This window comes from Flavobacterium sp. N502540, assembly GCF_025947365.1.
Lineage (GTDB): Bacteria > Bacteroidota > Bacteroidia > Flavobacteriales > Flavobacteriaceae > Flavobacterium.
Map to the genome: position 1 here is coordinate 173,015 of NZ_CP110012.1, position 57,671 is coordinate 230,685.

The 57,671-nt window shown below is 34.2% G+C and carries 51 protein-coding genes, 1 tRNA gene and 1 pseudogene (2 of these 53 running past the window's edge); 27 read left to right on the forward strand and 26 right to left on the reverse strand.

The annotated features are described in order from the left end of the window. Positions 1-305, reverse strand: a pseudogene (locus OLM58_RS00760) (hypothetical protein) (it extends 215 nt beyond the left edge of the window). A gap of 184 nt (positions 306-489) precedes the next feature. Between OLM58_RS00760 and OLM58_RS00765 the strand changes: the two are divergent. Next, the gene (locus OLM58_RS00765) at positions 490-900 is read left to right on the forward strand and encodes a helix-turn-helix domain-containing protein (RefSeq protein ID WP_264530801.1); all 411 of its coding nucleotides are present in this window, start codon (positions 490-492) and stop codon (positions 898-900) included. 484 nt (positions 901-1,384) lie between these two features. Here OLM58_RS00765 and OLM58_RS00770 read toward each other — a convergent pair whose 3' ends face one another. The 3 genes from OLM58_RS00770 to OLM58_RS00780 all read right to left on the reverse strand — a co-directional run bounded on the left by OLM58_RS00770 (position 1,385) and on the right by OLM58_RS00780 (position 6,926). Next, on the reverse strand, positions 1,385-5,134 hold the full coding sequence (locus OLM58_RS00770) for a leucine-rich repeat domain-containing protein (protein ID WP_264530802.1): 3,750 nt from the start codon (positions 5,132-5,134) through the stop codon (positions 1,385-1,387). Positions 5,135-5,457: 323 nt separating this feature from the next. After that, positions 5,458-6,618, reverse strand: coding sequence for a hypothetical protein (locus OLM58_RS00775; RefSeq protein ID WP_264530803.1), 1,161 nt, complete (start codon positions 6,616-6,618; stop codon positions 5,458-5,460). 11 nt (positions 6,619-6,629) lie between these two features. Beyond that, positions 6,630-6,926, reverse strand: a complete 297-nt coding sequence (locus tag OLM58_RS00780; RefSeq protein WP_264530804.1) for a hypothetical protein — start codon at positions 6,924-6,926, stop codon at positions 6,630-6,632. Positions 6,927-7,151: 225 nt separating this feature from the next. Here OLM58_RS00780 and OLM58_RS00785 point away from each other — a divergent pair, with 225 nt between their 5' ends. Genes OLM58_RS00785 through OLM58_RS00800 form a run of 4 tightly spaced genes read left to right on the forward strand, consistent with a single transcriptional unit; the run spans position 7,152 to position 9,970 of the window. After that, positions 7,152-7,781 (forward strand): response regulator transcription factor, encoded by a 630-nt coding sequence (locus OLM58_RS00785; protein WP_017496092.1) that lies wholly within the window; start codon positions 7,152-7,154, stop codon positions 7,779-7,781. Between the two features lie 5 nt (positions 7,782-7,786). Continuing rightward, positions 7,787-8,494 carry a hypothetical protein gene (locus OLM58_RS00790; RefSeq protein ID WP_264530805.1) on the forward strand — a complete coding sequence of 236 codons (708 nt, stop codon included), beginning with the start codon at positions 7,787-7,789 and terminating at the stop codon, positions 8,492-8,494. Positions 8,495-8,498: 4 nt separating this feature from the next. Further along, positions 8,499-9,146 carry a hypothetical protein gene (locus tag OLM58_RS00795; protein WP_264530806.1) on the forward strand — a complete coding sequence of 216 codons (648 nt, stop codon included), beginning with the start codon at positions 8,499-8,501 and terminating at the stop codon, positions 9,144-9,146. Further along, entirely contained in the window at positions 9,143-9,970 is an 828-nt protein-coding gene (locus OLM58_RS00800; RefSeq protein WP_264530807.1) for a sensor histidine kinase, read from the forward strand. Before OLM58_RS00795 ends, OLM58_RS00800 begins: the two co-directional genes overlap by 4 nt. Before the next feature lie 22 nt (positions 9,971-9,992). Here the strand turns inward: OLM58_RS00800 and OLM58_RS00805 are convergent, their stop codons facing one another. From OLM58_RS00805 to OLM58_RS00835, 7 genes are all read right to left on the reverse strand, one after another. Continuing rightward, positions 9,993-11,051, reverse strand: a complete 1,059-nt coding sequence (locus tag OLM58_RS00805) for a nucleotidyltransferase domain-containing protein (protein WP_264530808.1) — start codon at positions 11,049-11,051, stop codon at positions 9,993-9,995. Positions 11,052-11,063: 12 nt separating this feature from the next. After that, the gene (locus OLM58_RS00810) at positions 11,064-11,825 is read right to left on the reverse strand and encodes a nucleotidyltransferase domain-containing protein (RefSeq protein ID WP_264530809.1); all 762 of its coding nucleotides are present in this window, start codon (positions 11,823-11,825) and stop codon (positions 11,064-11,066) included. Between the two features lie 99 nt (positions 11,826-11,924). Continuing rightward, a complete protein-coding gene (locus OLM58_RS00815; RefSeq protein ID WP_264530810.1) occupies positions 11,925-13,073 on the reverse strand; it encodes a hypothetical protein in 1,149 nt (382 codons plus the stop codon). Positions 13,074-13,228: 155 nt separating this feature from the next. Further along, a complete protein-coding gene (locus OLM58_RS00820) occupies positions 13,229-14,026 on the reverse strand; it encodes a TatD family hydrolase (protein ID WP_264530811.1) in 798 nt (265 codons plus the stop codon). A gap of 439 nt (positions 14,027-14,465) precedes the next feature. After that, complete coding sequence (locus tag OLM58_RS00825) at positions 14,466-15,887, reverse strand: RtcB family protein (protein ID WP_264530812.1); 1,422 nt, start codon at positions 15,885-15,887, stop codon at positions 14,466-14,468. A gap of 428 nt (positions 15,888-16,315) precedes the next feature. Beyond that, positions 16,316-18,556: a hypothetical protein gene (locus OLM58_RS00830; protein WP_264530813.1), complete on the reverse strand. Its 2,241-nt coding sequence runs from the start codon at positions 18,554-18,556 to the stop codon at positions 16,316-16,318. 240 nt (positions 18,557-18,796) lie between these two features. After that, positions 18,797-18,914, reverse strand: a tRNA-OTHER gene (locus OLM58_RS00835). Positions 18,915-19,410: 496 nt separating this feature from the next. On the opposite strand from OLM58_RS00835, the gene OLM58_RS00840 reads away from it, so the two are divergent. The 8 genes from OLM58_RS00840 to OLM58_RS00875 all read left to right on the forward strand — a co-directional run bounded on the left by OLM58_RS00840 (position 19,411) and on the right by OLM58_RS00875 (position 29,298). Beyond that, positions 19,411-20,025 (forward strand): hypothetical protein, encoded by a 615-nt coding sequence (locus OLM58_RS00840; RefSeq protein ID WP_264530814.1) that lies wholly within the window; start codon positions 19,411-19,413, stop codon positions 20,023-20,025. Between the two features lie 102 nt (positions 20,026-20,127). Continuing rightward, positions 20,128-21,165: a helix-turn-helix transcriptional regulator gene (locus OLM58_RS00845; protein ID WP_264530815.1), complete on the forward strand. Its 1,038-nt coding sequence runs from the start codon at positions 20,128-20,130 to the stop codon at positions 21,163-21,165. A gap of 221 nt (positions 21,166-21,386) precedes the next feature. After that, on the forward strand, positions 21,387-21,845 hold the full coding sequence (locus tag OLM58_RS00850) for a MarR family winged helix-turn-helix transcriptional regulator (protein ID WP_017496101.1): 459 nt from the start codon (positions 21,387-21,389) through the stop codon (positions 21,843-21,845). 50 nt (positions 21,846-21,895) lie between these two features. Next, positions 21,896-24,286 (forward strand): 3-hydroxyacyl-CoA dehydrogenase/enoyl-CoA hydratase family protein, encoded by a 2,391-nt coding sequence (locus tag OLM58_RS00855; protein WP_264530816.1) that lies wholly within the window; start codon positions 21,896-21,898, stop codon positions 24,284-24,286. A 176-nt stretch (positions 24,287-24,462) separates the two neighbouring features. After that, positions 24,463-25,644, forward strand: coding sequence for a thiolase family protein (locus OLM58_RS00860; protein ID WP_017496103.1), 1,182 nt, complete (start codon positions 24,463-24,465; stop codon positions 25,642-25,644). Positions 25,645-25,738: 94 nt separating this feature from the next. Continuing rightward, on the forward strand, positions 25,739-26,116 hold the full coding sequence (locus OLM58_RS00865; protein WP_319802359.1) for a four helix bundle protein: 378 nt from the start codon (positions 25,739-25,741) through the stop codon (positions 26,114-26,116). Positions 26,117-26,169: 53 nt separating this feature from the next. Beyond that, entirely contained in the window at positions 26,170-27,975 is a 1,806-nt protein-coding gene (locus OLM58_RS00870; RefSeq protein WP_089078084.1) for an acyl-CoA dehydrogenase family protein, read from the forward strand. Between the two features lie 228 nt (positions 27,976-28,203). Further along, positions 28,204-29,298: a glycoside hydrolase family 18 protein gene (locus OLM58_RS00875; RefSeq protein WP_264530817.1), complete on the forward strand. Its 1,095-nt coding sequence runs from the start codon at positions 28,204-28,206 to the stop codon at positions 29,296-29,298. Positions 29,299-29,373: 75 nt separating this feature from the next. Here the strand turns inward: OLM58_RS00875 and OLM58_RS00880 are convergent, their stop codons facing one another. The 3 genes from OLM58_RS00880 to OLM58_RS00890 form a co-directional block, all read right to left on the reverse strand. Next, the gene (locus tag OLM58_RS00880; protein ID WP_264530818.1) at positions 29,374-29,862 is read right to left on the reverse strand and encodes a hypothetical protein; all 489 of its coding nucleotides are present in this window, start codon (positions 29,860-29,862) and stop codon (positions 29,374-29,376) included. 78 nt (positions 29,863-29,940) lie between these two features. Beyond that, the gene (locus tag OLM58_RS00885) at positions 29,941-30,456 is read right to left on the reverse strand and encodes a DUF4251 domain-containing protein (RefSeq protein ID WP_264530819.1); all 516 of its coding nucleotides are present in this window, start codon (positions 30,454-30,456) and stop codon (positions 29,941-29,943) included. Between the two features lie 33 nt (positions 30,457-30,489). Then, positions 30,490-30,927 (reverse strand): META domain-containing protein, encoded by a 438-nt coding sequence (locus tag OLM58_RS00890; protein ID WP_264530820.1) that lies wholly within the window; start codon positions 30,925-30,927, stop codon positions 30,490-30,492. 208 nt (positions 30,928-31,135) lie between these two features. Here OLM58_RS00890 and OLM58_RS00895 point away from each other — a divergent pair, with 208 nt between their 5' ends. Both OLM58_RS00895 and OLM58_RS00900 read left to right on the forward strand, forming a co-directional pair. Then, positions 31,136-31,663 (forward strand): superoxide dismutase family protein, encoded by a 528-nt coding sequence (locus OLM58_RS00895; RefSeq protein ID WP_264530821.1) that lies wholly within the window; start codon positions 31,136-31,138, stop codon positions 31,661-31,663. A gap of 116 nt (positions 31,664-31,779) precedes the next feature. Further along, the gene (locus tag OLM58_RS00900; protein ID WP_264530822.1) at positions 31,780-32,982 is read left to right on the forward strand and encodes an LETM1-related biofilm-associated protein; all 1,203 of its coding nucleotides are present in this window, start codon (positions 31,780-31,782) and stop codon (positions 32,980-32,982) included. Positions 32,983-33,019: 37 nt separating this feature from the next. Here OLM58_RS00900 and can read toward each other — a convergent pair whose 3' ends face one another. The 4 genes from can to OLM58_RS00920 form a co-directional block, all read right to left on the reverse strand. After that, on the reverse strand, positions 33,020-33,655 hold the full coding sequence (can, locus tag OLM58_RS00905) for a carbonate dehydratase (RefSeq protein ID WP_264530823.1): 636 nt from the start codon (positions 33,653-33,655) through the stop codon (positions 33,020-33,022). A 119-nt stretch (positions 33,656-33,774) separates the two neighbouring features. Beyond that, positions 33,775-35,424, reverse strand: a complete 1,650-nt coding sequence (locus tag OLM58_RS00910; protein ID WP_264530824.1) for a SulP family inorganic anion transporter — start codon at positions 35,422-35,424, stop codon at positions 33,775-33,777. Positions 35,425-35,504: 80 nt separating this feature from the next. Beyond that, positions 35,505-35,789 carry a hypothetical protein gene (locus OLM58_RS00915; RefSeq protein ID WP_264530825.1) on the reverse strand — a complete coding sequence of 95 codons (285 nt, stop codon included), beginning with the start codon at positions 35,787-35,789 and terminating at the stop codon, positions 35,505-35,507. A 133-nt stretch (positions 35,790-35,922) separates the two neighbouring features. Then, positions 35,923-36,402 (reverse strand): Dps family protein, encoded by a 480-nt coding sequence (locus tag OLM58_RS00920; RefSeq protein ID WP_264530826.1) that lies wholly within the window; start codon positions 36,400-36,402, stop codon positions 35,923-35,925. A 107-nt stretch (positions 36,403-36,509) separates the two neighbouring features. Here OLM58_RS00920 and OLM58_RS00925 point away from each other — a divergent pair, with 107 nt between their 5' ends. Further along, positions 36,510-37,454, forward strand: a complete 945-nt coding sequence (locus OLM58_RS00925; RefSeq protein ID WP_070907276.1) for a LysR substrate-binding domain-containing protein — start codon at positions 36,510-36,512, stop codon at positions 37,452-37,454. Between the two features lie 34 nt (positions 37,455-37,488). Here OLM58_RS00925 and OLM58_RS00930 read toward each other — a convergent pair whose 3' ends face one another. Together OLM58_RS00930 and mnmD are read right to left on the reverse strand one after the other, a co-directional pair. After that, positions 37,489-37,686 (reverse strand): hypothetical protein, encoded by a 198-nt coding sequence (locus OLM58_RS00930; protein ID WP_017496117.1) that lies wholly within the window; start codon positions 37,684-37,686, stop codon positions 37,489-37,491. Between the two features lie 166 nt (positions 37,687-37,852). After that, positions 37,853-38,518, reverse strand: a complete 666-nt coding sequence (gene mnmD, locus OLM58_RS00935; RefSeq protein WP_264530827.1) for a tRNA (5-methylaminomethyl-2-thiouridine)(34)-methyltransferase MnmD — start codon at positions 38,516-38,518, stop codon at positions 37,853-37,855. 319 nt (positions 38,519-38,837) lie between these two features. On the opposite strand from mnmD, the gene OLM58_RS00940 reads away from it, so the two are divergent. Continuing rightward, the gene (locus OLM58_RS00940) at positions 38,838-39,908 is read left to right on the forward strand and encodes a branched-chain amino acid aminotransferase (RefSeq protein WP_070907278.1); all 1,071 of its coding nucleotides are present in this window, start codon (positions 38,838-38,840) and stop codon (positions 39,906-39,908) included. Between the two features lie 63 nt (positions 39,909-39,971). Here the strand turns inward: OLM58_RS00940 and OLM58_RS00945 are convergent, their stop codons facing one another. Further along, positions 39,972-40,352, reverse strand: a complete 381-nt coding sequence (locus tag OLM58_RS00945) for a nucleoside triphosphate pyrophosphohydrolase family protein (RefSeq protein WP_017496120.1) — start codon at positions 40,350-40,352, stop codon at positions 39,972-39,974. A gap of 430 nt (positions 40,353-40,782) precedes the next feature. Here OLM58_RS00945 and OLM58_RS00955 point away from each other — a divergent pair, with 430 nt between their 5' ends. From OLM58_RS00955 to OLM58_RS00970, 4 genes are all read left to right on the forward strand, one after another. Then, on the forward strand, positions 40,783-41,916 hold the full coding sequence (locus tag OLM58_RS00955; protein ID WP_264530828.1) for an SRPBCC family protein: 1,134 nt from the start codon (positions 40,783-40,785) through the stop codon (positions 41,914-41,916). 61 nt (positions 41,917-41,977) lie between these two features. Then, entirely contained in the window at positions 41,978-42,520 is a 543-nt protein-coding gene (locus OLM58_RS00960; RefSeq protein WP_017496123.1) for an RNA polymerase sigma factor, read from the forward strand. A 33-nt stretch (positions 42,521-42,553) separates the two neighbouring features. Continuing rightward, positions 42,554-42,967 (forward strand): hypothetical protein, encoded by a 414-nt coding sequence (locus OLM58_RS00965; protein ID WP_264530829.1) that lies wholly within the window; start codon positions 42,554-42,556, stop codon positions 42,965-42,967. Between the two features lie 17 nt (positions 42,968-42,984). Beyond that, entirely contained in the window at positions 42,985-43,443 is a 459-nt protein-coding gene (locus OLM58_RS00970) for a hypothetical protein (protein ID WP_017496125.1), read from the forward strand. Positions 43,444-43,508: 65 nt separating this feature from the next. Here the strand turns inward: OLM58_RS00970 and OLM58_RS00975 are convergent, their stop codons facing one another. After that, the gene (locus tag OLM58_RS00975) at positions 43,509-44,570 is read right to left on the reverse strand and encodes a VPS10 domain-containing protein (protein WP_264530830.1); all 1,062 of its coding nucleotides are present in this window, start codon (positions 44,568-44,570) and stop codon (positions 43,509-43,511) included. A 117-nt stretch (positions 44,571-44,687) separates the two neighbouring features. Between OLM58_RS00975 and OLM58_RS00980 the strand changes: the two genes are divergently transcribed. From OLM58_RS00980 to OLM58_RS00990, 3 genes are all read left to right on the forward strand, one after another. After that, the gene (locus OLM58_RS00980) at positions 44,688-45,899 is read left to right on the forward strand and encodes a hypothetical protein (protein ID WP_264530831.1); all 1,212 of its coding nucleotides are present in this window, start codon (positions 44,688-44,690) and stop codon (positions 45,897-45,899) included. Between the two features lie 133 nt (positions 45,900-46,032). Further along, entirely contained in the window at positions 46,033-48,006 is a 1,974-nt protein-coding gene (locus OLM58_RS00985) for a KUP/HAK/KT family potassium transporter (protein WP_017496128.1), read from the forward strand. A 143-nt stretch (positions 48,007-48,149) separates the two neighbouring features. Further along, entirely contained in the window at positions 48,150-49,370 is a 1,221-nt protein-coding gene (locus OLM58_RS00990) for an RsmB/NOP family class I SAM-dependent RNA methyltransferase (protein WP_264530832.1), read from the forward strand. 74 nt (positions 49,371-49,444) lie between these two features. Here OLM58_RS00990 and OLM58_RS00995 read toward each other — a convergent pair whose 3' ends face one another. The 3 genes from OLM58_RS00995 to OLM58_RS01005 form a co-directional block, all read right to left on the reverse strand. Beyond that, positions 49,445-49,645: a bacteriocin gene (locus OLM58_RS00995; RefSeq protein ID WP_264530833.1), complete on the reverse strand. Its 201-nt coding sequence runs from the start codon at positions 49,643-49,645 to the stop codon at positions 49,445-49,447. 70 nt (positions 49,646-49,715) lie between these two features. Beyond that, complete coding sequence (locus OLM58_RS01000) at positions 49,716-50,756, reverse strand: AMP-binding protein (protein WP_264530834.1); 1,041 nt, start codon at positions 50,754-50,756, stop codon at positions 49,716-49,718. Between the two features lie 11 nt (positions 50,757-50,767). Further along, on the reverse strand, positions 50,768-51,700 hold the full coding sequence (locus OLM58_RS01005; protein ID WP_264530835.1) for a CPBP family intramembrane glutamic endopeptidase: 933 nt from the start codon (positions 51,698-51,700) through the stop codon (positions 50,768-50,770). A 114-nt stretch (positions 51,701-51,814) separates the two neighbouring features. Between OLM58_RS01005 and arsC the strand changes: the two genes are divergently transcribed. The 3 genes from arsC (at position 51,815) to fumC (ending at position 56,798) form a co-directional block, all read left to right on the forward strand. Then, positions 51,815-52,165, forward strand: a complete 351-nt coding sequence (arsC, locus tag OLM58_RS01010) for an arsenate reductase (glutaredoxin) (RefSeq protein WP_264530836.1) — start codon at positions 51,815-51,817, stop codon at positions 52,163-52,165. Between the two features lie 89 nt (positions 52,166-52,254). After that, positions 52,255-54,726 (forward strand): outer membrane beta-barrel family protein, encoded by a 2,472-nt coding sequence (locus OLM58_RS01015; RefSeq protein WP_264530837.1) that lies wholly within the window; start codon positions 52,255-52,257, stop codon positions 54,724-54,726. Positions 54,727-55,412: 686 nt separating this feature from the next. Next, a complete protein-coding gene (gene fumC / locus OLM58_RS01020; protein ID WP_264530838.1) occupies positions 55,413-56,798 on the forward strand; it encodes a class II fumarate hydratase in 1,386 nt (461 codons plus the stop codon). Positions 56,799-56,951: 153 nt separating this feature from the next. On the opposite strand, the gene OLM58_RS01025 is transcribed toward fumC, so the two are convergent. Beyond that, positions 56,952-57,671: the 3' portion of an NAD(P)-dependent oxidoreductase gene (locus tag OLM58_RS01025; RefSeq protein ID WP_264530839.1), read on the reverse strand. Its footprint extends 483 nt past the window's final position; 720 of the gene's 1,203 nt are visible here — the last part of the coding sequence; its start codon lies off the right edge, out of view; its stop codon occupies positions 56,952-56,954.

Below are 57,671 nucleotides of genomic sequence, written 5' to 3' on the forward strand. Positions count from 1 at the left end.
TCTTCCCATGTTTCATAATAGATACTATCATTCAATTTGACAACTTTATGCTTATTTTGAAGATACACTTTTTGCTCGGCGCCCGAAGATATGAAAGCATTAATGTTAATTCCGGTAATCCAGAAAGAATTCCTGTCGCAGAATTCTTTTATTAACGCTGTTTCTTCACTTTTGATTTGCTTGCCAGACTTAAGCGCTCTGCCTGTGCTCGTGCCCTTTCTAAGGTAACGGGAGATTGTTTGGATAGTATCTCCATGCCTAACCTGGATCTTTCCTGAAATGATATTTTGTAGTTCATTTTTCATGAAGTTTATAATGCAAATATAAATATTTTAAAATTACTACTTATCTGCCGAAATAAGACATCGTAAAAGTAAGAAAAAGAATATATTTACAATAAATAAAAAAACACCCGAAAGTACATTACCAAATTAACCTTGTATTTTACCGATCGCTGTTTTTATCAAAAAAATTAAATATCTTTGAATTATGAGCACAGAAACCAGACCCAGAAATATTGGCCGAAATATCAGCCGTATCAGAGAACTTCGCGGAATGAAACAAGAGATTCTTGCAGAAGCTATTGGAGTAAGCCAGCAATCTGTTTCGAATATTGAAGCCAGCGAAAATATTGACAAAGAAAAACTAGTACTAATTGCAAAAGCACTTGGCGTGACGGTAGAAGCGATCGAAAATTTTACAGAAGAATCTGTTTTTAATTTCTTTAATAATTTTTACGACAATAGTGCTAACAATGGTCCTCAAGGAAATGGAGACAGTAACACTAATTTTAATTGCACCTTCAACCCTCTTGATAAAGTGGTCGAGCTGTACGAACGTCTCGTTCAGGCCGAAAAAGACAAGGTCGAATACTTAGAAAAATTAATGAAATTGAAATAACATTCTCACCAAGAGAACTTTCTGATAACAAAATGCGCAAATCATCTTTTTGATTTTGCGCATTTTTTTTGTTGCCATTTCTTTTTTAAAGTTGTGTCAAAATTTAAAAAAACAAAAACTTTGACACAGAAGTTGTGTCAAAAAAATAAAAAATAAAAATTTTGTCACAGAAATTTTGTCACAGAAGTTGCAACAAAACAAAAATAAAATCAATTTTGTTACAACTTTTGTGGCAAAAATAAAAAACACAAAAAAATTGCCACAGAAGTTGTGGCAAAACCAAAATAAAAATCAAATTTGCCACAACTTTTTGTTGATGAAGGAATATTTTATTTCTTAAGGTATTACTTAGCATTAGGCACCAAGTCCAGACGATTTGAAAATGAGTTTAGGCTGAAAAGAAAATTGGGATTTGCTTTTTCTCTTATATAAAATTGAAAAAAGCGCAAAACTTTGAGGTTTGCGCTTTTTATTATCATATTTACTATAATTTCCCTGCAATTATATCTTCTTGCGTTTTCATTGTATCTTTTGCTTGACCTATAATTCCAGCTGTACTATTAGGATCAATCTTTCTAAAATGATCTCTTTTTAATTGATCTACAATCTCATACCAAGCATTATTTGGTTTATCATATAGACTAATAGGAACTCCCTTAAAATTAGAACTATATTTGCCTAGCAAATCCCCCCAATGAATTTTTTCCAAAATAATTGGAACTAAAGCTACTTTATCATTTGGATCTTGACTTCTTTCTATACCTCTTTTAACTTCTTCATCTAATATAAATGGTGTACTAAAAAAATCTACACTTACAAAATAAAGAATTATATCTGCTTCATAAAATTTACTTTTTATTTTTGCGTCCCAATCTTCACCCAATTCTAGCTCTGAGCAGTGCCATGTTTCTACTTCTCTGGTTATTTTAAAAGGGGCTATTTGCTTTTGAAATTCATTAACTTCTTTCTTATTCTCTTTAGCATATGAAATAAATATTTTCTTCATAGTTTCAGTATTTTTATTAGTGGTGAAATTTTTATATAAACCGCTTGCTTGCTCTCTAGATTTTGTTTTATCAATTTTTCGAATTTCTACATTTCTCTCATTTTGCATTTCTGATCTATAATCTAAACCAAATGCAGTTATTTTATTTATAGTTTTTTCTTTGTTCTCAAGTGTTTTATGATGCACAAAGTTTTTATAATCTATTGAAACATAAAGATCGTCCGGACTCTCAAAAGGAGTCTTACTAATATTATGGAAAACTTCAGTTTTTAATTCACTATACTCTGCTTTTTCACTTACATCATTTTCTTCTAGTCGAGGCTTATCCCAGTATAAATTCAAAATATCTCTAAATATTTCCTGTTCTAAATTATTTAATTTAGAGTTTGTTCGTTTTGATTTAATTGAAACAGATATTTCTAAATTATTGAAATCAAGTTTAATCAATACTTTACAACTATCTTTTGTAAATAACAACTGGTCTCTCCAATAATATTTTTTATGCTTATTTTTACCATAATAACAGATTAATTGATTTATTAATCCAAATGGAATAAAATATTCAAATTTCATTATAAAATTTGGCTCTATAAAATCAAATGTAAGTAATTCATATATTCGGTCATCTTCTTCGGTAAGACATAGATAACCAGGAATTATATATTTATCATCTAATTCATCAAAAAAAATTACTTTCTGATTTAAAAGCAATTTTATAAGTTTATGATCTGTAAATTCATCTAAAACTTCTTTTTCAATAATCCCTTTTTTTTCAATAACGTTTTGTTGAGATAATATGGTGTCATGTATATATTGAATTGTCTTTGAAGGATCTACCCAGACAATATCTTTTAAATCAATATCGTCTTTATAATATAAAACAAGACCAGCAAGCGCCAGTTCTCTTAAAACTTCAGGCAATAATAATTTATCTGGATCACTATCTCTTTTATATTCTTTTCCTATTTCGGACAAAAATATATAATCAGATGTAGTAGTTCTTAAAATGAAATTTAAAAAATCTTTATACCAGATTGGTTCGTTTTTAACTATCTGCTTTTGGGTAATTAATTCCTTTAAAGTTTCTTCTAAAAAATTTAGACTAAGACTGTGAATTATAGATTTTTTTACAGAATCATCATTCAGAGAAATAAAAAATTCGTTTTTAATATTAAACCTTTCACAATCTCCTTTATAATTTTCTCTTTTATGTTTATCTAGATCTGCATGAGTTTGAACTAATAAAATAGGTTCTGCCTTTTCAAGTTCTAAATTTTCCTTATTTTCCTTATTTCTATTATATTGAAATTTCAACTGATTTAACCAATAATTTCGATTATAGTCTCTGGTTAATTGACCATTTCTATCCTTTCTAATTTGGTTTTTATCATAATCTTTATTCCATAAAAGAATGTTAATAGAATCGTTACTTAAGAAAGCTTTATACAATCCATGATAATAATCTTGTCCTCCAAAATCATAAAAAACTGCTTTAGGAATTGAACCTTTTCTTATTTTCTTCGGCAATGTTTCTATTTGTACAATGTGTGTACTATGAAGATTATTTTTAATTATCCTAGGCTCTTTCGTCTGCAATATATAATCTAGAAATGTGGATTTACCACTTTCTGTATTACCTAAAAATAATACTTTTGCTGGTAAACTATATTTTCTTTTTGACTCATTTATTTTTTTTAAAGCATTTAAAATTGTATCATAATTATTTTTATCTTCCAATAAGATATTAGCGAAACAAGGATTCTTTTGAGCCTGAATTCTTAAAGATGGAAAATTAATAATGAATTCAAATTGTTCGATTTCTATAATTTTATTGCTTGATATATCAAGATTCACCAAAGACTTTAAATGAGAAAAAACCGAAAGATCAAAAATTTTATTACCGTATAAATAAACAAATTTAAGTTTTGTTAATTGCCTTAAAATAGATATATCCGAAATTTGATTGTAACCTAAAAATAGAAAGTCTAAAGAATGAAGTTTTTTAAGAAAAGATATGTCCGAAATTTTATTATTACCTAAAAATAAGGTGGTTAAATTAGTTAAATTTTCAAGAATTGAAAAATCGTTAACTTTTATATTACTTAAATATAAAGTTGTTAGAGTTATATTTGTTTTGAAAACCGAAATATCTGAAATAGGATTACTACTTAAATTAACGTTTTTTAATACTCCTAAACATTTTAGTACTTCAATATCAGAAATCTGATTGCCTTCAAAATTTAAAAAAGAAACATTTATTAGTTCTTTTAAAGATGAGATATCTTTAATTTTATTTTTATTACAATAAATAGTTTTTAAATTGATATTTGTTTTTAATGGCGAAATATCTTCAATTAAATTAAAACCTAATACAATCTCATTTAAATTAATGAGACCTTCTAATGCTAAAATATCGGAAATTTGATTACGTTTTAGATCAACTTTAGTTAACTCACTTAAATTCTCTAAAACTGAGATATCAGAAATATTATTTTCACTCAAATCTAATATTGAAAGATTTGTTAAATCGGCTAAATCAGAAACATCTATAATTTTATTATTACTTAAGTTTAACGTTGATAAATCTACTAAGTTTTTTAAAACTGAAATATCAAAAATTTCATTAGAACTTATATTTAGTGAATTGAGTTCATCCATAAATTCAAGATATGAAATATCTGAAATTTCATTAGAACAGATATCCAATGTTTTCAGTTCACTCAAGTAATATAACACTGAAATATCCAAAATTTCATTATTGCTTAAATCGAGATGTAATAAATCAACTAAATCTCCTAAACCATAAAGATCATAAATATTATTTTTACTTAGATTTAAAGTCCTCAAACTATCAATATCTATTAAACTTGAAATATCAGAAATTTGATTTGCACTTAAATTTAAATCAGTTAAAGATGTTAAACTTTCAAAAACTGAAATTTCGGAAATTTCATTATTATCTAAATATAAAACAGTTAGATATTTCAAGTTTTTTAAATTTGAAATATCTGAAATTTCATTATTACTTAAATATAATTTTTGCAGACTTGGAAATTCATTTAAAAATGAAATATCACATACTTTGGCATTACATAAATTCAGCACGATTATTTCTTCATTGTCATTAGTACAATAACTATTCCTATTATATTTAATTTCTGAAGGAAGCTTTTCTATTAAAACATTTAATTTTTTTTCTAATTTTAAAATTTGAATTGGTTTACCCATAATATCTTTTTATTTATAAATGCTTAAAAAATTGAACATTTCAAAACTCTATTCCAAGCCTTTTTTTTCACTTTTGCAATTAAAAGTATCCTGTAAAAAAAAAATCAAAGATGCATAAGATTTAGTATGTTTTTTTTACGGTTTACCATAATCTATAGTAAATTACTAATTTTTGTTCTCAAATATATATAAACAAAAAGCCTTCAAACCAAGTAAAAACACCTGATTTAAACAAAAGCTTTTTCTCAAGTTCCAAAATAAAAACACTGCTGTACAATTATTTTGCACAGCAGTGTTTTTTATCAAATTATTAGGCTTTATAATTAAAGTTTATTTAACTTGAGGTCACCATTTGCATCCGAATTTCCAAAATTATAAGTAATATTCAAAAAACCAAGAAAATTAGATTTCTCAATATCATACTTGATCGTTAAAGGAATCCAAATATCTTTAGTTACACGAATTCTGAAATCGGAACTCGCTAAAAAAGTATTCTTTTTTTCATCAGCTAATTTATTTTTCAAAATCGAATTATACTCCATATATAATTTTATTTCAAATACACTTTGTTCATTTCTTTTAAACATTTTATAGTTAAGACCGGCAGAATTTCTCGATTCTAATCTTTGAACACTCTTCTCTATTAAAGTGTCGGAGTAAATTAAATTTGATCTAATATCTAATTCCAGCTGTTTAAAACCTTTTAAAAAAACAGTCCCGAAGGTAAGTTTCTTATTATTTCCCTTATCGTTAGTAGTTCCATTTAAAGAAAGTGTCCATAATGCTTTTTTTTCAAGATCGGAATATTCATCTTTTCTTAATTCATGAATTTTTTCAATATAATCTTTCAATTTTATCGATTTGTTCCGGTTTTCAAACTCAGTAAGGATTTGATCAAAATAAGGATTTGATTTACTTAATTCATCTATTTTATCAAATTCTTTATCTTTCAGTATAGAGGTTGCTATGTTTATAGCTTTTATATTTGCACTTAACTCCTTGTTATCTGTTTTATCTAATTCATCAACAAGTTTATCATATATTTTAGACAATTCACTCCTCCAAAATTTATATTCAAGTGCAAGCACAGTTTTTGCAAAATTGACAACGTCTTCGTCTCTCTTATTAAATACAGCGTAAGTAATTCCGCCAGAAAATCCTTTGTAATTAAATTGTTCATCAAAATTAAGCTTGGTATTGAACTCTAAATTTCTTGAAAATTTCTGTTTAGAAAAAACTATATCTTTTGTGATATTCTCGCAAAAAATAGATTTGATACCGTATAAGGTAGAATTAAATTCAACACTTTTGTTTGGCCCCGTTAAATTACTAGTTCCTAATTGAAAAATACTGGAAAGTATATCTTTATAGTTCCCAGATTTTGATTTCTCGGTCATCTCTCTAAGCTTTTGAATTGTATCATTTTGAGCTAGTACAATATTAGACACCAATAAAGCTAAAAAACATATAAAGTATTTTTTCATGATCTGTTTATTTAAATTTCGAAATAAAATAATTCAGTAATGAATGGCTTCGTTGTCACTCTTTTAGCATTATGAAATGGTCCTCTGGTAAAACTACCCACTAACTCAATTTCTGTTTTTCCATTTATAGCGTTCATTCCAAATAGTTTAAGGGTATAGCGACCGCTTTCTATATTAAAATCTTGATTAAAAGAAGTTGGAGATTCATACTCAATTTCTTTACGAGTGTCTATATTTTTGATTTCAACTCTAATTGGCAGGGGTGCTAATCCATCACTAATTCTAACTTTTACTTTAATTGTTTTCATGATTTCTATGTTTTTAGTTAACATCTCAAAAGTATCCTGATAACAGTATATCAATCAATTACCCTTTTGGGTGATATTTTATTTTTTACAATTCTCACTTTATTTTTTGTAAGTTTATTCTATAAATACCATTTGTCTTTTTTGAGTTAATTTCTAATATCACCCAAAAGGGTAATTGCGGTCAATGAACTTATTGTACAACTTTGTAAAAGAAAATGTAACGCCATGAAGATACAAGTAGCCATAGTAGAGGATGATAAGAATTACAATCAGGCCTTAAAAAATATCATCGATTTCCAACAGGATATGGAATGTGTGGCTCAGTTTTTTAACGGTAAAAATGCTTTGCAAAAACTGGAAGCCCTGGAACCAGACGTGGTTTTAATGGATATTCAGTTGCAGGATTTATCAGGTATTGATCTTGTTTTTAAATTAACAGACGTAATGCCAGGCACAACCTTTGTTATGTGCACCAGTTTTGAAAATGACGAAAAAATATTTTCGGCATTACGTGCAGGTGCAAGTGGTTATCTGGTAAAAGGAGATCCGCTAGACAAGATAATTCAGGCGATTCAGGAAGCTCACAAAGGCGGTGCCCCTATGAGTTTTGCGATTGCAAAGCGCGTTTTACAACATTTTCAGGAAACAAAAGTACAAGTACAAACCTTATCGTTACTGACTGTAACCGAAAAAGAAGTTCTTGACTTGCTGGCGCAGGGACTTCTCTACAAAGAAATTGCCGATAAAAAAAATGTCACCATCGACACCATTAAAAAACACATTGGCAATATCTACCGAAAGCTACAGGTAAGTAACAAAATTGAAGCAATTAACAAGTTTAACACCAAAAACTAGAAATTATGGACACACTAAAACTACAAGAAAAAGTTACTAAAAAAGCATTTTTAAAAAAATTTGAAAAATCACCACCGCTAGTTCTTAAAACTATGCCGGATGTGGAGGTTGATTCAAGAAATAAAGCCTTAAGAAAACTAGCAATAAAGAATATGATTTATGATTTCTGTATCGATTCAGAAAATTTCATTTCTGAAATATCTAGTTCTTATGATAATGCCCCTGTAGAAGAAAAGAAGAAATTAGATTACTTTAAAATATACTTCATACAAGATGATAATGATCAATTTTCAATTTGTTTTTCTATATCTTCTGTAGAAACCGAAAAATTTGGAGATAAAGATTTCTTTTTCAAAATTAAGGCTAAAAAAATAGAAAAAATTGAGAAAGAAGACTTTATAAAATATAGTAACAATTATAAAAATAAATTACTTCAAACAATTAATACACAAACCAGGATTGGTGATCTCCAAATCAAAAATACAGAAGCAGTTAGTTATAAACTTAAAGACCTCTACTTTTTTATTCTAAAGCATTTTTTAATTAACTCTAAACCTGAATCTAGTTACTCAGAATTGTTTTTTGAAATGATTAAATTTGAAGAAACCGCTGAAGAGCCTACAAATCAAAATAAATTGAGTATCGTTGTTCGTGCACAAAGTGTTTCAAAAGGCAGAGCTCAAGCATACGACTTTGGAAGAGTTTATCCTTAACTAAATGGAAGTATTACAAATTGTTTACATAAGTTGTTTAAGCATAACAACACTAAAAGCAATAGTTTTGGGCTGGAAATATACATTTCCTGCTCAAAACTATTTGGGTATTTATCTAATTGGGACTTTAAGTTTAGAAGTCTTTGGAGAAATTAAAGCCTACTTAAAGCAATTTGACTTTGCCGTTTATTATAATATATATGCAATATCCTGCATTCTATTTTTTGGAATCTATTTTTCAAAAATCTATATCGGAAATTTTAAGCGAATTGGATTATTTGTTGCATTCATCCTTTTATCTTACTGTTTCATTTTTATTGATATTCTAAGCACAAAGTTTTTACCACAACTAGGAATATTGGTAGCTTTATTCTACATTTTTAATTCCATTTTGTGGTTTTATCAAAAACTTCAAATTCCGGTTGAAGGTAAGATTACCGACGATCAGAATTTCTGGATTTCAACCGCTTTACTTTTCTGGAGTACTTACATTATTTTTAGGTTTACACCTATGTATTTATTCGAAAAGGAAGATCTGTTTTTCTTAGAAATTCTAAAAAAAATTAGCTCTGTAGTCAATTTTATCATGTATGCTCTATTTTATTATGCCCTTATAAAATATGAGCGAATCACAAAAACCTCAACTAAATGAGCGAGCTGCCTCACGAAATAAAACTTACTTATATCATTGCCATCATAGTGATGCTACTTTTTGTTTGTTTTATAATTATCGTCGTGTTTATTTACAACAAAAAACAGCTTATTCAGCAGCAGGAAAACCAAATCAAAGAAAGCGAGTTTCAAAACCAGTTGCTGCAGAAAGAATTAGAACGTCAGAAAGCAATTCAAGTAGAAAGAGAGCGTATTTCGCAGGATATGCATGATGATCTTGGTGCCGGAATTTCGGCCATAAAACTTCAGGCAGAATTTTTAAAATATAAAATGCCTGAAGAAAGTTTTTCGGAAGATCTGGAAGTCATTATAACTACTTCAGAAGATATGAATTTAGCCATGAGAGAAATTCTCTGGAGTCTGAATTCTCAAAATGATACTATTGGTAATTTTATAGAATATGTGAGTCTCTATGTCAAACGTTTTTTAGACAAAACGACTATAACATTTCAGCTAGATTCGAATATCATTGAAAAAGAAACCAATTTATCTGTAAAAGCCAGAAGAAATCTCTTTTTGGTAGTAAAAGAAGCCGTACACAATGTATACAAACACAGTGAGGCCACTAACCTACTGATTAGATTTGAGGAATCTGATATTTCGTTTAAAATTGAAATCATCGATGACGGTATCGGATTTTCTGAAACGATTCAAAAAGGAAATGGTATCAACAATATGTCGCTTCGAATGGAAGCCATACATGGCACTTTTAAAATTGTTTCTGCTCAAAAAGGGACACATTTATTGTTTGTGTGCCCCTTAGAAGATCAAATTTTAGAACAGTACAGCAAAGAATCTTTTTAATACATCAAAAGCAGGCTTTTCCTTATTTATACAATTCTTCTCTAATTTTGATTAGAGTTTGAACGGCCTTTTCTTCATCAGGTTTGTCAGGAAGATTTGAAGTTACGTAATGACTTTCGATTGAAGCAATTAATTGATCGGCCATTTCTAATAAATCATCGTATTCTTTATTTCCTGCTTTTATATCTAATAATTCATCCCGATTAGAAACTCTGATATTTAATTTTCCAGTGGACAAAATCTGTTCCGCAGTTTGTAAAAGTCTGATAGTATGCATCATGTTTTTACTGTCATAATTCTTTCCATGCTGCTGATTCGTATTGTAACGATCTTCGTTACGCTTCTCAATCCAATTCCAGTATTCAGTATATTCTTTGCAATACTTTGAATAGCCATCCTGATTACAAGACAAGTAACCCATTAGCTTTTCATCTTTTGGAATTGATGAAAGCGAAACTTCATTGGAGGTTTCTTTCTGAATAATTCCTTTATAGCCTAAAGTTTTATTTTCGTCATAAAACATGGCAAACATTCCTTTTGAATTAGGCAGATTTACTAAACCTATTTGTTCCTGATTCCAGTTATTCTCTTTTAAAAATGCCAATAAAGAAACTGTTTCGTATCCATTTAAAACATAACAAAAGTCCAAAAGGTTTTTCTTTTCCTTTGGCATTGGATTTACAATTTTCTTGTTTAAACCTCTCGCCTTTTTGATCTGAGTTACGGCATAACCTGCAAAAGAATCTTTGCAGAGTTTAGACAAAAAATCTCCTAATTGTAAACGCTCCATCAGCGGATGTTTGTACAAAATACAATCTTCCGGTGAAGCTAAAATTTCCAAAATATTAGGATTATTTTTAAGCAATAATTCTACAAAACGCCCTATTTCGTAATAAACCTCATCATTCGTCTCATTACTAACCTGCGGAATATAATCTAACCCAAAGAATTTTTCTTTTGGCAGATAATAGACCCCTTTAATATCGGTATCGGATGTTGGTGTATTTAACCCAAAAGATCTACTACCCGAAATAACTTCGAATAGGATTAGGTTTTGGGATTTTAAATTTTGGATGGTCATTTTACTGAAATTTTAAACTAAACTATTCTTAAATGTTTCTCTTCTAAAAAACAAATCCAACTCTTCATTTATCTTATTCCCACTTCCTAACTGACTTGCATTCTCTTGATTAAATTGTATTGTTTCCAATAAAAAATCGGTTATTAAAGTTTCTTTAGGGTGCAAATATTTTTCGTCCTGATGGGCTTTTATATTTTGCAACTCTATTATTTTCTCTTGTATATTTTGTGGTGCAATTGGCAATAAATCGGCAAAAGCAACGGGTGGAAAAGTATTCTTTTCTATAATCCATTTTCCTGCTAAAGCTGTTCTTAAAGCGTAGAAATAACTCTTTAGTTTTACTTCTTCCATTTCGCAAACTTCCATAAAGTTTTTCGTTGTTCCTAAATAGTGGTGTAAAACCGCTATTGGTGAAAAACATTCAACGGCTAAATCTTGCATTTGTTTTACAAAATCATCCTCCTGAAAATACACAACTGGCGAAAACAACCACTCAATCAAAGCTGTATTAGATTTTGCTAATAACTTTACAGATTTACGTAAATCCCATCCAGAACCATCAAGGTCATCTTCGGTCATGAACTCGATAACGTCCGGTTGTTCCCAAAGCGACAAATAGTATTCTGGTTTGTGTTTGTATATAAAACGAATATCATAATCGCTGTCCGGAGAAGCAAATCCCCACGCACGACTTCCAGATTCTACTGCAAAAAGTACCTCTACCTCTTTCTGCTTTTCTATTTCTTTTAATTTTTCTAATATTTTTTCTTTCATGATTGTTTTCAATGTAAATAAACAAAAAGCCTTCAAATCAAGCACAAATACCTGACTTAGAAGTCAACAAATAAAATTGCTAAGTAATAAAACTGCTATTTAATAGTCTTCATCTTCTTTTGGAGCTGTTTTATTGCGGGTAGTGATCTCCCAATTTTCTTTTTGGTAAGGGTTATCTATTTTATTAATTTGAACTGAAATTTCTAATTCTTCTTTGTCTTCATCGTTTTTATGAATAAAAACCGCAAATTTATATCCTTTTATCTTTTCGATAAAATCCTCGGTTATAGCATTATTTTGATAATACTTTCTTACTATGTTAATTTCTTTTGAAAACTGAGTGTTTTCAGCTAAAAAACCTAATAATTGTAACGCAGTTTCTTTTCTAAATTCAGTATCATCTATTTTGTCGGGTTCTACTTTTTTATAAGACGTACTAAATTCTAAAGTCAAATTATCACAACCTTCTACACTTGCCTTAATTATGGTATCATTCTTTTTGTATACTTCTGATATAGTTTCGGTATAATTGTGCATTTCGATGCTTCTGGTACGTTTTTCTACTTCAGGAATGGCATTAAAAATAGTTTTCGATTTTAATTTTGCCATTTTACAACTGGACAAATACGATTCTTCGTATACATTCCCATTTTTGTAGATAAAAGATAAGTTTGTAGATTTTAAATCCTGACCTGAATACGTTCTAAAGTTTTGTGTAACCTCCACTTTTAATTTATTATCGACAAAATCTGCTTCGTCAATAATATTATATGAAAAAGGGGCATATCCTAAAATACGATGCGATTCTTTCTCCTTAATTTCATCTTTCATAATATAAAAAACGAACTCATTATTGGTGTTTACATTTCCTCCCAACATTCCTTCAGACGATCGATATATTACATAATCAATGATTCCATCATTATTAAAATCACCTTTTTCAATAATAGCAAATGAAACTGTATATGGATCGCCATCATTAGCAAAGCTTACATAATAAGGAGATTCGTTTATTTGCATTTCCTTATACTTTTGTTCGCCAATCTCTTCGTTTATAAGTCTTTTTAAAAGATTGCTTTCAATTTCGGTGAGAATTACTTTTTCTTCTTTTGGTTCTACAGTAGAAACCGTGTCTTTAGTATTCTTTTTATATACTGCTTTTACTTCTTTTTTACATGAAAATGCTAAAGCGATAAATGCAAGCAGCATTATTTTATTACTTTGAAAGTATATTGATTTATAAGTCATTAATCAATCTATTTTTGGGAATTGAAATGTTTAAAATTTTATTGCTTATAGGCGCGTATAGTAGTTGCAACACGGTTTCAAATTAACAAATAAAAAACCACAAACTCACAAAGTAATTTTGCAAATCTGTGGTAAAAACTAATTAAATTATAATTCTAAATCCCAAAAAAGCTTTTAGAATTTCGTGTCGTTTCTTCCGCCACTTTAGCTAAAGTAATTCCTTTAAACTGTGCAATGGTGCCGGCCACAAAAGGCAGAAAAGCAGGTTCGCAACGGCGTTCGTGATATTTCTTCAAAAGGCTGTTCGGTACATTTTTAGGAAGCATAAACGGCGCATCGGTTTCGATCATCAGGCGGTCGAGCGGTACGTATTGAATGACTTCTTTTAAATGAGCGAAACGTTTGGTATCAGAAATCGCTCCGGTAAAACCCAGATAAAATCCGTTATCGAGATAGGTTTTGGCTTCTTGCAGCGTTCCCGTAAAACAATGGACCACGGCTTTGGGCAATTGCGGTAAATAGTCTTTGGTAATATCCATAAACTTTGTAAAAGCTGCTCTTTCGTGCAAAAACAAAGGTTTCTGTACTTCAATCGCCAATTCGAGTTGGGCTTTATAACAGGTTTCCTGCACATTTCTGGGCGAAAAGTCACGATCAAAATCGAGTCCGCATTCGCCAACCGAAACTACATGTTTTAGTTCTAATAGTTTTCGAAGTTTCGAAATACTCTGTGCATCGAAACTCTTCGCATCATGCGGGTGTATTCCTGCTGTCGCATACAGTACGCCCGGGTACTGCCTCGCCATCTTAGCGGATTCTTCACTGTTTCGTATGCTTGTGCCCGTGAGGATCATCTGCGATACGTCGGCATCGAGTGCGTCTTGTACGACATCGTCTGTGTCGTTTTGGAATTGTTTGTTGGTTAGGTTAATACCTATGTCTATATATGTCATTTTTTTTAAAGTTGCTAAGGTTCTGAGAGGCTAAGGTTTCTTCCTCATTGGAACCGAATTATTTTTTTTAAGTTGCAAAGGCTCAAAGAGGCAAAGGTTCAGAGGTTTTTGCTCTTTGAGTCTTTTTTTATTATTTTTTTTTAGCGTAATATTTGTCATTTCGACGTAAGGAGAAATCTTAGCAAGAAACTCTACAAAGATTGGACTCACGTTGCGGAGCTCCTTGTGGAGATTTCTCCTTACGTCGAAATGACAAAAATGGGAAGAACCTTTGCGAACCTTGCGTAAATCCTAGCCTTCTTTGCGGTTAAAATTACCACAAAGCGTTAAACACACTGCTGTACGCTCCTACTCTGAAAACTGCGACTGCGACTGATCACTAAAAACACACCTCCACACTGAAAACTGCGACTGAACACTAAAAACTGATCACTGACCACTAATCCTCCTTACTCCCATCATCCGCCATTCTCACTAATTTAGGTGTAAATTTAGCCACTACATCCACTAAATCCTCCTGCGCTTTCATCACCTGATGGATATCTTTATAAGCCATTGGCGCTTCGTCCAGACCTGCCCCGATAAGCGTAACGCCATGATCGCTCAGGATTGATTTCATCTCTGTTGCTGTAATGTTTTTAATCGCCTGAGTTCGGCTCATTTGTCTTCCCGCTCCGTGCGAAGCCGAATTGATCGCGTTCTCCTCCCCTTTTCCTCTCACCAAAAATCCCGGTGCGGTCATACTTCCCGGAATGATTCCCATCACGCCTTTTCCGGCCGGAGTTGCTCCTTTTCTATGCACGATCACTTCTTCGCCGTTCCAGATTTCTTTCCATGCAAAATTATGATGGTTTTCGACTTTGGCTAAAATCGTCGCTCCTAAAGCACGTTCCATTTTGTTATGGATAATCTCGTGACATGCCGAAGCATAATCTCCCGCCAAATTCATCGCCATCCAGTATTCCTGTCCCAGTTGGGTGTTCATATCTAAATAGGCTAAGTTTTTCGCCACTTCCGGAAGTTTACAAACCTCTTTTGCAATTTTAGTATAATGTCCGGCGATTGTAGCTCCCATTCCTCTTGAACCCGAATGCGTTAACAAAGCGACATATTTTCCTTTTGGAATATTCAATACAGCATCGTCCTGAGCAAACTCCATGATTCCGAATTCCACAAAGTGATTTCCACCACCCGAAGATCCTAATTGCGACCAGGCTTTATCTTTTAAGTTTTTCACAAACGGATTCATATTGAAAGTCTCATTCTCCAAAACCGCATGATCTGATTTGTACTGACCGTGAAATCCGTGGCCCGCTCCAAAAATAGAATTCTTAATCAATTCTTTTTTGAATTTGGCTTCGTTTTCAAAGTAAAAATCTTCCGGGATATCATAAACCGACAACGCCATTCTACACCCAATATCAACTCCAACACCATACGGAATAATGGCATTTTTTGTGGCCAGAACTCCGCCAATTGGTAATCCGTAACCCTGATGCGTGTCGGGCATTAAAGCTCCGGCAACGGTAACCGGTAATTTCATAGCTACTTCCATTTGTTTTCTGGCTCCGTCTTCGATATGATCCAGCCCGTAAGCCGAATACGCGTTTGGATTTTGATTTAAAGCAATGAAATCTTCCGGTTTTTCATTCGATTTTTCGATTAAAGCAACCGCCAGTTTGCTGAACACTTTATCGTCTATATAATTCTCCGGAGTTTCTAAGACGTTTTTGTAATGAGCAATCATTTCGTCTCTTGTAAATCCGTTTCTTTTGCTGTTTATTTTTAAGGCAATCCCGATTATTTTTCCTTCCGGAAATCCTAATTCTAATATTTCTGTACCGTTTATTTGTGTTTTCATTGTTTCTTTTTTTTTTTAAAGGGGCAAAGTTGCAGAGGTTTATAGGTGCAAAGGTTCTCTACTGCTGCGCAGTTATTTTGCGTAGTTTTTATTTCACGCAGATTTTGCAGATTCGAGCAGATCTAAAAATGATTTGTTATAAATAATCTGCGCTTATCAGCTGAAATCTTTTTAAATCTGCGTGAAACATTAAACCTTTGAACCTTTACCTCTCTGAACCTCTGTACCTCCAGTTATTTTGCGTAGTTTTTTTTCTCGCAGATTTTGCAGATTCGAGCAGATCTAAAAATGATTTTTATAAATAATCTGCGCTTATCAGCAGAAATCTTTTTAAATCTGCGTGAAACATTAAACCTTTGCATCTTTATACCTCCAAACATTGTCCATCAAACCCGACAGGCTTTTGAAACCTGTCGGGTTTACAAACATTAATCAATTAATAATTGTGTCACAACTGCCGGATTCATCGCCCATTGGGCGGTATAAACCTCATCAGCATTTTGATCTTCGGTGATTGTTAAACCTTGAGCTTCCGCTTTAAGTTGTAATAAACTACCTATATTCAATTTACTGTTCAATTTGGCAAGCAAAGCCTGAACTCCTTTAAAGTCCAAACCTTGTACGACCTGACCTCCGAAAGTCATTTCCAGCCAAACGATTTCTCTTTTGGCTACATCCAAAACTCCAAAGACCAAACCTTTCGCCACATTCTGCGTCACACGAACCTGATGATCCACACAAGACGGATCGTAAGCAACTCCGGTTTTCTCCGAAATTTTCATCGGGTGTTTACTGTTCATCCAACCTACTATCAGATTTGGCGTGATACTTCCGTTGCTGTAGGCATTGCAGGTAAAAGTCACAAACTTAGCTTTGGCTTTTGCCAATTCGTCGATGTTGATGTTGATATATTCGGCAGTTCCAATTTTATTCGGAATACTTCTCATATCACCACTATGCTGACAGCCCGTAGTCGTCAATCTACTAAACGAACAAATATCAGAACGATCTTCGTAGGCAATATGACAGCTTAAATCCATATCCAGATGTTGAGCAGGCAAACCTGCACCCCACTGCATAAACAATCGCACTTCGTTGCCTTCAACCGGGAAACGCGTTCCCATTAAAGCTACAGGTAAATCCTGAACCGTATCACTTCGATCTCCTATTGAAACCGGAATGTTAAACAATTGCGGATCGATATAGATAGTTTTATTGGTATTTTTAACCGCTGCGAATCTTTTTTTCATTGCCAAAAGACACAAATCCTCAATCTGATTTTTCATCTCCTCTAACTGCAATTCGTCATACAAATTCAACAATGCGTTTGGGTTTACTCTTTTATTGGTTCCTCCTAAAGGCTTTACACTTCTTTGTATGTTTTTATCAAAATAATTTGACGCATACATGTTCAGCGTAAAGATCAGTCTAGCCGGAACTTTATCGATAATTTCAGAAAAATGAGCAATCGTTTCGTCTGCTCCAAACCAAAGCATATTCGAAAATAAAGAGCGGGCAAACAAACCCGGACGTTGCTTTAACAACGCAAATGTTTTATCAGCATCAAACTTTAGCCTTGACGAATTTACTTTTCCCTGCCAAACGTCATATACCTGATTGTAAAATACATCCATTAAAAAATTCAATTTCTCAAATCCTTTTCTTTTGCTGTATTCTGCCAAACGCAAGGCACGGATAACACGAACCCACATTCCTCTTTTTGGATGCATCGTTTCGCACATGGCTTCAACTTCCATATCCATATTATTTAACCAGTTGGCAACCATCAAACATTCTTTTCTTGAATATTTCAATTTCAAATCTTTTTGAGACGCCATTCTCGCCTGCACACTTGTATCCAAAACAGTATGAAAATGCTGTCCATTTTTAGCAGCTCTTTTAACAATAGTTTTTGGCTCGATGATCTGAAGCATTCCTGTATTCTTAAACCATAAATATCTTAAAATATCCGTTGGTGTTTTCAAAAATTGCGATGCTTCGTCTTCTTTACCGTTTTCAATCAAAAGATCGATTACAAGCATTAAAGTTTCCTTCATTGCTACCTCGGTTTTTGGTAAAGGCAAGTACTGCATAACCATTTTTAAGGTATCTATCTGAGTGGCGTCTAAAGCGGTTTTGGATTGCAATAACGATATATAGAAATCATTTAAATCTTTTTCGGACCACAATTCCAGCATTTTTAATTTGCTTCCCTGTCCCATTTTTTCGATTTTACCAAATTCAAAAGGGGTTCCACAGAAGGGACAACCGTTGTATCTTTCTAACGGAAAAGTATTATCGGGAATTATATGTCCGCAAGATAAAGTTGTTCCGTTTTTAGTTTTAAAAACATTTCCGAAATACGTAATAATATGATCCAAAACAGATTCTCCTGTTGGAACATTCCATTCTTTTACCAATGGTGTCCAGTTTTTATCAGTTCCTAAAACTTCTCTCAAAACTTCTAAAACCTCAACTTTATAAGTCGAACTTACATTGTTTAAAGCATGAAGTAAGGATTCTGAAAATGTAAATCCAAGTTTTGAAACATTGGCTAACAAAACTGAAGTTGTTCCTGATAAATTTTTAACGTCATTCTTAATCATTTCTGATGGAATGAAAATAGCGTTCTGACGTAAACTGATTTTTAACAATGTTGTTGTTTTCATTTTTTTAATTTTTTAAAATTTAGATAATGGTGCTTCTGATTCTACCTAAAAGATCTGAAGTAAGAAGCACTTGACCTTAAATTGGAGTGTAATAGACTAACTAAGCTAAAATGGAGCGGGCGACCGCGAAGAAGTAAGTTAATCTTGACCCTCGTTTATTAATGATAATTTTAAAACTTGTTCGGACTCGAACCGAAAGTTACCAATTGTCTGAAGTAAGTTTTAATTGATCATCAATAGTGAAGCAGATGGGATTCGAACCCACGACCCGGACATTAGAAGTGTACGAAGTAAGTTTTGATTGACCTTTTGCCGATAATCTCAAAACTACCTGCTCTAACCGCTGAGCTACTGCCTCTATTATGATTGTAAAATAAAAAGGTAATGGTGTAAGTGTGTACGTTGGAAAGTTTTCTGAAGTAACTCAAACTTGACCTGTTTTATTCTTTATTTAATTTCTATGAACGTTTGTTTTTTATTTCTGAACAAAGATTTCAAAACCAATACGCAGTTATTTTGCGTAGTAAAATTTCTATTTCATTTTTTAGAAATACTATTTGTTTTATTTCTTGAGCAAAGATTTCAAAACCACTACGCAATTATTTTGCGCAGTAAAAAAAGATTTTTAAATTTGAGTAAATATTAATTTGAAAAAAGTCTATCAGTCCCAGAGGGACGTTATAACTATAGATTTTTCAAATGCATTTGATGAGCCCCAGCGGGGCGACATATTCTATCAATGAAAGGAAAATAAAGATGTCACTCCGCTGGAGCTTTTGATTCTGTGTTATAATTTGGCTATAAATACTTAGCTCTTACAGAGCTTCTCATAAGATTTAAATAAAAAATACCATATGAATTTAGAAAAAATCTATTCTGATTTACTCTTGAACATTGGATTTCCCCTGAATGAAATTCAGCAAAACTGGATGTATTTAGAAAAGGCCTATTCCAAAAAATCAAGGCATTATCACAATCTCACGCATTTAAAAGAAATGATGGAAAGCTATGGGGTCTATCGGAATAAACTTGAAAATCCGAATGAAGTATTACTCTCCATTTTTTATCATGATATTGTTTACTCTTCTTCCAGAAAAGACAATGAACTTAAAAGTGCCGAATTCGCTTTGTCCATTTTACCTGAAAATATCAATCTAAACAAACAATTCATTTTTAATGCCATCTGTGCTACGCAACAGCATTTACACAATACAGTTGAAGATATTAACTGGTTAATCGATTTTGATTTGAAGATCCTTGCTAAAGATTGGGAGGATTATAAAATCTATTTCGAGCAAATTAGAAAAGAGTATCACATTTATCCTGATTTTCTCTACAAACCCGGGCGTGCTAAGGCGCTGAAACATTTTCTGGAAAACGATTTTATTTTTCAAACGGATGAGTTTAGGAATTTATATGAAAAGAAAGCAAGATTGAATATTGAAAAAGAGATTTCCTTATTAACGTAAACGCGCGTGAGGGATTGAGGCGGTATCCTTTTGTGAAGAGAAACGGAACAAAAGATATAGCCGAAAGCCCGACCCGGAGGGACACGCCCAAAAATACAAACCATGTCACAAAACAAAAATGCCTTAATTCGGTACAAAACAATAGACAAATGTCTTCAAAACAAATACCGGCAATGGACTTTAGACGACTTAATTGAATGTTGCTCTGATGCTTTGTTTGAATACGAAGGCCGTGCCAACCCCATCAGCAAGCGAACCATTCAGATGGATATTCAGCTCATGCGAAGTGAAAAACTGGGGTACAATGCCCCCATTGTGGTATATGATAAAAAGTACTATAAATACGAAGACGACGAATTCACCATAACCGATATACCCTTAACCGAAACGGACATGAATGTGCTCACCGAGACCGTTTCGATGTTAAAGCAGTTTAAAGATTTCTCTCTCTTTAATGATGTATCCGATATTCTACAGCGTTTGGAGGATAAAATCTACGCCGAAAAATCGCATACTAAACCCGTTATCTATCTCGACAAAAATGAAAAACTAAAAGGACTTCATTATCTGGATGAGATTTATCAGGCCATCATCAAAAAGGTGGCTTTGGTTATTACCTATAAATCGTTTAAATCTCAGGAAGAAAGCAAATTTCATTTTCACCCTTTTATTTTAAAGGAATTCAATAACCGTTGGTTTTTGGTAGGAAAGAAAAAAAGCTCACAACCGATTACCAATTTAGCCCTGGACAGAATTATATCCATAGATTACGATTTCAACATTCCCTATTTAGAAGAAAACTTTGATGCAGAGCTCTTTTATAAAAACGTAATTGGGGTAACCGTTAATACAGGTTTACAACCCAAAAAAATCGAACTTTGGATAGACGCAACCAACGCTCCTTATGTGATAACCAAACCTCTGCATCATACACAGCGGCTCATTAAAGAAAATGACGACAAAAGTATTATCGTTCACTTGTTCATTTCTCCAAATTACGAAATGGAACGTATGCTTTTAGGATTTGGCGACGGGATCGAAATCATCAAACCTGAAAATCTAAGAAATAGAGTAAAAGCTATACTTCAAAAGGCAATTTCAAGGTATGAACCCGAAAACGCCATTGAATTAAAGCCATAATTTTTTACAAAATGCAGAATTTTATCTTATTTTAAAACCATAAAACAATTTTTACAGCATTAATTTTGTTAAAACATCAAAAAAGAATAGTATATTTCAATTAAATTTTAACCGTAAACCCCTATAAATCAAAGGGATTTTTTAACTAACCAAAAAATTATTAAAAAATTATATGCATGCATAGTATTTTTTAGTTATATTTGAAATCGATATAGTTACATATGAAAGAGAAAACAATAGATTATATTCTGCGTGCTACATGGCAAGCTGTATCAAGAATGTACAATGAAGAGGCTGCTAAGTACGATGCCACAATGGCTACCGGGTTTGCCCTTTTGAGTATAGATAAGGAAGAAGGAACCCCATCGACAGCTTTGGGGCCCCGAATGGGCATGGAAGCCACAAGTCTTACCAGAACATTGAAATCTATGGAAGATAAAGGTTTGATTGTTCGCAAAAAAAACCCAACTGATGGTCGTGGTGTTTTGATTTACCTGACTGAATTTGGAAAAGAAAAAAGAGATTTATCTAAAAATACGGTTCTGAAATTTAATGAAACGGTAAGAAAACATGTTTCTGATGAGAAACTAAACCATTTTATCGAGGTTTCTGAAATCATAAACGAATTAATTCAGGATAAGAACATATTCAATCAAACAGAAAAATCAGAAAATGAATAACCTTAATTCATAAGGAACATTCAAATCAAATAAAAAACAAAATATTAACTATGAAACGCACAATTAAAAAAGTCGCTGTAATTGGATCCGGAATTATGGGTTCGGGAATAGCTTGCCATTTTGCCAATATTGGTGTTGAAGTTTTACTGCTTGACATCGTACCACGCGAGTTGACAGAAGCTGAAGCTAAAAAAGGATTAACGCTTGAAAGTAAAGCTGTTCGCAACCGAGTAGTAAATGAGCATCTGGCGAATTCATTAAAATCAAAACCATCTCCTATTTACAGTCAAAAATTCGCAAACCGAATTACCACTGGAAATACGACTGATGATATGGCAAAAATTGCCAATGTTGATTGGATTATTGAAGTAGTTGTGGAGCGTCTGGATATTAAAAAACTGGTATTCGAACAAATCGAGCAATTCCGTAAACCGGGAACTTTGGTTACTTCTAATACTTCCGGTATTCCAATTCACTTCATGAGTGAAGGAAGAAGCGAAGATTTCCAACAACACTTCTGCGGAACTCACTTTTTTAACCCTGCGCGTTACTTAAAGTTATTTGAAATTATTCCTGGTCCAAAAACTTCAACTGAAGTATTGGATTTCTTAAACGAATACGGATCTAAATTCTTAGGAAAAACTTCGGTTGTTGCTAAAGATACTCCGGCGTTTATTGGAAACAGAATTGGTATTTACGGAATCCAAAGTTTATTCCACTTAGTAAAAGAAATGGGATTAACGATCGAAGAAGTGGATAAATTGACCGGACCAGTAATTGGCCGTCCAAAATCGGCTACTTTCCGTACGGTTGACGTGGTTGGATTGGATACTTTGGTACACGTTGCTAACGGTATTTACGAAAACTGCCCAATAGACGAACAACACGAATTGTTTAAACTTCCGGATTTCATCAACAAAATGATGGAAAATAATTGGTTAGGAAGTAAAACTGGGCAAGGTTTCTACAAAAAAGTAGACAAAGATATTCTTTCTTTAGACTTAGATACCTTAGAATACCGTACTGCCAAAAAAGCAAATTTTGCTACACTTGAACTAACAAAAACTATCGATAAACCAATCAATCGTTTTAAAGTTTTAGTAAAAGGAACTGACAAAGCGGGAGAATTCTACCGTAAGAGTTTCGCCGGAATGTTTGCTTACGTTTCCAACAGAATTCCTGAAATCTCAGACGAATTATACAAAATTGACGATGCCATGAAAGCTGGTTTTGGATGGGAAAATGGTCCATTCGAAATCTGGGATGCTATTGGTGTTGCAAAAGGAATTGAAATCATGAAAGCCGAAGGTTTAGCGCCTGCTGCCTGGGTTACTGAAATGTTAGCTTCCGGAAGTGATAGTTTCTATTCTGTAAAAGAAGGAGCAACTTTCTTCTATAATATTCCAACAAAATCACAAACTAAAGTTCCTGGACAAGATTCATTCATTATCCTGAACAACATTCGTGAAAGCAAAAAAGTTTGGAGCAATAGTGGCGCTATTATCGAAGATTTAGGAGACGGAATCTTAAACTTAGAATTCCAGTCTAAAATGAATACTATTGGTGGCGATGTACTTCAGGCTATCAATAAAGCGATCGATTTATCTGAAAAAGAATACCAAGGTTTAGTGATTGGAAATCAGGCAGCGAATTTCTCTGTTGGAGCTAATATCGGAATGATTTTCATGATGGCAGTGGAGCAAGAATACGATGAATTGAACATGGCGATCAAATTGTTCCAGGACACGATGATGCGCGTTCGTTATTCTTCGATTCCGGTTATTGTAGCGCCTCACGGAATGACTTTTGGCGGTGGATGCGAAATGAGCTTACATGCTGATAAAGTGGTTGCTGCTGCTGAAACTTACATGGGATTAGTGGAATTTGGTGTTGGTGTACTTCCTGGTGGTGGTGGATCTAAAGAAATGGCTTTAAGAGCTTCTGATTTATTCCGTAAAAATGACGTTGAATTAAACGTTCTTCAGGAATATTTCCTGACTATCGCTATGGCTAAAGTTTCGACTTCTGGTTATGAAGCTTTTGATACCGGACTTTTGCAACACGGAAAAGATATTATCGTAGTCAACAAAGACCGTCAGATTGCAGAAGCTAAAAAACATGCTTTGTTAATGGCTGAAGCAGGTTATACGCAACCTATCAGAAGAACGGATGTAAAAGTATTAGGAAAACAGGCTCTTGGAATGTTCTTAGTAGGAACTGACCAAATGCAAGCTGGAAAATACATTTCTGAGCACGATAGAAAAATCGCAAACAAACTGGCTTACGTAATGGCTGGTGGTGATTTATCTGAAGCTACTTTAGTATCTGAACAATATTTATTAGATATCGAACGTGAAGCTTTCTTGAGTTTATGTACGGAAAGAAAAACTCTGGAGCGTATTCAATATATGTTAACTAAAGGAAAACCGCTTAGAAATTAGAAAATAGAACAGAGAGAATAGAATATAGATTTCAGACTTGGTAAAGTCTATTTTCTATACTCTATCTTCTATAATCTTAAAAAATAGAATAAAGAAAAAAGAATAAAGATTTTGAGACAAAGTAACAGTCTATTTTCTATGATCTATTTTCTATAATCTTAAAAACACAAAAACAAATGAAAACAGCATATATAGTAAAAGCATATAGAACCGCAGTTGGAAAAGCTCCAAAAGGGGTTTTCAGATTCAAAAGACCTGATGAATTAGCGGCTGAAACCATTCAGTTTATGATGGATGAACTGCCTGATTTTGACAAAAAGCGCATCGATGACGTTATGGTAGGAAATGCCATGCCGGAAGCAGAGCAAGGTCTTAACGTTGGACGCTTGATCTCGTTAATGGGATTAAAAGTAGAAGACGTTCCCGGAGTTACAGTAAACCGTTATTGTGCATCCGGATTAGAAACTATCGGAATGGCAACTGCTAAAATTCAATCCGGAATGGCAGATTGTATCATCGCTGGTGGTGCAGAAAGTATGAGTTATATTCCGATGGGAGGTTACAAACCAACTCCGGACTATAAAGTGGCTGCTGCAGGTCATGAGGATTATTACTGGGGAATGGGTTTAACTGCTGAAGCGGTTGCCAATCAATACAAAATCTCCAGAGAAGATCAGGATGAGTTTGCTTACAACTCTCATATGAAAGCGCTGAAAGCACAAGCAGAAGGAAAATTTGACAAACAAATCGTTCCGATTACTGTTGAACAGACTTTCATCAATGAAAATGGTAAAAAAGAAACAAAATCATACGTTGTAAATAAAGACGAAGGTCCAAGAGCAGGAACAACTAAAGAAGCTTTAGCAGGTTTAAGACCCGTTTTCGCAGCAGACGGAAGTGTAACTGCCGGTAACTCGTCTCAAATGAGTGACGGTGCTGCTTTTGTTTTAATCATGAGCGAAGAAATGGTAAAAGAATTAAATCTGGAGCCAATTGCACGTTTGGTAAACTTTGCTTCTTCTGGTGTCGAGCCAAGAATCATGGGTATCGGACCTGTAAAAGCAATTCCGAAAGCCTTGAAACAAGCAGGATTAACATTAAATGATATCGAATTAATCGAGTTGAATGAAGCTTTTGCTTCTCAGGCTTTAGCAGTTACCCGCGAATTAAACATCAACCCGGAAATCGTAAACGTAAACGGTGGAGCCATTTCATTAGGACACCCACTGGGTTGTACAGGAGCTAAACTTTCTGTTCAGTTATTCGACGAAATGAAACGCAGAGGTAATAAATACGGAATCGTAAGTATGTGTGTAGGTACCGGACAAGGTTCTGCAGGGATTTACGAGGTGTTGTAAAAAGAAAATAGAATAAAGAGAATAGATGTTTTTTTTAGAGTAAAGAGAAAAGAACAAAGATTATAAAAAGTAATAAAAAACTTACCTTTTACTTATGGTTTCTTATCTTGGCTCGAAAAACATGAGGCATAATTACAAGAACTTGAAGATTTGGCAACTCGGAATTACAATCGCTAATGAAATTTCAGATATATTAATAGAGTTTCCGAAACACGAAAGATACGATTTGAGTTCTCAGATTAGCAGATGTTCAGTTTCTATGCCTAGTAATATTGCTGAAGGTTCTTCAAGAACTGATAAATCTTTCAGTCATTTTTTAGACATTTCTCTCGGTTCTTCATTTGAATTAATTACACAACTATTAATTGCAACACATAGAAAGTATATAAACGAAAAACAATTTAACCAATTAGAAATTAAAATAGAAGAATTTCAAAGAATGACAATGAGTTTTCAAAACGGACTGAAGTAAAAGTCTATGTTCTTTACTCTATATTCTATTTTCTTTCATAAAAAACAAAAGCAATGGCAGATACTATCGAAAAAAACGTGACTCGTGGTGGTCAGTTTTTAGTTAAAGAAACAAAATGCGAAGATATCTTCACACCGGAAGATTTTTCGGAAGAGCAATTAATGATGCGTGACTCTGTAAAAGAGTTCGTAGACAAAGAATTATGGGCACATAAAGATCGTTTCGAGAAGAAAGATTACGCTTATACAGAATCTTCTATGCGCAAAGCAGGTGAGCTTGGACTTCTTGGAGTTGCTGTTCCGGAAGAATATGGTGGATTAGGAATGGGATTTGTTTCTACAATGTTGGTTTGTGACTACATTTCAGGAGCAACGGGATCTTTCTCTACAGCTTTTGGTGCACATACCGGAATTGGAACTATGCCAATTACGCTTTATGGTACTGAAGAACAAAAGAAAAAATACGTTCCTAAATTGGCTTCAGGTGAATGGTTTGGAGCTTATTGCTTAACAGAGCCGGGAGCAGGATCTGATGCTAACTCAGGAAAAACGAAAGCAGTTTTATCTGAAGATGGGAAATACTACTCGATCACAGGACAAAAAATGTGGATTTCGAATGCAGGTTTCTGCAGCGTTTTCATCGTTTTTGCCCGTATTGGAGAGGATAAAAACATTACTGGTTTCATCGTAGAAAATGATCCGTCAAACGGAATTTCTATGAATGAAGAAGAGCATAAATTAGGAATCCGTGCTTCTTCTACACGTCAGGTTTTCTTCAACGATACAAAAGTTCCTGTTGAAAACATGTTGTCTGAAAGAGGAAACGGTTTCAAAATTGCAATGAACGCTTTAAACGTAGGTCGTATTAAACTAGCGGCTGCTTGTTTAGATGCTCAACGTAGAGTTACTACTGGAGCTGTAAAATATGCTAACGAAAGAATTCAGTTTAATACTCCAATTTCAAGCTTCGGTGCTATCCGTTCTAAACTGGCTGAAATGGCAACTAATGCCTACGCAGGAGAAAGTGCTTCTTACCGTGCTGCAAAAGATATCGAAGACAGAATCGCTGCCCGTGAAGCAGAAGGAACTTCTCATCAGGAAGCTGAATTGAAAGGTGTTGAAGAATACGCTATCGAATGCTCTATCCTTAAAGTAGCTGTTTCTGAAGATGTTCAAAGCTGTTCGGATGAAGGAATTCAGATTTTTGGTGGAATGGGATTCTCTGAAGACACTCCAATGGAAAGTGCCTGGAGAGATGCTCGTATCGCACGTATCTACGAAGGAACAAATGAAATTAACAGAATGCTTTCAGTGGGTATGTTGATCAAAAAGGCTATGAAAGGTCATGTTGATTTGTTAGGACCAGCTATGAAAGTTCAGGAAGAATTAATGGGAATTCCATCTTTTGATACTCCAGATTTCTCTGAATTATTTGCAGAAGAAAAAGGAATCATCGCTAACCTGAAAAAAGTTTTCTTAATGGTTGCCGGAAGCGCTGTTCAAAAATACGGCCCGGATTTAGATTCTCACCAACAGTTATTGATGGCAGCTTCTAACATCTTAATCGAGATCTACATGGCTGAAAGTACTATTTTAAGAACTGAAAAATTAGCCAAAAAAGAAGGTGAAGCTAAAGTACAAGAGCAAATTGCAATGGCAAAATTATACTTGTACAAAGCGGTAGATATCGTTAACCTAAATGGTAAAGAAGGAATCATTTCTTTTGCAGAAGGTGACGAACAACGTATGATGTTAATGGGACTTAAACGTTTCACAAAATACACAAACAATCCAAATGTGGTAGCCCTAAGAGAGGTTATTACTTCTAAATTAGTTGCAGAAAACGAATACTGCTTCTAATACAAAAATAGTTTTTAGCTTTTAATTTGTTTAAACCCGCACTAATCCGAAACAGTGCGGGTTTATTTATTTATTTTTTTAACTAAATCGAAGGAATGAGCTTTCGCAATATTTTTGCAACGATTTGCAAAATATTCGTTAAAATTAACTCTTAGACACTTACAGAATAGTTAAATATCGATAGTATTACTTTATATTTAGCATTCTAAAAACTTTAAAAAACATAAAATGAAACAAATTAACCTGTTTGCCCTGATTCTATTGTGCAACTTTACCACAAGTACATTTGGGCAAAAAAGCAAAAAAATGGACATCATAGCCTATTATACAGGTGATGACAAGCTAATTAACGAATACGAGGTAAGTAAACTAAACCAAATCATCTTTAGTTTTTGCCATTTAAAAGAGGGGAAACTAAGCGTTGATTCTGCAAAAGATTCTACCACGATTAAACATTTGGTTTCGCTAAAAGCATCCAATCCACAATTAAAAATTATTCTTTCACTTGGTGGCTGGGGAGGTTGTGAGCCTTGTTCTGCTGCATTTTCTACAGCCGAGGGAAGACTTACTTTTGCCAAATCGGTAAAAGAAGTAAGCAATTATTTTAAAGTAGACGGTTTAGATTTAGATTGGGAATATCCGGCAATTGAGGGACTGCCGGGACATTTGTTTCAACCGGCTGACAAGCCAAATTTCACCGAACTAATCAAAATTTTACGTTCAACCCTAGGCAAAAAATACGAATTGAGCTTTGCTGCCGGAGGTTTTCAAAAATTTCTGGACGAATCCATTGACTGGAAAACGGTTATGCCTTTGGTAAATCGTGTGAACATTATGAGTTATGATTTAGTGAACGGATACTCAAAAGTTACCGGACACCATACACCTTTATACAGCACTAATCCAAAAGAAGAATCTACAGACAGAGCAGTTGAATATTTATTGAAACTAGGAATTCCTGCTGAAAAACTAGTTATAGGAGGTGCTTTCTATACCAGAACCTGGAAAAATGTAGAAAACATCAACAATGGTTTGTATCAGGCAGGTGAGCATATTCAGGGAGTTTCTTTTAAAGATTATAGCACTTTTTACACAGAAGCCAATGGATGGAAATACTTTTGGGATGAAAAAGCCAAAGCACCACACTGGTACAATGAAAAAGAAAAGACATTTGCCACAGGAGACAATCTGGCCTCTATAAAAGCAAAAGCAGAATACGTTAAGGCTAAAAACTTAGGCGGAATCATGTTTTGGGAATTGCCTCTGGATGCAACTCGCAACGGAATGGTCAATACAATTTACGACGTTAAAACCGCTAAATAAAAAACTTTACATCATAAAAAAAACGGCAGCTGTTCAAAAAATAGCTGCCGTTTTGCTTATCGTAAAAATTTAAAACTAAATTCTAACTTTACTCTTATCCAGTTCGCCTATAAAAGGAATTGTCTCCAGAATTTCAGCTCTGATTATCGTCTGCAAATACACTTCTAACTGAATGAACTTCGCAGCATTGATAGCACCTATGACTTTTTTTGCCTGCGTATAGGTTTTCGAATATAATTTTTCATATCCTATATGGTTTCTTAAAGTTCCCTTTGCCAGTTCATCGGCTTTTTCATCGGTAAGTGTTGCATAATTCACCGCATAATCGTTAATCAATTGAAATTTCGTTTGTCCAAGACCTTTGCGATCCGCTTCATAACTATCATACACTTTTGCAAATGCAGCAGCCTGACTATCCGATAAATTCATATACTCTTTTACGAGATCACCTTTTGATTTTCCGTAAATGCTTTGTAAAACATCCACATCTTCTTTAAATGATGATTGAGCATAAGACGAAAATGAAGCAATGCTCATGATAAGAATAAGGCTTATTTTTTTCATAGTTCTGGTTTTAAATTAGTTTTTATAAATTCACCCATTACAAAAAATACTTCCAAGGTTCTAAAAAAGAAAGATTACTTATTCTCCGCCGCTTTTTGACGCTCTAATTACACCATCATAAGAAATGGGCGCCCTATTGTTACTATTGACTGAAAGCGTTGTACTTCCGTTATTGAAAATAGTGAAAAGCAAATTATATACATCATCTTTTCCCCTAACGGTAGTTCTTAAAATGTAACTTTTCTTTTTCTTTTCGACTTTAATATCTTCCGGTGTTCCTTCAAACTTTATTCCGCCGTCTCCCCCATACGCAATGTTGAATGCACGACCAAAAAAAGGCAAATCACAAATGATTTTATCGCTGCTAAATCTTAAAAAATAAGTATTATAATTCAGAATAATGAGCCTTCCTCCCTGCGGATTTAATTTCTGCGCCTCAAAATCGAACTTTTTAGAATCAATCAATGCTTCCGTTTCTTTCTGTTGCTGTAAATCTCTTTCTGCTCTTAGCTCCTTCTTCGTCTTTTCCTGCGCAAAAACGGAAACATTCAAAAAACAGCACAGCAACAATAAAATGGATAATTTAGTCTTCATAAAGTGTAAATTTTAGATTAGAAATCAAGAGTACTATTTTCTGGTAAATCGCATCAATGCAATGTCTCCTGAGATAAAATTCAGCGTTTTTCCTTCATCTGTAATATCATAGGACGTAATTTTAGGCAAAGTACTCATAAAAAGACGTTCTCCTTCCTGTGCTTGTGGACACATCTTTTTGGTTACAGCCATTGGACCTGTCAGATCGATTTTATGACCCGTTACCACAAGTGCTCCGTTGAAAGAATTACATCCGTTATTTCCGGATACTCTTTTTTCAGTCAGATTAAAATTAATGGTTGGCTTATTATTGGGATACAAAGCGTCAAAATCAACACTTGAACCGGAGATGTAATTAAGGTCCCAGCTTCTTTCAAGTTTAGAAGCACCGTCCCCTTTTGCTACTTTAGAGCAATTACAGGAAGTTAGAACAATTCCTAAAAAAACGAAAGATAAAATACTCTTGATCATAATATTTAAGATTAAGTTAAAAAATAAAACCCTTGATTTTCAAGTAAATAAACTCATAATTACACGAATTTACGTAATATTTTTTGGTTCATCAGCTAAAGTTGGCTTAAATTCCGATCAATAGTTTTAGTTTTTTTTAACGATCGGTACCAATCCATGTCAGTATTTTATGTTAATTTTACTTAAACTATAATAAAAAGCCTCTTCTATGAAAAAAATAATCGTTTCCTTCGCCATAATTACAGCTTTAATCATTGGCTGTAAAACCAATACAAAATCAAATGATGCCAAAACCCTAACAGTAGCTTTAGAGCCAAAAAGCAAAAGTACAGTAGCAGGAACAGCCACTTTTACCGAGAGAAAAGGAAAAGTCACTTTTGCTGCAAAAATAACGGGTTTACAGCCGGGAGTACATGCAATTCACATTCATGAAAAGGCAGATTGTAGTGCTGCAGACGGAAGTTCGGCCGGAGGACACTGGAATCCAACTTTTAAAAAACACGGAAAATGGGGTGTTGCCGAATACCACAAAGGAGATATCGGAAACTTTACCGCTGATGCAAATGGTAACGGGAATATAACACTAACTACTGATGAATGGTGCATTGGCTGCGGAGATGAAAGTAAAGATATTCTAGGAAAAGGATTAATTGTTCATCAGGGATCTGATGATTTCACAACACAGCCTACAGGAAATGCGGGCGGAAGAGTTGCCTGTGCCGGAATCATTAAATAAAAAACATAAAACAGTAATAACCACTACATTTTCACAAAATCTAGTGGTTATTTCATTTTAAATTTACACTAAAACAAGAAAAAGATATAGCTTTGCAGCTATAAATTATAAAGTTAATGATTAACCCATCGGCACCAGGCTGGATAGATAAGTTTTTTAGCGAACAAAAGTTTTCAGAAGCTATTCCTTTTGAGACTGCTGAGTCGTTTTACCATAAAGTCAGAGAAACCGGTTTTATTTACGGTCACATCATCGCTATAGATTCTCAGATTCCTATTCCTATAAAAGGCTGGTTCAAAACCGAAATCTCCAAAGTAGCTTTATTGAATACTTTGTATGGTGTTTTTTGTTTGGAAAAAAGAAGCTCAGAGCCTAATAATTTTATTTCTGAAGTTTTAAAATTCTATAAGGAAATGAGCCCGGAAGGTTTTAATATATTTAAAATTCTGCTTCCAAAGGACACTCCTTCTCTTTCTTTAGAAAACATTATAGATCAGCGCGTTCAGACAAATGATAGTATTATCAGTAAGAACTTTTCGCATTTAGTAACCAATGCGCTTTTATTTATTGATGTTCTGGCTTTCAGACAATATTTAGAGCATGGGACTATTCCTGAAAAATACTTAAAACGAATCGAAGAAACCGTTATGGGCATTGTGGCTCTGGCTTTAAAAACCAAAACCATAAAATCTCAGCACGACGATTTACTGATAAAACTTTTCGAAGCCTCTATCCGTTATTCTAAATTTTCGAAAGTTACCGTTGACACTTTAGAAACTTTACAACTGGACTATTACAACCATAAACTGGAACATTATTATTTGATTGATATGGCCGGAATGGCTTTGTGGAGCGATGGTGTTGTCGAAAATGAAGAAGCCTACTTTTTATACTCTTTAGGATCGATGATGGGAATTTCTGATGATTTCGTAACCAAAAGCATCGAAACGACCAACACGTTTATCACTACTCACAAAAAGAAGATTCCTTATTTCAACTATTCCAATCCTGTAAAACATTTTTACGACCAAATGACCCACAGTGTGGTAAAACTGATTGTAAGAAACAAAAACCGATTAGTTAAGGAAATCATTCAAAGCAAAGAGTTAATGGTTCTGCTGGCTTATTCAACCACCAGAGATCTGGATGCTAAAGAAAAGAAAAAGGTAAAAAAACAACTTTTAGACATCTGTAAAACGATTCCCTCGCTCACCATATTTTTACTGCCCGGAGGAAGTTTATTACTACCGATTCTTATCAAATTTATTCCAACTTTACTCCCGTCTGCCTTTAATGAAAACCTGGACGAAAACGAATAAAAAAAATCGCCCCTTTGAGGCGATTTTCTTTTTTATATTATAGATCTAACTGATAAACTTCATCAAGCTCCTCATTTGAAGCAATATTCACATTTAAATCGGTTACAAAACCGGAATTTAAACCGTAAACCCATCCGTGAAGCATCAAGTCCTGTCCGTTTTTCCAGGCTCCCTGAACGATAGATGTTTTAGCTAAATTGTAAACCTGCTCTTTTGCATTGATTTCAACAAAAGTATTGAAACGTTCTGTTTCATCTTCAATTGAATTTAGATACTTATCGTGTAGACGGTATTCATCTTTAATGTGACGAATCCAGTTGTCGATAATTCCAACAGACTGATTACCCATAGCAGCTTTAACACCACCACAGCCGTAATGTCCGCAAACAATAACGTGTTTTACTTTCAAAACATTTACTGCATAATCTAAAACACTCAACATATTCATATCAGAGTGTACTACCATATTAGCAATATTACGGTGTACAAAAACCTCACCCGGTTTAGCTCCAATAATTTCATTTGCCGGAACACGGCTATCTGAACATCCAATCCACAACAACGGCGGTGTCTGCCCTTTTGCAAGATCCGCAAAATAATTAGGATCTAATGCTAATGACTTTTCAACCCACTGTCTGTTGTTTTCAAGTAACTGCTTATAAAACTCTCTCATTTTTTTGTTTTTTGTATGGTAATTCCGTTTGCTTAAATCTACTAAAAAAACTTCTCGTAAAGTTATCTAATTTTTAGTACTTCTCACCCTCCGGAAATACCTTAATTAATATAATTTATTTATAAATTTTCTTTTACGTTTTCTTTTTGAACTAAAGTTCTTTTGGCAACATCATAATAATGCTCTATCGTAACATGATTATTAATCTCCGGTGAATTCTCAAGTTCATATGCTTTCTTGAATCCTTTAAGTTTTACTTTAATATTTTCATCAATTGCTCTTGTTTCTTTAAACTCGCGAATCAAATCTAAAACATCATGGGCAATATACTCCGTATCTGCAGCATTGATAATTACTTTAGAGTTTTCCGGAATTTCACTTAAAGTCGACTTAATCGCAGCCTTATTCAAAAATGAAACTTCCTGTGCTAAATCGATATGGATGACATCACCATCTTCATATTCTTCTTTTTTGAAACTGTAAGCTCTTTTCAGATTTCCTCTCAATACAAAAATAATACTGATCACAATTCCTAAAGCAACTCCTTTAAGTAAATCTGTTGCTACAACAAATACTAAAGTGGCAATAAACGGTATAAACTGATATTTCCCTTTTTCCCAGAAATGTTTAAAAGTGGCAGGTTTCGCCAATTTATACCCTACTAAAATTAAAACCGTTGCCAAAGTTGCCAATGGTATTTTGTTCAATAATGCCGGAATTGACAAAACACTAATTAGCAAAAGTACACCATGAATGATGGCTGACATTTTTGATTTTGCTCCTGCATTATTATTTGCAGATGACCTTACCACAACGGATGTCATCGGCAAACCTCCCAAAAGCGAACTTACTACATTACCAATTCCCTGCGCTCTAAGCTCAACATTGGTATCGGTATAACGTTTTTGAACATCCATTCTGTCAGATGCCTCTATACACAACAGCGTCTCAATAGAAGCAACTATTGCAATTGTAATTGCTACCACCCAAACTTGTGGGTTTGTAACCGCAGCAAAATTTGGCAGAATTATGATTGATTTAAACTCATCAAAAGATTTTGGAACCGGCAAAGAAACTAAATGCTCATTTGCAATTGCCAGTGAACTTCCTGTTGAAGTAAAAAACTCGTTTAAAATTATTCCGGTAATAACTGCAACAAGTGCTCCCGGAATTAATTTCAATCTTTTTAAGAAGGGTACTTTCTCCCACGAAATTAAAATCACCAAAGAAACAAGTGAAACCACCACCGCTCCTAAATGTATGTGATTTAAAACATCGAATAGAAAAGAAAAAGAGTTGCTTCCGTCATTTTGAATAAATGCCTGATCTCCTTCAAAATCGGCATCGTAACCAAAAGCATGGGGTAATTGTTTCAGAATAATAATAATTCCGATACCGGCCAACATCCCTTCAATAACGTTGGTAGGAAAATAATTGGAGATACTTCCGGCCTTTAAAAATCCTAATGCTAATTGAATTAATCCAGCAATAAAAACAGACATCAAAAACACATCGAAAGCACCTAAATCTGTAATAGCGGTTAAAATGATAGCGGTCAGTCCGGCCGCTGGTCCGGAGACACTAATATGAGACTGGCTTAAGTAACCTACCACAATACCTCCAACAACACCTGCGATAATTCCCGAAAACAAAGGTGCTCCCGAAGCCATTGCAATACCTAAACACAATGGAAGAGCCACCAAGAAAACCACTAAACCTGAAGCAAAATCAGATTTAAGGTTGGCAAAAAGATTGATTTTTTTTGTCATAGCACAATACTAAAAAAATTATTCATTAAAGACTTACTGCAATTATCAAAATGCAGTTCAATTCAAAATAATCGGAAGTATTATGCCAAATTAGGAGGTGGAGCAAAAATGCTCGGAGAAATATTGTCTAATTTTACAATATTTTCAGACACAATGGTCTTTTTTTCAATATAAACTGGCATAACAACTTCATGTTGAAGTATTGCCGGATAAACAGCAGCCTTAAGTTCTTTATGTGAATGTTCCTCTTCAGAAAAACTGAAAAATATCGACGTATCGTTGCTTTTCTTCATTACCGTCACAATAGTTGGAGTAGATAAGAAAGCAATAAAGATGAATAATAATATACGAGCGACTAATTTCATTGGAACAAAAATAGTGTTAAACAGCTAAAATCAAAGCGAGAGGCCAAAAAATTTAAACAAATTTAACAATCATAAAAAACAGAATGGTCAAACCCGACCATTCTGCTATAGTAATCACTTTAGAAACAACAAATTACAGCTCTTCTTCAAGCCATGCATTCATCATCCAAATTGTTTTTTCCTGCTCTGCAATGAAGTCACTCATCATCGAATTTGTCCCTTCATCGTTAATTTCATCCGATTGTTTTAAAATTCCTCTTTCGATTTTCAATAAATCCGTTAAAGAGCTCACAATTAAGTGAACAGCTTTTTCATCATTTGAAATATTTTTTCCGACAGTTAATTTGTTATTTTTAATATAATCTTCAAAAGTATGTAAAGGAGTTCCGCCGATAGTTAAAACCCTTTCTGCAATCAAATCAATTTTCAACTGGGAATCTGTGTACAATTCTTCAAACTTTACATGCAAATCAAAAAAACGTTTCCCACGAATATTCCAATGCAACCCCCTTAAATTCTGGTAATATACCTGGAAATTTGACAACAGAACATTTAATTCTTTTACTAACAATTCTGACTCCTTTACCGGTAAACCTAAAATATTTGTTTTCATAGTTCTCATTTTATAATGTGATTACTACAAATTTAAAATAAGTTCTCCGAAAATAATATAAAAAAAAATTATATTTCCTTATTTTTGCATCAAAAATTACTATCAAGATGACTATAACTCAATTGCAATATGTATTAGCCGTTGCCGAGCATAAAAATTTCACCCTTGCTGCCGAAAAATGTTTCGTTACCCAGCCTACACTGAGTATGCAGATTCAAAAGATCGAGGAAGAACTTAGCATTCAAATTTTTGACAGAAGCAAAAAACCCATTCAACTTACAGATATTGGTCAGAAAATCGTAAACCAGGCCAAGAATATTGTAAATGAAGCTGATCGTATTAAGGATATTGTAGAGCAGCAGAAAGGTTTTATTGGAGGAGAATTCCGTCTGGGAATTATCCCAACCATTATGCCAACGCTTTTACCAATGTTTCTAAACAATTTCATCAAAAAATACCCAAAAGTAAAACTCCTAATCGAAGAGCTTAATACAGACGAAATAATCCTGAAGTTAAAAAATGGTCATTTGGATGCTGCTATTGCTGCAACTCCGCTTGAAGACGAAAAAATAAAAGAAATCGTATTGTATTTTGAACCTTTTGTGGCTTACATACCGGAACATCATGCCAGTTTTCAAAAAGAAGAAATTGAAGTTGCGGACTTAAACATTAACGAGATTCTGCTTCTTCAGGACGGGCACTGTTTTAGAGACGGAATTTTAAATTTGTGTAAAAATGCCAGCGACCTGGATCAGAATAATTTTCAGATACAAAGCGGAAGCTTCGAGACCCTGATAAAATTAGCCGACGAAGGTTTGGGTACAACGCTACTTCCGTACTTGCACACCTTAGACTTAAAAGATTCCGACAAACAAAAACTGCGTAACTTTAAGGAACCTAAACCTGCTCGTGAGGTAAGTTTGATTTACCCGAAGAGCGAATTAAAAATGCAGATCATTGATGCCCTAAGATCCACAATTGCAGGAGTTGTTAAAGGAGCAATTGTTTTTCAGAACGTTCAGATCATCAGTCCGCTACAACAAAAGAAGTAAAAATAAAAAAGGAGCCAATTTGGCTCCTTTTCTTTTATACTTTAATTAGTAGTAGACTTTGCTTTAACTCTGGTTTTTCAATAATGAAATTTAATAACCATTCTTGTAATTGTTCCATTTCGTACGGTAACAGTGTTTTGATAGCTTTTTCTAATTCTTTGCAGAAAAGTATCGGGTCGAAACTCACTCTCTCAAGTATTGATTTCGTGTAATCAAACATCATTTTTGACATAATAAAATAAGATTTTTTGGGGTTATCTATATTTTTAAACTCGCAACAAATTTAAACAAATATCATTCATAAGTACTGATTTTAACTTATTTTTTTAAAAACTTTAGCAACGAATACGATTTCTTAATAAACATAAATCAATATAGAATCATTCTAAACAACTCATTTAAACCTTTTTAAAGGCTCTAAACATTTCTCTTTTTCCGGGAGGTCCTGCCAATTTTTCAACCGTAAAACCAACCTCTATCATACTTCTTTTAACAACTCCGCGAGCGGCATACGTTACTAAAACTCCATTTGGCTTTAAACTTTGGTACATTTTTCGAAAAATTTCAGTACTCCACAGCTCCGGCTGCACCCGATATCCAAAGGCATCAAAGTAAATCAAATCAAAAATTTCAAAATCATCAATTTCATCAAAAAATTGTTTCCTTTTGGTTAACATGAAATCGGCACTGATAACCTCTTTCTGATTCCACTCACATTCGTGCATTTTTTCGAAAACAGCCTTATAATTGTCAGCCTCCAATTCAGCAACATAATTCATTTCAAGTACCTCTTTCGCATCCACCGGATAAGCTTCTACTCCAACATAATCAATCTGCTGCTGTTTTTGGCCGGATTCCAGAAAAGTAATAAACGCATTCAAACCTGTTCCGAAACCTATTTCAAGAATACTTACCGGAGCAGCATCAAACAGCGAAAGACCGTTTTTGATAAATACATGTTTAGCTTCCTGAATCGCTCCGTGTTTGGAATGGTAAGACTCATTCCATTCCTGCAAATGAATTGTTGTTGAACCATCTAGCGTTTTAATTATTTCTCTTTTCACCTTATTTCGGAATTAGCAATCTTTTTCTATTGTTATATGAGGTATTTTAAGTGCCAAATTTAGTCAAAACAAATGCGTAAAGCCTTAAAAAACGGTTCGTTTTTCATAAATTCTTTATAAAAATGTCTTAATTTTTTCACTTTATTATAAGATATATAAATCTCAATTAAAGGGCGCAAATAATGCAGTTTTACTAAGCAAATTATATATTTTTACTTAATTTTGCATTAAGAAAAATCTATCAATCACCAAATCATAGCTTTAGATTTTCTTTATTATTAATGCTAATTACATAAAAAAAAAACTTTACATATTAATTATGAGTACAACTCAAACCAACAAAATTGAAATCAGAAAAGCAACTTCGTCAAAAATAAGCGGAGTAGACTTTCAAAATTTAAGCTTTGGTTCTGTTTTTACAGACCATTTATTCGAGTGTGATTTTAAAAATGGAGAATGGCAAAACCCTGTCATTAAGCCTTATGCTCCAATTTTAATGGATCCTTCTTCAAAAGTCTTCCACTACGGACAAGCTATTTTTGAAGGGATGAAAGCTTATAAAGATGACAATAATGATGTTTGGTTGTTCAGACCGGATGAAAACTTCAAACGTTTTAACAATTCAGCAGTTCGTATGGCTATGCCGGAAGTTCCTGAAGCTGTTTTTATGGACGGTTTGAATGAATTATTAAAAATTGATCAGGAATGGATTCAAAAAGGAAACGGAAGCAGTATGTACATCCGTCCTTTTATGATTGCAACCGGTGCCGGTGTTGTAGCAAATCCTTCTGACGAATATAAATTCATGATTCTACTTTCTCCTGCACAGTCTTATTACGGAGGTGAAGTGAAAGTAATTATCGCTGAACATTACAGTAGAGCGGCAAACGGAGGAATTGGAGCTGCCAAAGCTGCCGGAAACTACGCTGCACAATTTTACCCAACCAATCTGGCCAACAAAGATGGTTTCCAACAGGTAATCTGGACAGATGATGCCACACACACTAAACTGGAAGAAGCGGGAACTATGAACGTTTTCTTCAGAATCAATGATACTTTATTAACAGCTCCAACAAGTGAGAGAATCTTAGACGGTATTACCAGAAAAAGTTTGATCGCTATCGCAGAAAAAGAAGGACTTAAAGTTGAAGTTCGTCCTGTTATTGTATCAGAATTGGTAGAAGCGGCTAAAAACGGATCTTTGAAAGAAATCTTCGGAGCAGGAACTGCTGCTGTAGTAAGTGTAATTAAAGGCTTCTCTTATCAGGATGTATATTACGAAATGGCACCTCTTGAGAATTCTTACGCTTCTTTATTAAAAGAAAAACTAACAAGTCTTCAAAACAAACTTTCTGAAGACACTTTTGGCTGGACTGTAAAAGTACAGTAAGCAAAAGACACCTCTATACAAAACAAGCCCGACAGGTTTTAAAAAACTGTTGGGCTTGTTATTTTAAAGCAATTTTGAAAAATCCGGCTTAAAATAATTTGGTCCTTTCATTACTTTTCCGTCTTCTCTGTAAATTGGCTTACCGTCTTCTCCTAATTTACTCATATTACTGCGTTGAATCTCATCAAAAACTGCTTCGATTTTGTCCTGCAAACCGTGCTCAATAATAGTTCCGCATAAAATATACATCATATCTCCCAAAGCATCAGCAATTTCAACTAAATCGTTATTCTGAACCGCCTCCAGATATTCTTCGTTTTCCTCTTTCATTAAATTATAACGAAGCAGCTTCTTTGTCTCTCCCAAATCAGCAATCGGTTCAAGGCTATGTCCTATTTTAAAAGCAGTATGAAACTCAGTCACCGCATCAAGTTGTTTCTTCATGATATTATTTTGATTAAATGAAATGGCAAATTAGCAACAATTCGTGTACAATTCTCTAAATTTGCCAAAAATTATTTTCAACTATGTTTAGTCAAGGACAATTAATATTCGGACTCTGTTTTTTTATTGCATTCGTAATCGTAATGATATTCGCTTATCGAAAAGATCTTGCCTTACACAAGGTTTTTTACAAAGGCAATTATAAAGTACTACTCGTATTTTTACTTTTTATTGCCATTTTATTTGTAATTAAATTTTTCTTCAAACGATAAGACCGAAAAGAAAGTTTTCGATTTCAAATAAAACCTTTTTCAGTACATTTTATTTGATTTTCTCTTCCGATAATGGTATAAAATGTACTTTTACCAAAGTGTTATTAGTGCGACTAGTAATAAATTTATAACTTTACGACTCCAAATAAACCACTACAATGAAGATTCTTAAATATTTATTCCTACTACTATTATTAAGCCTTGTTGCCCTTACCGTTTTTGTTGCCACACAAAAAGGAATCTTTTCTGTGGAAAGAAGCAAAGTGATCAATTCACCAAAAGCTACGGTATACAATTACCTTAATGATTTTAGAAATTATGAAGATTTTGAATCCTGGTCTGTTGAAGATCCTACGATGAAGATGACCTTTCCTAACAAAACAGTCGGAAATGGAGCTTCTTTTTATTGGACTGGATCTGAAGGAAATGGAAACGCAATCACTCTAAAAACAAAAGACGGAGAAAGCATACAGCAAAAAATGAAGTATGACGGAACCGAAGCCGATGTAAACTGGACTTTTAAAGATACGTTGGCCGGAAAAACAAAAGTAACCTGGAAAGCATCCGGAACGATGAGTTTTTTGTTTAAAGTTTACGCCGCTCTAAACGGAGGCTCGGACAAAGTAATTGGAACTATCTACGAAAAAAGTCTTGCCAATATTGACAAAAACTTAGATTACGAAACAAAAACATACGCTATAAAAGTTAACGGATTAGTAAGAAAGACTGAAACTCCTTATATCAGACAAACCTTTACGAGTGAAATTGGAAAAGTTGGCAAAAATGCCAAAATCGTTATTCCAAAACTGATCGAATTCAGTAAAAACAATGGGTTAGCCACGAATGGAAAACCATTTATTATTTACCATACTTACGACATTACAACAGGACTGGCAAAAATCTCAATCTGTTTGCCTACGAGCCGAGAAATCGTAACTACTTCCGGAAGCGATATTTCAGGAGGAAAACTAAACGGATTTGAAGCGGTAAAAACCACTTTAAAAGGTGATTATTCGCATCTTAACGAAGCATTTAAAAAAACAACTGCTTTTATCAACAACGAAAAAATCACTCCTGATTTAAGCTGGTCACATCTTGAAATCCTAACCATGAGCAAACTGGATGTAAAAAGTCCGTCTAAGTTAATGACTGAAATTTACTACCCAATAAAACCAAAAGTAGTTCCGGTAGCTAAAGTTCCTGTTTACAGACCAGCCACTACCGATCCGGCAGTAGCAAAACCTGTAGAAACACCTAAAAAGCCGGCAGAAGAAGAGCAGTCAGAATTCTAAAATAATTTGGTTCATTAAACCTTTTGTTCAAAATTCATTCTAACACCATAAATAACAGAATTTGGCAGACGAGAAGGAATTTATTCAACAATTATTAAATCCTGCAACGCAAAATACCGCGTTTCAAAAGCTCGTATCTGATTATCAAAAACCGCTGTATTCTCATATTCGAAACATTGTACTGAATCACGACGATACAGATGATGTTTTACAGAATACTTTTGTAAAAGTCTTTCAGTATTTAAAAAATTTTAAGGGAGAAAGCAAGCTTTTTTCCTGGATGTATCGAATTGCAACCAACGAAGCTTTGACCTTTTTAAGTCAAAAAGCAAAACTGAACGGAATAACTTCTGAAGCACTACAAAATAAAGCCATCGACAATTTAAAAGCCGATGTTTATTTTGAAGGAGACGAAATTCAGATCAAACTTCAAAAAGCGATTGTAACCTTACCGGAAAAACAGCAATTGGTTTTTAAAATGAAATATTTTGAAGAATTAAAATACGAAGAAATCGCTGAAATTCTGGGAACCTCAGTCGGGGCTTTGAAAGCATCCTATCATCACGCAGTAAAAAAAATTGAAATATATGTTACCTCAAATTAAACCTTTTGTAACAACAACTGTCTTATAGCTACTATGAAAACATTTAATTTAGAAAACGAACCGAAAATAAAAACCGGATTTAAAACTCCGGAGAATTATTTTGATGCTTTTTCAACAAAGGTTTTACAGCAAATAAACGAAGAAAAAGAAGTAAAAGTAATACCGCTTTACAAGCGTAAAAAAACACTTTCGCTTGTGGCAGCCGCAGTTGTTTTTGCAGCTTTACTGATTCCTGTGATCAACCATTACAACACATCCAAAGATCTTGACGAAGACACTCTGGAAACGTATTTATCCTATCAATCCAACTTAAATCAATACGATTTGATTCGTGAACTGGACGCAAAAGACATTGATAAACTTGGTAAAAATGTTGCTCTTGAACAGGAAACTCTTGAAGACATCTTAGCTACCAACCCTAATATTGAAAATTTAATTTCAGAATAAAACTAAAATTTCAAAAGATGAAAATTAAAAATATACTTCCGATACTTCTATTCTTTATTACATTCTCCTTTTATGCACAGAATGACAAAACAGACGAAAAGCGGGAAAAGATCAAAGCTTATAAAGTTTCTTTTTTAACAACAGAATTGGAACTCACCTCCACAGAAGCCGAGAAATTCTGGCCCATTTACAATACATACGATGACAAACAATATGAATTGCGTCACGAAAAAATGAAAATGTATTTGCGTAAACTGGATGACGACAACATTAGTACCATGTCTGAAAAAGAAGCAGCTTCACTCCTGTCACAAATGGAAAGCGCAGACAAAGAATTATATACACTAAGAGACAAATACAATAGCAATTTAAAAAAGATCCTTTCTGCAAAGAAAATCTTAAAGCTTAAAAAATCAGAAGACGACTTTAACCGCAAACTATTAAAACAATATCGCGATAAAGCCGGAAAAAACTAGAATAGTTAAAAGCAACAACAGCGAAAACCCCATATAATCACTTGCTTTATTATTTGGGGTTTTTATTATTTAAACCTAATTCTGATTACTTTATTATGGCCTGCTGCAATTGCAGTATTTCTATTCAAAAAACGAATGGTAAACAATTTTGTATCCGTTGATAATTGCGTCCAGTTCTCTCCTCCATTTTGCGAATACTGGATTCCTTCAGAACCTACACAAATAATTTCTTTACCATTTCCTCCCGGAACGTATTGCACACATGAAGCATATCCAAATCCCATCCCCTGACCAATTAGCTGCCAGGTTTTTCCTCCGTCAGTAGTAAAGGCTTTATTATCCTTTTTTTGTTCCGGAAATTCGTAATCACCACCAGCGATAAATCCGTGTTTTGAATCGTAAAAATCGGCTGTAAAAATACCAGTCATTGTTTTTCCCTGCACAATTGGTGTTTCAACTGCCTTCCAGGTTCTTCCTTTGTCCGGTGAATAAAAAACACGCGCCTTTTTTCCTCCTGAAACCAGCCAGGTATCATTTCCTTTTATTACTATATTCGAATTACTGGCTGCAAAAGCTGCCTCACCCTCTGCATTGGTTGGTAATTTATCCGACAAAATTTTGGTCCAGGTTTCACCGCCGTCACGTGTCACGATAATAGAAAAAGTATCTTCTGTAGGATCACCAATCGCAATTCCTTCTTTATCATTCCAAAACTGCATACTATCGTAAAACACCTTCGAATTTACTTCTTTGTAAACTAATTTTACTTTCTGAGTTTTTTTAGACACCTGATAAAGCAATGCAGGATTTCCCACACTCAACAAAAAAATATTGTTTGAATTCTGAGCAATACTTCTAAATTCTAAATTCAATGTATCACGATAAATATGATCTTCAAACTTTTCTTTTTTATCCAAATCATAAAACCCAAAACGGGAGTTATCAGCTCCATACCAAATTTTATTTTTATCGATTGAGATGGCTCTGATACTAATTTTATCCTGAAATAAAGTATCTATCTGAATTGATGTAAAACCCGTGTTAAAAATCCCTTTACCATTATTATTCAAGGTTTTAAAAGACATTAACAAAATTAAAGCACCAAAAAAGAATATTACTTTTCTCATAAAACTATTTTTTTTGCGCTAAAATACAATTATTTATAACACTTGAAATAAGTTTCGCTTTTTTTTCTGGCACAGTAATTGAATACCTCAAAATATTAATCATAATACGATTTAAAAATGAAAACGAAACTACTTTTTATAGCCCTCCTGGCAATAGGTTTGAGTTCTGTACCCGTACAAAGCCAAACTACTGTTTACGCAAAAAATTCAGATATAAGCGATAACTTAGATTTAAGAGCTGTTGCCTCTATTTTTGGAGAATCAGCTAATCTGCAAGATTTTGAGAGACGCTTGAACGACTCTAAATATCAAATTTCCAATCTTGATTTAAACGATGATAATCAGGTCGATTATTTACGCGTAATCGAATCTGTAGAAAACAGAACTCACGTTGTAATTATTCAGGCGGTTTTAGATCGTGATGTTTATCAGGACATTGCTACAATTGATGTAGAAAGAGACAACTACAACAGGGTGAATGTACAGATCGTAGGGAACAGCTACCTGTATGGTGCCAACTACATTTACGAGCCTGTTTACAATGTAGTTCCGGTAATTTACACTTCGTTTTGGGTAACCAATTACAGACCTTATTACTCTAGCTGGAGTTGGAATTACTATCCAAGATATTACTATGCCTGGAGACCTTACCCAATTTACAGATACAGAAACAACATCAACCTATGTATTAATGTGAACAATAGTTACAACTATGTAAATACAAGAAGAAGTTACAGAGCTCCCGTTATCTATGAAACAAGACGTACGTACGGTTACGAAACCAGACGTCCTGATTATAGTTTTGCGCAAAGAAATTCGAATGTTACTAACAGATATGATTTAGATCAAAGACGTGTTACCACCAGAGATTACGGAAGAAATCAAAATACATACACGACAAACAGATCCAATTCGGATAGAGTATCTACTACAGACAACAGAACCTCAACCAGAAATTATGGAGAGAACAGAACAACATCTGACAGAAACTATACTACAAACAGAACCTCTTCTAACAACAGAGACAATTCAGGTATAAGCACAAATCCTGTAAGAGTTGAAAATACCGGCAGAAGAGACTACGGTCAAAACAATTCGAATGTTTCCAGAGGAAATTCGCAAAGCTATGGAAATACAGAAAGGGTCGCGACTCCTCAAAGAAATGAGTCTTCCAGAAGTTATTCAGAAAACAGAGGAAATTCAGAGAGACAGAGTTCGCAAAACACACAACGTTACGAATCTCCAAGAGCAAGTCAGGAATCCAGAGGCAGTGAACCACAAAGAGAGAGCGGTTCTAACGGAAGAAGTTACGGTGGTAGACGAATTTAATACCAAATTTCCAATCTCATATAAAATGAAAGGCACAATTTAACGATTGTGCTTTTTTTTATCTTTTTAATTATAAGTGAGGTTAGTTTATTATAAAACGTTAAATTTGCAACCGTCTTTTATAAAAATATACATGAGCGCATCGCATAAAAACTTACATAGTAAGTTGTCTATAGGGGGTTTACTGATAACATTGGGAATTATTTATGGAGATATTGGTACTTCTCCATTGTATGTAATGAAAGCCATTCTTGGTGATTACGCCATTAATTCTGATATCGTTCTTGGTGGAATTTCATGCGTTTTCTGGACTTTGACGCTTCAGACTACAATAAAATATGTACTGATCACGTTAAGTGCCGACAATCATGGTGAGGGTGGAATTTTTGCCTTATATGCCCTGGTCAAAAAAACCAAAATTCAATGGCTTATTGTCCCCGCGATTATTGGAGGAAGTGCCTTATTAGCTGACGGAATTATTACCCCTCCAATTTCTATTTCTTCCGCTGTAGAGGGAATCCGGGCGTTTTATCCGACTATGCAAACGGAAACTATTGTTTATATTGTTATTGCAATTTTATTCATTCTTTTCACCATACAACAATTTGGAACCAAACTAGTTGGAAAGTTTTTTGCTCCAATGATGCTGATTTGGTTTGCTATGTTGGGAACTCTGGGAACAATTCAAATTCTAAAATTTCCTGAAGTAATTAAAGCGGTAAATCCGTATTATGCTTATCATTTATTATCCATTCATCCTGACGGTTTCTTCGTACTTGGTTTCGTCTTTTTATGTACAACTGGTGCCGAAGCTTTGTACTCTGACATGGGACATTGCGGAAGAAAAAACATCAGAATTAGCTGGGTATTCGTAAAAACTACTTTGGTTTTAAACTATTTCGGACAGGCTGCTTACTTAATCCATCATGAAGGAAGTACACTGCAACAACTAGGTGGAGAAAATGGAAATCCTTTTTATTTGATTATGCCACACTGGTTCCTTCCGTTCGGAATTGTGGTAGCTACTTTGGCAGCGGTAATCGCTTCTCAGGCACTTATCAGCGGATCATTTACTTTGATCAACGAGGCTATGCGATTGAATTTCTGGCCAAAAGTTAAAATTAAATACCCTACTGAAGTAAAAGGGCAATTGTATATTCCATCGATCAACTGGTTATTGTTTTTTGGTTGTGTTGGAATTGTTTTACACTTTGAGAAATCAGGAAATATGGAGCACGCCTATGGTCTTGCCATTATTCTGTGTATGATCATGACGACCATTTTACTGAATTACTATCTCATCATGAAACGTGTAAAATTGTACCTGATGGTGCCGTTAATCACTATCTATTTACTGATTGAGTTTAGTTTCCTGATTGCTAACATTACTAAATTTGCCGAAGGCGGTTACGTAACTTTAATTATTGCTATTGCTTTAATCTCTATCATGACGATATGGTACCTGGCTAAAAAAATCAACAAAAGCTACACCAAAATCATCAAAATTGATGACTATAAAAAGGTACTGATGGAGCTAAGCGAAGACTTATCTATCCCAAAATACGCTACTCACCTGGTTTATATGACTAATGCTAATCGCGTTGATGAATTAGAGGAAAAAGTAATCTATTCTATTTTACAAAAGCGTCCAAAAAGAGCTGATATATACTGGTTTGTGCACGTAAACATTTTGACGGAACCTTACAAAACACAATACAAAGTTACCGAAATAGCTAAGGACGATATTTACAGAATCGATTTTAATTTAGGATTCAGAGAGCCTACAAAAATCAATTTAATGTTTAGAGAAGTAATTCGTGATATGGTAAAACGTGGCGAAGTAGACATCACCAGCCGTTACGAGTCTTTGAACAAAAACAATATTATCGGAGACTTTAAATTTGTTTTATCAGAGAAATTCTTATCGAACGACAATGATCTAAGATGGCATGAAAACATTATCATGAGTTCTTATTTCTTCATTAAAAAACTGAGTTTATCTGAAGAAAGAGCTTTTGGTTTAGACAGTAGTTCCGTAAAAATTGAAAAATTCCCAATGGTGCTTCACGCTCCTGAAAATATTGGACTGACACGTATTACGAAATAAATCATTCCAAAACATCATTAAGAAACACTCTTTTAAACTTTATTAGAGTGTTTTTTCTTTTAAAAAGAAGTTAAATGAACAATCAAAATTAAAAATTTAACTTTCAATCAATTAATAGTACCTTTGCAACTCAAATAATTAAAATGAGATTACACAGAAATTTAGTTTATACTACCATCGATTCTTTAAATGCTATTTTCAATGAAGGAGAATATGCAGACAAAGTGGTAGCCAGAGCCTTAAAAAAAGACAAACGTTGGGGAAGTTCCGACAGGAAGTTTGTTGCTGAAACGATATACGAAATTGTTCGCTGGAAGCGACTATATGCAGAAATTGCAGAAGTAAAAGAGCCATACGACAGAGATAACTTATGGAGAATGTTTGCGGTTTGGGCAGTTTTGAGAGGATATCCTATTCCGGATTGGAGACAATTGGAAGGAACTCCTGAGAGAAAAATAAAAGGCCGTTTTGATGAGCTTTCTAAAGTTAGAGCTTTAAAAGAATCTATTCCGGACTGGATGGATGAATTAGGAGTAAAAGAATTAGGAGAGAAAGTTTGGGCTAAAGAAATTGCTGCTCAAAATCAGCCGGCTAAAGTTATCTTAAGAACCAATACGCTTAAAGGTACCAAGGAAAACTTGAGAAACACGTTGATGGATTTAAATATCGAAACGGAATATTTAAAAGATCAGCCTGAAGCTTTAGTTTTGAAAGAAAGAGCCAACGTATTCTTAACGGACGCTTTTAAACAAGGACTTTTTGAAGTTCAGGATGCCAACTCACAATTAGTAGCTGGTTTTCTGGATGTAAAACCTGGAATGCGCGTGGTAGATACCTGTGCAGGAGCGGGAGGAAAAACATTGCACATTGCTTCTTTAATGGAAAACAAAGGGCAGTTAATTGCAATGGATTTGTACGAAAGCAAACTGAAACAATTGAAATTAAGAGCCAAAAGAAATGGTGCTTTTAATATCGAGTATCGCATAATTGACACTACAAAAGTGATCAAAAAATTACATGAAAAAGCTGACCGTGTTTTAATTGATGCGCCTTGTAGTGGTTTGGGAGTTTTAAAAAGAAATCCTGACTCTAAATGGAAACTGCAACCTGAATTTATTGATAACATTCGAAAAGTACAGGCTGAAGTTCTGGAAAGCTATTCGAAAATTGTAAAACCGGGTGGAAAATTGGTTTATGCCACTTGCTCCGTTTTGCCATCGGAAAATCAGGAACAGGTAGAGAAATTCTTAAAGACCGAAATCGGAAAGCAATTTACATTTATTAAAGATCGTAAAATACTAGCCTCAGAATCTGGATTTGACGGATTCTATATGGCTTTATTGGAACGAAAAGCAACTAGCTAATTTTTTCTAAATTCCAAAAAAAAAATCCAAATTCCAAACGATGTTGTTGGAATTTGGATTTTTTTTTCTATTATTTAAGACAGGTCAATTGGACACATATCTGGTGAAATCAAACAAAATGATGGAATATTGCCACATGTTGGAGGTTGCGTTAACTGCTTGGCACATCGCAATTGATAGCCATTTAAATAATAAATAAAATCACCGCCTTTAATTTGCTTTAATTCGTTTTTACTTAACTGCTCAACATTTGTTAGATTCAAGATAAATTTCATAATTATAAGGTTTTAAAGTTAATATCTTATAAATATAGCCAATTTTTCTTACTTCTAACAAAATGTTTTTTTACACTAAACTAGGCTTACGCAACAGCTTCCCATTCTCATTTTCTTTGAATTTCGGAACAAAAACAATTTCCTTTGGTTTCTCGTATTTGCCCAATACATCAAAAAAATCAGGAGCAAACTCTTGTTTTTCTCCTTCTATTACCAAAATTAATTTTTCTCCTAAAGTAGTATCCGGGACTCCGGTTACAAAAAACCTGCTGTTTATCTTCCCTATCAGTTTACTTTCGATTTGTTCCGGAATTAACTTTACTCCTCCACTATTCACTACATTGTCAATTCTTCCTAAAAATACAAACTGATTTTCATTAACCAGCTCCACCAGATCATTTGTAACAATAGGCTCCTTAGAAACCGAAGCCAGATGAATTACCAAACAGTCACGATCATCCTTGTCGATTTTCACATTCGGAAGAATCGAGAATGCCTTTTCCCCTACTCTTTTAGCAGCGATATGTGTAATAGTTTCTGTCATCCCGTAGGTCTCATAAATCTGAGTCTTTAGCGGAAGCAATTGCTCTTCAAGCGCACTATCGATCTTAGCACCGCCAATAATAAGTTTCTTCACATTTCTCAATTCTTCAACAGAATTTTGAACCTGCAAAGGAACCATGGCAACAAAATCATATTTAGTTTTATTTAAAGCCAACGGTGCCGTGCTTGGCGAAACAACATCAATATCCAATCCCAAAATCAGGCTTCGAACCAACATCATTTTTCCGGCTATAAATTGCACAGGCAAACAAAGCAAGGCTTTATCACCGGGTTTTAATCCGAAAAAGTCACCTGTAGCTAAAGCGGACTGAATCATCGCTTGTTTTTCGAGACGTACTAATTTTGGAAGTCCGGTCGTACCGGAAGTTGTCATTTCAATAAATTCTTTCTTATCGAACCAATCCAGCAAAAACTCACCAATGGCTTTTTCATATACATCTCCTTCTTTGATGTAACTGTAACCTATGCGGCATAAATCTTTCCCATTTAAATGATAACCATTTAACTTAAAGTAATTATGGACATTTTTATGTGTTAATTTTGACATGACTGTGTGTTTTAATTTAAAGATTCTACAACATTTATTTTTCCCGTTAATTTTTCTTTCCAGTTACTCCAATTGTACTTCTTACTAAAAATAAAAAGCAGCACAGGATAAACTACAACCACCGGTAATAGCACATCTACACCGGCCGAAGGCTCTGATATATCAATAAAAAGTGAATGCGTTTGAAAAACTGACCAATCAGAAGTCACCAACAAAGCTCCGACTAAATTATTAGCAGCATGAAAACCCAATGCCAGTTCCATTCCCTCATCCATTAAGGTAATCACTCCTAAAAACAAACCGGTTCCGATATAATACACCATCACGATATACCCCATCTTTACGACTTCAGGATTAAAGACGTGCATCGAACCAAATATAACCGAAGTCATCAGTAAAGGAAACCACCTGTTTCGCGCTAAATTGGCAAATCCTTGCATGAGATACCCCCTAAAGACATATTCTTCGGTAGAGGTTTGTATGGGTATTAACACCGTTCCGATTACCACTAAAATTAAAAAAGGTCCCCATTTAAAATTCCAAACGAAACTCTCGGGAGAACTAAAATACAATACCACAAAACTCAAAACAGAGAACAAAGACCATAATAAAAAAGAAAAACCAACTCGTTTCCAATCTACTTCCGCTCTTGAAGTAGTGACGGATAAAAGAGTCTGACGGTGCATATATTTTACCACATAATAGATCCCTACAAAGGCAAAAGCAAAGGAAATCATCACCAGAAACAAGGTCAAATTGGGTTCAAACATTTTCATAACTGCTGCATCATTAGAAGGAAACCCTTTGCCGGAAATCCAACTCTTATAAAACACTGCAAGAGAAAAAGGAATCTGACCGATAAAAGATGCTATAATAATTAAAACGGATCCTAAAAGATACAACCAGAACTTATTATGAGGTTTAATTCCTTGTTCTAAAAACATATTGATAATAATTTAAAAAATGAGAATTCGATTTAATAACTAAATCTTATTTTTGGCACTGCTAAAATACCTATTTTCGGTTTAATTATCTTACAACATTTTAAATATAACAAAATGATACAAATTTATCACAACCCACGTTGCGGAAAATCAAGAAATTGCCTGGCATTTATTGAAAACACAAAACAGGAATATCAAATTATCCCTTATCTGACCGAAACGCCGAACTTTAATGACTTAAAAAAACTACTTGAGAAATTAAACCTTAAGCCGCTGCAATTGGTTAGAATTAAGGAAAAAATCTGGATTGAAAATTACAAAGGAAAAGAACTGACCGATGACCAGATCATTGAAGCTATGGCCGAAAATCCTATTTTGATCGAGCGCCCGATTGTTGTAAAAGATGGCAAGGCAATCATTGGCAGAGACCCGGATTTAGTAGCTTCTTTTTTAGATCAATTATAAAGAACCATATTAACAAATTTTTGTGATTTTTCTCTTTAAACCAAAAGTTACATTTGCCGTCTAAAGAACAAAAGAAACCAAAAATCACAATGAAGAAAATCAAATTTGCTGTATTACTTGTATGCCTGCTTACAAGTTTGTACAACTATGCACAACAGGCACCTCCTGCCAGAAACAAGGTAAAGGTTACCGGTAAAGTTCTCGAAAAAGTAAGCAAGCAACCTCTTGAGTATGCTACCATTTCGATCACCGCTCCAAATGACACCAAAGTTATAGCTGGTGGAATCACCAATCCAAAAGGAGAGTTTGATGTGGCTATTGCCCCGGGTACTTACGATATAAAAGTTGAATTTATTTCGTTTAAACCTACTTTTATCAAAGGAAAAACAATTTCAGGAGACACTGCTTTAGGTGTTGTAAATTTATCCGAAGACGCTGCGCAATTAAGTGAAGTTGTCGTTCGTGCCGAAAAATCAAGTGTCGAAATAAAACTGGACAAAAAGGTTTACAATGTTGGACAGGATATGATGGTTAAAGGTGGAACAGTAAGTGATGTTTTAGACAATGTTCCTTCTGTTTCTGTTGATTCTGAAGGAAACGTAAGCTTACGAGGCAGTGACAATATCCGAATTTTAATTGACGGACGTCCTTCAAATGCGATCAATGTGGCTGAAGCTTTACGTCAGCTTCCTGCAGATGCTATTGACAAAGTAGAAGTAATTACTAACCCATCAGCACGTTATGATGCAGAGGGAGGGTCAGGAATCATCAATATCATTCTTAAAAAAGGAAAAAATCAGGGGTTCAACGGAACTTTTATTGCTTCTACAGGACTTCCTGAAACTTATGGTTTGAGTGCCAACTTAAATTATAAAACCGAAAAACTAAACTATTTTACTACTGCGGGCTACAACTACAGAACCAATGAAGGTATGGGTTTAACCAATACTTCTTATTATAATGCTGATGGATCCCCAAAAGGTTATTTAGATGAAGATCGTGATACCAAAAGAATCCGAAACGGTTTTAATGCAAGAGCAGGTATGGAATGGACAGTTGCTCCTAATACTTTCTGGACAAATGCCATTAATTATCAAAAAAACTCGGGTGAGGATAAAGATTATATTAACTACAATAATTTTGACGCCGCTCACGCTTTTACAGGAACAACTAATCGTTTTAATAATGCCGATACCGGAAGCGAAAACGTAGAATTCACTTCGAACTTAATCAAAAATTTCAACGATAAAGGACACAAACTTACTGCCGATTTATCGGTTTCCAGAAATACAGACGATAGTGATGGTCTTATTACTGCACTACCTACTTCTAATACGACTCTAAACGATCAGGTACAAAAACAAATATTACTTCAGGCAGATTATGTTCTTCCATTAGGAAAAGGAAGCCAGTTTGAGGCGGGATACAAAGGTAGTTTTGGAGATTTAAACAACGAGTACAACGTTACAAATCTTATAAATGGAAACTATGTTATCGATCCAAAAAAATCAAATACTTTAGAATACAAAGAGAACATCAATGCACTTTATGCACAGTATGGACTAAAAGTCAATAAATTCTCTTATTTATTTGGTTTACGTTGGGAAGACACTAATATTCAAGTAAACTTATTAGACAATAGTGTTTTTAACACCAAAAAATACAACAACTTATTCCCAAGTGCTTTTGTTAGTTATGAAATTTCAGATCAGAGTAACTTCACTGCCAGCTACAGCAAACGTTTATCAAGACCGAGAGGACGTTTCATGAATCCGGCTCTTAATTATGCCAGTAACATCAATATTTTTCAAGGTAATCCTGACTTAGATCCATCACTAACGGATAAATTTGATGTAGGATATATTAAAAGATGGGAAAAAGTAACCTTCAGTTCTTCTGCTTATTTCGAAAATACAAAAGATGTTTTCAGCTTTGTCAGAACTCCAAATGGGGATAAAGTAGACGGAATTCCTGTTATTCTAAGCCGTCCTATTAACTTAGGAAAAGAACAAAAATATGGTTTCGAATTTACCTTCAATTACAGTCCGTATAAATGGTGGAAAATAAACAGTAACTTCAATCTTTACAATGTAAAAACAACCGGAGAAAACACTTATGTAGATACGGAAGGCAAAACCATTGTGCAAAACCTTAACAATCAGGCCAACACCTGGTTCGCGAGAGTCAGCTCAAAAGTTACGTTACCATACAAAATTGACTGGCAGTTAAGCGGTACCTTCAATGGTGCACAAAAAACAGCACAGGGTAAAATTTTAGACCAATTTGGAATGAATACCGCTTTCAGTAAAGATGTATTGAAAGACAAAGCAACAATTGCGTTTAATATCAGTGACATTTTTAACTCAAGAATCATGAGATCGTATACTTACCTTCAAAATGATACCACTCTTGAAAGTCAAACATCTTACGGCGAAATGCAATTCCGTAAACGTCAATTCAATCTATCATTTACGTATCGATTCAACAAACCGAAAAGCGACAGAGAAAAACCGGGCGCACCTAAAAATGACGGTGATGGCGGTGGAGAATTCCCTGGATAACACCAGGTTAAAATTCCAAAATAAAAAAAATCCAAATTCCAATTTTGTAAAGCTTAATTGGAATTTGGATTTTTTTTTTTGGACTTTTTTATTTTTCAGCATAAAAAAAGGACTCGCAAAACGAGTCCTTTTTATTGAAATCAACTAAAATTTAAGCTGATTGTTCTTGCTTTTTCTTTGCTCTTTTCTCTTTGAACATTTCCCAGCTAGCACCCGTAACCCAATAAGATACGAAACCTACTAAGAAAAACATCAACCAAAACCCTATAGTTAGTATGGTCAAGAAAAGTAAAAAACCTAAGTACTGTGAAAATTCAAACATGTTTTCCGGAATTTTTGAATGTAAGGACAAATGTAAGCCTTATATTTTTCGTTACCAATAAAATCCAAATCAATTTTCTGGAAATAACATTTATGCTTATATTTATACTCATTTTAAATAAGCTTTTTTTCTTATGGATAACCGCCATTTTACTGAACAATCTCACGCACAAGAACATGAGAATCTTCAGAAGCTAATTCCTGCTGTTCGCTATATCTTTTATGCCGAACCCCGGCACAAAAGGATACCGCTGCCATCAGGGCTAGCGCATTCATTTTCATAAGAAATTTCAGTTTTCAGGAAACATTTCACATTTTACAAACAACATTTTACACTTTACAAATAACTTTTTACATACAACATAATGAAATACAGAATAGAAAAAGACACGATGGGTGAAGTTCAGGTTCCTGCAGATAAATATTGGGGAGCACAAACGGAACGTTCCAGAAACAACTTCAAAATTGGTGCAGCGGGATCTATGCCACCGGAAATTATTGAAGGCTTTGCTTATCTTAAAAAAGCAGCAGCTTATGCCAATTACGATCTGGGCGTTTTACCAATCGAAAAAAGAGATGCTATTGCAGCAGTTTGCGACGAAATTCTTGAAGGAAAACTAGACGATCAGTTTCCTCTTGTCATCTGGCAAACCGGTTCAGGAACTCAAAGCAATATGAATGTGAATGAAGTAATTGCCAATCGCGCTCAAGTACTAAAAGGATTTAACATTGGAGAAGGCGAACAATTTATAAAAGCAAACGACGATGTAAATAAATCACAGTCTTCTAACGATACTTTTCCAACCGGAATGCATATTGCTGCATACAAGATGATTGTTGAAACCACCATTCCGGGAGTTGAAAAACTACACGCTACTTTGGTAAAAAAAGCAACCGAATTTAAGGATGTGGTAAAAATTGGCCGTACACATCTTATGGATGCTACCCCTCTAACTCTTGGACAGGAAATTTCAGGTTACGCCGCTCAATTGTCTTTTGGATTAAAAGCCCTGAAAAACACCTTGGCACATTTATCTGAAATCGCTTTAGGCGGCACAGCAGTTGGTACCGGATTAAACACTCCAAAAGGATACGATGTAAAAGTAGCCGAATATATTGCAAAATTCACGAATCATCCTTTTGTTACTGCCGAAAACAAATTTGAAGCTTTGGCTGCACACGATGCGATTGTGGAGACCCACGGGGCTTTAAAACAATTGGCAGTTGCCCTGAACAAAATTGCCAACGATGTGAGAATGTTAGCGTCAGGACCACGTTCAGGAATTGGCGAAATTCATATTCCCGAAAACGAACCGGGATCGTCTATCATGCCTGGAAAAGTAAATCCAACCCAATGTGAAGCTTTAACCATGGTTTGCGCTCAAGTGATTGGAAACGACATGGCAATCGCTGTTGGCGGAATGCAAGGACACTATGAACTAAATGTTTTCAAACCGGTTATGGCAGCCAACTTTCTGCAATCGGCAAGATTATTAGGAGATGCCTGCGTTTCGTTTAATGAACATTGTGCACAGGGAATCGAACCCAACTACAAACGTATTAAAGAATTGGTAGACAATTCACTGATGCTGGTTACAGCTTTAAATACTAAAATAGGCTACTACAAAGCTGCCGAAATTGCTCAGACTGCTCACAAAAACGGAACGACACTTAAAGAGGAAGCCGTTCGTTTAGGATACGTTAGCCCGGAAGATTTTGATGCCTGGGTAAAACCGGAGGAGATGGTCTAGTTAATTATGAATTGTGAATTATTAATTATGAATTGTTTCAATCTTTGAATCACAATGTTACATACAATAAAAAAGAGCTTTCTAAATTTAGGCAGCTCTTTTTTTATGATGAATGGTTACGGTAATTTATAATTAATAATTCACAATTAATAATTATTTTCCGTCTACATAATCCTGCAGGTAGCTAAATCGCTCCGTTAGTTTTCCTTTTTCAGTTATTTTAGCACGTTTTAAGATTCCGTCTTTATCACCATTGAAGAAAGCCGGAATTACATGTTCCATAAATTGCTCTCCGAAACCTTCACTTGCATCTTTCGGAATTTCGCACGGTAAATTATCAACCGCCATCACTGCTACTGCCGCAGGATGAAAAAGATCCACTTCTTTGTCTTCTAAAGGAAAATAACCGTACAAAGGATCCGCAATTGTCGAAGATCTTAACGTGCAGGCAATTGGTCCGTTAACATCACAAGAAATATCGGCAACTACTTTTAACTTGCAGTCGTTCGCATTCAGCATTTCACGTGTTAAAATCATCGGTGCTCCCGTCGCATAAAAATGACCTGCGAAATAAATATCCGTTACTTTTGTAAATTTTTCAAAATCAGAAACATATTCTTCCGGATGTGCTACAAAATCTTTAAAATCAACCACCTGACCATCAATACGTTTGTTGTACTCTAAAACATCTAACTGTACATAAACAGCCTGTGCATAATTTTTAGTCAGATAATTATCAACTGTAACCTCTTTTATTTTTATAGCATCCAAAATCTCTTTGGCACCACTCCCTACTTTACCCGTTCCGGTAATCACAAATTTCAAAGCGGGCATGGTAATGCGCTTCAAATGTTTAATTAAAGCCTCTTTTCC

Bases quoted from the DNA above. Each gene is read 5' to 3' on its own strand.
- fumC (WP_264530838.1), top strand. From the start codon at position 55,413: ATGAAATACAGAATAGAAAAAGACACGATGGGTGAAGTTCAGGTTCCT.
- OLM58_RS00850 (WP_017496101.1), top strand. From the start codon at position 21,387: ATGAAAGAGAAAACAATAGATTATATTCTGCGTGCTACATGGCAAGCT.
- OLM58_RS00885 (WP_264530819.1), bottom strand. From the start codon at position 30,456: ATGAAGACTAAATTATCCATTTTATTGTTGCTGTGCTGTTTTTTGAAT.
- OLM58_RS00930 (WP_017496117.1), bottom strand. From the start codon at position 37,686: ATGTCAAAAATGATGTTTGATTACACGAAATCAATACTTGAGAGAGTG.
- OLM58_RS00805 (WP_264530808.1), bottom strand. From the start codon at position 11,051: ATGACCATCCAAAATTTAAAATCCCAAAACCTAATCCTATTCGAAGTT.
- OLM58_RS01000 (WP_264530834.1), bottom strand. From the start codon at position 50,756: ATGTCAAAATTAACACATAAAAATGTCCATAATTACTTTAAGTTAAAT.
- OLM58_RS00925 (WP_070907276.1), top strand. From the start codon at position 36,510: ATGACTATAACTCAATTGCAATATGTATTAGCCGTTGCCGAGCATAAA.
- OLM58_RS00795 (WP_264530806.1), top strand. From the start codon at position 8,499: ATGGAAGTATTACAAATTGTTTACATAAGTTGTTTAAGCATAACAACA.
- OLM58_RS00870 (WP_089078084.1), top strand. From the start codon at position 26,170: ATGGCAGATACTATCGAAAAAAACGTGACTCGTGGTGGTCAGTTTTTA.
- OLM58_RS00830 (WP_264530813.1), bottom strand. From the start codon at position 18,556: ATGAAAACAACAACATTGTTAAAAATCAGTTTACGTCAGAACGCTATT.
- OLM58_RS00895 (WP_264530821.1), top strand. From the start codon at position 31,136: ATGAAAAAAATAATCGTTTCCTTCGCCATAATTACAGCTTTAATCATT.
- OLM58_RS00900 (WP_264530822.1), top strand. From the start codon at position 31,780: ATGATTAACCCATCGGCACCAGGCTGGATAGATAAGTTTTTTAGCGAA.
- OLM58_RS00855 (WP_264530816.1), top strand. From the start codon at position 21,896: ATGAAACGCACAATTAAAAAAGTCGCTGTAATTGGATCCGGAATTATG.
- OLM58_RS00955 (WP_264530828.1), top strand. From the start codon at position 40,783: ATGAAGATTCTTAAATATTTATTCCTACTACTATTATTAAGCCTTGTT.
- OLM58_RS00910 (WP_264530824.1), bottom strand. From the start codon at position 35,424: ATGACAAAAAAAATCAATCTTTTTGCCAACCTTAAATCTGATTTTGCT.
- OLM58_RS00990 (WP_264530832.1), top strand. From the start codon at position 48,150: ATGAGATTACACAGAAATTTAGTTTATACTACCATCGATTCTTTAAAT.
- OLM58_RS00975 (WP_264530830.1), bottom strand. From the start codon at position 44,570: ATGAGAAAAGTAATATTCTTTTTTGGTGCTTTAATTTTGTTAATGTCT.
- OLM58_RS00800 (WP_264530807.1), top strand. From the start codon at position 9,143: ATGAGCGAGCTGCCTCACGAAATAAAACTTACTTATATCATTGCCATC.
- OLM58_RS01005 (WP_264530835.1), bottom strand. From the start codon at position 51,700: ATGTTTTTAGAACAAGGAATTAAACCTCATAATAAGTTCTGGTTGTAT.
- OLM58_RS00825 (WP_264530812.1), bottom strand. From the start codon at position 15,887: ATGAAAACACAAATAAACGGTACAGAAATATTAGAATTAGGATTTCCG.
- OLM58_RS00915 (WP_264530825.1), bottom strand. From the start codon at position 35,789: ATGAAATTAGTCGCTCGTATATTATTATTCATCTTTATTGCTTTCTTA.
- OLM58_RS00995 (WP_264530833.1), bottom strand. From the start codon at position 49,645: ATGAAATTTATCTTGAATCTAACAAATGTTGAGCAGTTAAGTAAAAAC.
- OLM58_RS00820 (WP_264530811.1), bottom strand. From the start codon at position 14,026: ATGACATATATAGACATAGGTATTAACCTAACCAACAAACAATTCCAA.
- OLM58_RS00890 (WP_264530820.1), bottom strand. From the start codon at position 30,927: ATGATCAAGAGTATTTTATCTTTCGTTTTTTTAGGAATTGTTCTAACT.
- OLM58_RS00945 (WP_017496120.1), bottom strand. From the start codon at position 40,352: ATGAAGAAACAACTTGATGCGGTGACTGAGTTTCATACTGCTTTTAAA.
- OLM58_RS00965 (WP_264530829.1), top strand. From the start codon at position 42,554: ATGAAAACATTTAATTTAGAAAACGAACCGAAAATAAAAACCGGATTT.
- OLM58_RS00790 (WP_264530805.1), top strand. From the start codon at position 7,787: ATGGACACACTAAAACTACAAGAAAAAGTTACTAAAAAAGCATTTTTA.
- OLM58_RS01015 (WP_264530837.1), top strand. From the start codon at position 52,255: ATGAAGAAAATCAAATTTGCTGTATTACTTGTATGCCTGCTTACAAGT.
- OLM58_RS00765 (WP_264530801.1), top strand. From the start codon at position 490: ATGAGCACAGAAACCAGACCCAGAAATATTGGCCGAAATATCAGCCGT.
- OLM58_RS00940 (WP_070907278.1), top strand. From the start codon at position 38,838: ATGAGTACAACTCAAACCAACAAAATTGAAATCAGAAAAGCAACTTCG.
- OLM58_RS00920 (WP_264530826.1), bottom strand. From the start codon at position 36,402: ATGAAAACAAATATTTTAGGTTTACCGGTAAAGGAGTCAGAATTGTTA.
- OLM58_RS00810 (WP_264530809.1), bottom strand. From the start codon at position 11,825: ATGAAAGAAAAAATATTAGAAAAATTAAAAGAAATAGAAAAGCAGAAA.
- OLM58_RS00780 (WP_264530804.1), bottom strand. From the start codon at position 6,926: ATGAAAACAATTAAAGTAAAAGTTAGAATTAGTGATGGATTAGCACCC.
- OLM58_RS00845 (WP_264530815.1), top strand. From the start codon at position 20,128: ATGTCACAAAACAAAAATGCCTTAATTCGGTACAAAACAATAGACAAA.
- OLM58_RS00815 (WP_264530810.1), bottom strand. From the start codon at position 13,073: ATGACTTATAAATCAATATACTTTCAAAGTAATAAAATAATGCTGCTT.
- OLM58_RS00770 (WP_264530802.1), bottom strand. From the start codon at position 5,134: ATGGGTAAACCAATTCAAATTTTAAAATTAGAAAAAAAATTAAATGTT.
- OLM58_RS00785 (WP_017496092.1), top strand. From the start codon at position 7,152: ATGAAGATACAAGTAGCCATAGTAGAGGATGATAAGAATTACAATCAG.
- OLM58_RS00970 (WP_017496125.1), top strand. From the start codon at position 42,985: ATGAAAATTAAAAATATACTTCCGATACTTCTATTCTTTATTACATTC.
- OLM58_RS00840 (WP_264530814.1), top strand. From the start codon at position 19,411: ATGAATTTAGAAAAAATCTATTCTGATTTACTCTTGAACATTGGATTT.
- OLM58_RS00980 (WP_264530831.1), top strand. From the start codon at position 44,688: ATGAAAACGAAACTACTTTTTATAGCCCTCCTGGCAATAGGTTTGAGT.
- OLM58_RS00985 (WP_017496128.1), top strand. From the start codon at position 46,033: ATGAGCGCATCGCATAAAAACTTACATAGTAAGTTGTCTATAGGGGGT.
- can (WP_264530823.1), bottom strand. From the start codon at position 33,655: ATGAGAGAGTTTTATAAGCAGTTACTTGAAAACAACAGACAGTGGGTT.
- arsC (WP_264530836.1), top strand. From the start codon at position 51,815: ATGATACAAATTTATCACAACCCACGTTGCGGAAAATCAAGAAATTGC.
- OLM58_RS00860 (WP_017496103.1), top strand. From the start codon at position 24,463: ATGAAAACAGCATATATAGTAAAAGCATATAGAACCGCAGTTGGAAAA.
- OLM58_RS00875 (WP_264530817.1), top strand. From the start codon at position 28,204: ATGAAACAAATTAACCTGTTTGCCCTGATTCTATTGTGCAACTTTACC.
- OLM58_RS00880 (WP_264530818.1), bottom strand. From the start codon at position 29,862: ATGAAAAAAATAAGCCTTATTCTTATCATGAGCATTGCTTCATTTTCG.
- OLM58_RS00865 (WP_319802359.1), top strand. From the start codon at position 25,739: ATGGTTTCTTATCTTGGCTCGAAAAACATGAGGCATAATTACAAGAAC.
- OLM58_RS00775 (WP_264530803.1), bottom strand. From the start codon at position 6,618: ATGAAAAAATACTTTATATGTTTTTTAGCTTTATTGGTGTCTAATATT.